The sequence below is a fragment of the Streptococcus sp. CF8_Ac1-9 genome (assembly GCF_024295565.1).
Classification (GTDB): Bacteria; Bacillota; Bacilli; order Lactobacillales; family Streptococcaceae; genus Streptococcus; species Streptococcus parasanguinis_X.
This window is the reverse complement of record NZ_JANCOY010000001.1, coordinates 518,917-576,587: the sequence shown is the minus strand read 5'-3', so window position 1 is coordinate 576,587 and position 57,671 is coordinate 518,917. Positions and strand designations below refer to the sequence as shown.

The 57,671-nt window shown below is 42.7% G+C and carries 51 protein-coding genes, 1 tRNA gene and 1 other RNA gene (2 of these 53 only partly in view); 46 read left to right on the top strand and 7 right to left on the bottom strand.

Going from position 1 to position 57,671, the window contains the following annotated elements:
- The 20 genes from glgD to NML76_RS02780 form a co-directional block, all read left to right on the top strand.
- Positions 1–1,079: the 3' portion of a glucose-1-phosphate adenylyltransferase subunit GlgD gene (glgD, locus tag NML76_RS02875; protein ID WP_254732618.1), read on the top strand. It extends 58 nt beyond the left edge of the window; only the last 1,079 of its 1,137 coding nucleotides appear in the window; the start codon falls outside the window, past its left edge; its stop codon occupies positions 1,077–1,079.
- Positions 1,079–2,506, top strand: a complete 1,428-nt coding sequence (glgA, locus tag NML76_RS02870) for a glycogen synthase GlgA (protein WP_254732616.1) — start codon at positions 1,079–1,081, stop codon at positions 2,504–2,506. Before glgD ends, glgA begins: the two co-directional genes overlap by 1 nt.
- Before the next feature lie 233 nt (positions 2,507–2,739).
- The gene (locus NML76_RS02865) at positions 2,740–8,694 is read left to right on the top strand and encodes a ZmpA/ZmpB/ZmpC family metallo-endopeptidase (RefSeq protein WP_254732614.1); all 5,955 of its coding nucleotides are present in this window, start codon (positions 2,740–2,742) and stop codon (positions 8,692–8,694) included.
- A 228-nt stretch (positions 8,695–8,922) separates the two neighbouring features.
- Positions 8,923–9,123, top strand: coding sequence for a F0F1 ATP synthase subunit C (locus NML76_RS02860; RefSeq protein WP_003006433.1), 201 nt, complete (start codon positions 8,923–8,925; stop codon positions 9,121–9,123).
- Positions 9,124–9,156: 33 nt separating this feature from the next.
- On the top strand, positions 9,157–9,870 hold the full coding sequence (gene atpB, locus NML76_RS02855; RefSeq protein WP_023917700.1) for a F0F1 ATP synthase subunit A: 714 nt from the start codon (positions 9,157–9,159) through the stop codon (positions 9,868–9,870).
- A 19-nt stretch (positions 9,871–9,889) separates the two neighbouring features.
- Positions 9,890–10,384, top strand: coding sequence for a F0F1 ATP synthase subunit B (gene atpF / locus NML76_RS02850; protein WP_004219970.1), 495 nt, complete (start codon positions 9,890–9,892; stop codon positions 10,382–10,384).
- On the top strand, positions 10,384–10,920 hold the full coding sequence (locus tag NML76_RS02845; RefSeq protein WP_024055549.1) for a F0F1 ATP synthase subunit delta: 537 nt from the start codon (positions 10,384–10,386) through the stop codon (positions 10,918–10,920). The genes atpF and NML76_RS02845 overlap by 1 nt, the downstream gene beginning before the upstream one ends.
- A 15-nt stretch (positions 10,921–10,935) precedes the next feature.
- Complete coding sequence (gene atpA / locus NML76_RS02840) at positions 10,936–12,441, top strand: F0F1 ATP synthase subunit alpha (RefSeq protein ID WP_003006447.1); 1,506 nt, start codon at positions 10,936–10,938, stop codon at positions 12,439–12,441.
- Positions 12,442–12,456: 15 nt separating this feature from the next.
- Positions 12,457–13,338 carry a F0F1 ATP synthase subunit gamma gene (locus NML76_RS02835; RefSeq protein ID WP_201036914.1) on the top strand — a complete coding sequence of 294 codons (882 nt, stop codon included), beginning with the start codon at positions 12,457–12,459 and terminating at the stop codon, positions 13,336–13,338.
- An 85-nt stretch (positions 13,339–13,423) separates the two neighbouring features.
- Positions 13,424–14,830 carry a F0F1 ATP synthase subunit beta gene (gene atpD, locus NML76_RS02830; RefSeq protein ID WP_003011794.1) on the top strand — a complete coding sequence of 469 codons (1,407 nt, stop codon included), beginning with the start codon at positions 13,424–13,426 and terminating at the stop codon, positions 14,828–14,830.
- A 13-nt stretch (positions 14,831–14,843) separates the two neighbouring features.
- A complete protein-coding gene (locus tag NML76_RS02825) occupies positions 14,844–15,263 on the top strand; it encodes a F0F1 ATP synthase subunit epsilon (RefSeq protein ID WP_003002471.1) in 420 nt (139 codons plus the stop codon).
- A 96-nt stretch (positions 15,264–15,359) separates the two neighbouring features.
- On the top strand, positions 15,360–15,590 hold the full coding sequence (locus NML76_RS02820) for a DUF1146 family protein (RefSeq protein ID WP_049474822.1): 231 nt from the start codon (positions 15,360–15,362) through the stop codon (positions 15,588–15,590).
- 66 nt (positions 15,591–15,656) lie between these two features.
- Positions 15,657–16,940 carry a UDP-N-acetylglucosamine 1-carboxyvinyltransferase gene (gene murA, locus NML76_RS02815; protein ID WP_049474821.1) on the top strand — a complete coding sequence of 428 codons (1,284 nt, stop codon included), beginning with the start codon at positions 15,657–15,659 and terminating at the stop codon, positions 16,938–16,940.
- The gene (locus NML76_RS02810; RefSeq protein ID WP_003006464.1) at positions 16,930–17,118 is read left to right on the top strand and encodes a DNA-directed RNA polymerase subunit beta; all 189 of its coding nucleotides are present in this window, start codon (positions 16,930–16,932) and stop codon (positions 17,116–17,118) included. The genes murA and NML76_RS02810 overlap by 11 nt, the downstream gene beginning before the upstream one ends.
- Before the next feature lie 83 nt (positions 17,119–17,201).
- Positions 17,202–18,041 (top strand): DNA/RNA non-specific endonuclease, encoded by an 840-nt coding sequence (locus NML76_RS02805; protein ID WP_023917705.1) that lies wholly within the window; start codon positions 17,202–17,204, stop codon positions 18,039–18,041.
- 81 nt (positions 18,042–18,122) lie between these two features.
- Positions 18,123–18,845 carry a M57 family metalloprotease gene (locus NML76_RS02800; RefSeq protein ID WP_070589425.1) on the top strand — a complete coding sequence of 241 codons (723 nt, stop codon included), beginning with the start codon at positions 18,123–18,125 and terminating at the stop codon, positions 18,843–18,845.
- 104 nt (positions 18,846–18,949) lie between these two features.
- Complete coding sequence (locus NML76_RS02795) at positions 18,950–20,857, top strand: ABC-F family ATP-binding cassette domain-containing protein (RefSeq protein WP_070589423.1); 1,908 nt, start codon at positions 18,950–18,952, stop codon at positions 20,855–20,857.
- Positions 20,858–21,733 carry an XRE/MutR family transcriptional regulator gene (locus NML76_RS02790; RefSeq protein WP_070589421.1) on the top strand — a complete coding sequence of 292 codons (876 nt, stop codon included), beginning with the start codon at positions 20,858–20,860 and terminating at the stop codon, positions 21,731–21,733.
- Between the two features lie 21 nt (positions 21,734–21,754).
- On the top strand, positions 21,755–22,933 hold the full coding sequence (locus NML76_RS02785) for an MFS transporter (RefSeq protein ID WP_254732612.1): 1,179 nt from the start codon (positions 21,755–21,757) through the stop codon (positions 22,931–22,933).
- Between the two features lie 109 nt (positions 22,934–23,042).
- Positions 23,043–24,230: an MFS transporter gene (locus tag NML76_RS02780; RefSeq protein ID WP_070589417.1), complete on the top strand. Its 1,188-nt coding sequence runs from the start codon at positions 23,043–23,045 to the stop codon at positions 24,228–24,230.
- 22 nt (positions 24,231–24,252) lie between these two features.
- On the opposite strand, the gene NML76_RS02775 is transcribed toward NML76_RS02780, so the two are convergent.
- Genes NML76_RS02775 through murT form a run of 3 tightly spaced genes read right to left on the bottom strand, consistent with a single transcriptional unit; the run spans position 24,253 to position 26,679 of the window.
- Positions 24,253–24,537 (bottom strand): LapA family protein, encoded by a 285-nt coding sequence (locus tag NML76_RS02775; protein ID WP_070589415.1) that lies wholly within the window; start codon positions 24,535–24,537, stop codon positions 24,253–24,255.
- Between the two features lie 10 nt (positions 24,538–24,547).
- A complete protein-coding gene (gene gatD / locus NML76_RS02770) occupies positions 24,548–25,336 on the bottom strand; it encodes a lipid II isoglutaminyl synthase subunit GatD (RefSeq protein WP_070589413.1) in 789 nt (262 codons plus the stop codon).
- Positions 25,336–26,679, bottom strand: a complete 1,344-nt coding sequence (murT, locus tag NML76_RS02765) for a lipid II isoglutaminyl synthase subunit MurT (protein ID WP_070589411.1) — start codon at positions 26,677–26,679, stop codon at positions 25,336–25,338. The genes gatD and murT overlap by 1 nt, the downstream gene beginning before the upstream one ends.
- 103 nt (positions 26,680–26,782) lie before the next feature.
- Here murT and cdaA point away from each other — a divergent pair, with 103 nt between their 5' ends.
- The 11 genes from cdaA to whiA all read left to right on the top strand — a co-directional run bounded on the left by cdaA (position 26,783) and on the right by whiA (position 36,227).
- Positions 26,783–27,631: a diadenylate cyclase CdaA gene (gene cdaA, locus NML76_RS02760; protein WP_070589409.1), complete on the top strand. Its 849-nt coding sequence runs from the start codon at positions 26,783–26,785 to the stop codon at positions 27,629–27,631.
- The gene (locus tag NML76_RS02755; RefSeq protein WP_254732610.1) at positions 27,628–28,377 is read left to right on the top strand and encodes a YbbR-like domain-containing protein; all 750 of its coding nucleotides are present in this window, start codon (positions 27,628–27,630) and stop codon (positions 28,375–28,377) included. Before cdaA ends, NML76_RS02755 begins: the two co-directional genes overlap by 4 nt.
- Positions 28,378–28,399: 22 nt before the next feature.
- Positions 28,400–29,749 carry a phosphoglucosamine mutase gene (gene glmM / locus NML76_RS02750; protein ID WP_070660223.1) on the top strand — a complete coding sequence of 450 codons (1,350 nt, stop codon included), beginning with the start codon at positions 28,400–28,402 and terminating at the stop codon, positions 29,747–29,749.
- 47 nt (positions 29,750–29,796) lie between these two features.
- The gene (locus NML76_RS02745) at positions 29,797–31,158 is read left to right on the top strand and encodes an Ig-like domain-containing protein (RefSeq protein WP_247923116.1); all 1,362 of its coding nucleotides are present in this window, start codon (positions 29,797–29,799) and stop codon (positions 31,156–31,158) included.
- 117 nt (positions 31,159–31,275) lie between these two features.
- Positions 31,276–31,407: a DUF4044 domain-containing protein gene (locus NML76_RS02740; RefSeq protein WP_003011566.1), complete on the top strand. Its 132-nt coding sequence runs from the start codon at positions 31,276–31,278 to the stop codon at positions 31,405–31,407.
- A 33-nt stretch (positions 31,408–31,440) separates the two neighbouring features.
- Entirely contained in the window at positions 31,441–32,754 is a 1,314-nt protein-coding gene (obgE, locus tag NML76_RS02735) for a GTPase ObgE (protein WP_023917726.1), read from the top strand.
- Positions 32,755–32,805: 51 nt separating this feature from the next.
- Positions 32,806–32,970 (top strand): hypothetical protein, encoded by a 165-nt coding sequence (locus tag NML76_RS02730; RefSeq protein WP_003006512.1) that lies wholly within the window; start codon positions 32,806–32,808, stop codon positions 32,968–32,970.
- A gap of 18 nt (positions 32,971–32,988) precedes the next feature.
- Positions 32,989–33,372: a RidA family protein gene (locus NML76_RS02725; RefSeq protein ID WP_003006514.1), complete on the top strand. Its 384-nt coding sequence runs from the start codon at positions 32,989–32,991 to the stop codon at positions 33,370–33,372.
- A gap of 76 nt (positions 33,373–33,448) precedes the next feature.
- Positions 33,449–34,339, top strand: coding sequence for an RNase adapter RapZ (rapZ, locus tag NML76_RS02720; RefSeq protein ID WP_155167838.1), 891 nt, complete (start codon positions 33,449–33,451; stop codon positions 34,337–34,339).
- Positions 34,336–35,313 (top strand): YvcK family protein, encoded by a 978-nt coding sequence (locus NML76_RS02715; protein ID WP_003006523.1) that lies wholly within the window; start codon positions 34,336–34,338, stop codon positions 35,311–35,313. The genes rapZ and NML76_RS02715 overlap by 4 nt, the downstream gene beginning before the upstream one ends.
- Positions 35,310–36,227: a DNA-binding protein WhiA gene (whiA, locus tag NML76_RS02710; RefSeq protein WP_003006525.1), complete on the top strand. Its 918-nt coding sequence runs from the start codon at positions 35,310–35,312 to the stop codon at positions 36,225–36,227. The genes NML76_RS02715 and whiA overlap by 4 nt, the downstream gene beginning before the upstream one ends.
- A 290-nt stretch (positions 36,228–36,517) precedes the next feature.
- Here whiA and NML76_RS02705 read toward each other — a convergent pair whose 3' ends face one another.
- On the bottom strand, positions 36,518–37,486 hold the full coding sequence (locus tag NML76_RS02705; protein WP_049490569.1) for an NAD(P)/FAD-dependent oxidoreductase: 969 nt from the start codon (positions 37,484–37,486) through the stop codon (positions 36,518–36,520).
- 178 nt (positions 37,487–37,664) lie between these two features.
- On the opposite strand from NML76_RS02705, the gene rpsU reads away from it, so the two are divergent.
- The gene (gene rpsU / locus NML76_RS02700) at positions 37,665–37,841 is read left to right on the top strand and encodes a 30S ribosomal protein S21 (protein WP_000048054.1); all 177 of its coding nucleotides are present in this window, start codon (positions 37,665–37,667) and stop codon (positions 37,839–37,841) included.
- A gap of 101 nt (positions 37,842–37,942) precedes the next feature.
- Here rpsU and mscL read toward each other — a convergent pair whose 3' ends face one another.
- Complete coding sequence (gene mscL, locus NML76_RS02695) at positions 37,943–38,323, bottom strand: large conductance mechanosensitive channel protein MscL (protein ID WP_003006532.1); 381 nt, start codon at positions 38,321–38,323, stop codon at positions 37,943–37,945.
- A gap of 215 nt (positions 38,324–38,538) precedes the next feature.
- On the opposite strand from mscL, the gene dnaG reads away from it, so the two are divergent.
- The 11 genes from dnaG (at position 38,539) to lepB (ending at position 50,692) form a co-directional block, all read left to right on the top strand.
- Positions 38,539–40,317 carry a DNA primase gene (dnaG, locus tag NML76_RS02690; protein WP_195623098.1) on the top strand — a complete coding sequence of 593 codons (1,779 nt, stop codon included), beginning with the start codon at positions 38,539–38,541 and terminating at the stop codon, positions 40,315–40,317.
- Positions 40,318–40,319: 2 nt separating this feature from the next.
- Positions 40,320–41,429, top strand: a complete 1,110-nt coding sequence (gene rpoD / locus NML76_RS02685) for an RNA polymerase sigma factor RpoD (protein WP_021152924.1) — start codon at positions 40,320–40,322, stop codon at positions 41,427–41,429.
- Between the two features lie 122 nt (positions 41,430–41,551).
- The gene (locus NML76_RS02680; protein WP_004220168.1) at positions 41,552–41,881 is read left to right on the top strand and encodes a metal-sulfur cluster assembly factor; all 330 of its coding nucleotides are present in this window, start codon (positions 41,552–41,554) and stop codon (positions 41,879–41,881) included.
- 171 nt (positions 41,882–42,052) lie between these two features.
- On the top strand, positions 42,053–42,760 hold the full coding sequence (locus tag NML76_RS02675) for an ABC transporter ATP-binding protein (RefSeq protein WP_049522645.1): 708 nt from the start codon (positions 42,053–42,055) through the stop codon (positions 42,758–42,760).
- Between the two features lie 9 nt (positions 42,761–42,769).
- Positions 42,770–43,564 (top strand): hypothetical protein, encoded by a 795-nt coding sequence (locus tag NML76_RS02670; protein ID WP_195623097.1) that lies wholly within the window; start codon positions 42,770–42,772, stop codon positions 43,562–43,564.
- A 102-nt stretch (positions 43,565–43,666) separates the two neighbouring features.
- Positions 43,667–44,015, top strand: a transfer-messenger RNA (tmRNA) gene (gene ssrA, locus NML76_RS02665).
- Between the two features lie 10 nt (positions 44,016–44,025).
- Positions 44,026–44,113, top strand: a tRNA-Ser gene (locus NML76_RS02660).
- Positions 44,114–44,197: 84 nt separating this feature from the next.
- Positions 44,198–47,299, top strand: coding sequence for a DNA polymerase III subunit alpha (locus NML76_RS02655; RefSeq protein WP_254732608.1), 3,102 nt, complete (start codon positions 44,198–44,200; stop codon positions 47,297–47,299).
- Between the two features lie 84 nt (positions 47,300–47,383).
- Positions 47,384–48,397 (top strand): 6-phosphofructokinase, encoded by a 1,014-nt coding sequence (gene pfkA / locus NML76_RS02650; protein WP_118397106.1) that lies wholly within the window; start codon positions 47,384–47,386, stop codon positions 48,395–48,397.
- Positions 48,398–48,466: 69 nt separating this feature from the next.
- Positions 48,467–49,972 carry a pyruvate kinase gene (gene pyk / locus NML76_RS02645; RefSeq protein WP_254732606.1) on the top strand — a complete coding sequence of 502 codons (1,506 nt, stop codon included), beginning with the start codon at positions 48,467–48,469 and terminating at the stop codon, positions 49,970–49,972.
- A gap of 159 nt (positions 49,973–50,131) precedes the next feature.
- Positions 50,132–50,692 (top strand): signal peptidase I, encoded by a 561-nt coding sequence (gene lepB, locus NML76_RS02640; RefSeq protein ID WP_254732604.1) that lies wholly within the window; start codon positions 50,132–50,134, stop codon positions 50,690–50,692.
- 87 nt (positions 50,693–50,779) lie between these two features.
- Here the strand turns inward: lepB and NML76_RS02635 are convergent, their stop codons facing one another.
- Complete coding sequence (locus NML76_RS02635) at positions 50,780–51,973, bottom strand: cation diffusion facilitator family transporter (protein WP_254732602.1); 1,194 nt, start codon at positions 51,971–51,973, stop codon at positions 50,780–50,782.
- 198 nt (positions 51,974–52,171) lie between these two features.
- Here NML76_RS02635 and pcrA point away from each other — a divergent pair, with 198 nt between their 5' ends.
- The 3 genes from pcrA to NML76_RS02620 all read left to right on the top strand — a co-directional run bounded on the left by pcrA (position 52,172) and on the right by NML76_RS02620 (position 56,904).
- Positions 52,172–54,457 carry a DNA helicase PcrA gene (gene pcrA / locus NML76_RS02630; protein WP_254732600.1) on the top strand — a complete coding sequence of 762 codons (2,286 nt, stop codon included), beginning with the start codon at positions 52,172–52,174 and terminating at the stop codon, positions 54,455–54,457.
- Positions 54,458–54,825: 368 nt separating this feature from the next.
- Entirely contained in the window at positions 54,826–56,100 is a 1,275-nt protein-coding gene (locus NML76_RS02625; protein WP_023917750.1) for a DUF2130 domain-containing protein, read from the top strand.
- A gap of 33 nt (positions 56,101–56,133) precedes the next feature.
- Positions 56,134–56,904, top strand: a complete 771-nt coding sequence (locus NML76_RS02620) for an alpha/beta fold hydrolase (RefSeq protein WP_254732714.1) — start codon at positions 56,134–56,136, stop codon at positions 56,902–56,904.
- 31 nt (positions 56,905–56,935) lie between these two features.
- Here the strand turns inward: NML76_RS02620 and NML76_RS02615 are convergent, their stop codons facing one another.
- On the bottom strand, positions 56,936–57,671 hold the 3' portion of the coding sequence (locus NML76_RS02615) for an FAD-containing oxidoreductase (RefSeq protein ID WP_254732598.1). The gene runs 581 nt beyond the window's last position; the window shows 736 of its 1,317 coding nt (coding positions 582–1,317); its start codon lies off the right edge, out of view; the stop codon is at positions 56,936–56,938.

Below are 57,671 nucleotides of genomic sequence, written 5' to 3'. Positions count from 1 at the left end.
CCACTTTGACCAGCCATCGTCCGGTAGCCTCCCTACCGTTTGATGGGAAATACCGCTTGATTGACTTCCCATTGTCTAGCCTTGCGAATGCTGGTATTCGTAGTGTTTTTGGGATTTTCCAACAAGAAAATATTAGTTCGGTCTTTGACCATATTCGTTCAGGTCGTGAGTGGGGCTTGTCTACTTTATTGAGCCACTATTACCTTGGAATCTATAATACTCCAGTTGAAAATACAACGGTAGGGCCAGAATACTACCAACAATTATTGACCTATTTGAAACGGTCTGGTTCCAACCAAACAGTTGCTTTAAACTGTGATGTTTTGATGAATATTGACCTCAATCAAGTTTTCCACTTGCATAATAGCGTTGACCGTCCGATTACAGTTGTTTACAAAAAGTTGCATCCTCAAAATATCTCTGAAGTGAATGCGATTCTACAGATTGATGAGACAGACCATGTTACGGAGCAAAAACTGTTTGACAGCAAGTCTCCTGATGAAGTCTACAACATGTCAACAGATGTCTTTATTGTGGATACTCCTTGGTTGATTGAAAAAATTGAAGAAGAAGCCAAGAAAGAATACCCACAAAAATTGCGCTATATCTTGCGTGATTTGGCGGTGGAATACAATGCTTTTGCTTTTGAATATACAGGTTACCTAGCCAATATTCATTCAGTTGAATCCTACTACCATGCAAACTTGGATATGTTGGAAAACCAAAAATTCATGAAGCTCTTTTCACCAAACCAAAAGGTGTATACGAAAGTGAAGAATGAAGAACCAACGTATTATTCCAAGACTTCACATATTAAAACGTCTCAATTTGCTTCGGGTAGTATTGTAGAAGGAACCGTTGAACGCTCCGTTGTTTCACGTCGGGTACACCTTCATGAAGGTTCAGAAGTCCGCAGTAGTCTTCTCTTCCCTGGTGTTGTGATTCATGAAAATGCAATCGTCGAATATGCCATCCTGGATAAGGGTGTCGAAGTCGCTGCTGGTGTGACGATTCGTGGGACAGAAGAAGCACCTGTCGTGGTTAAAAAAGGAACGATTGTTACAGAGGATATTGTCTAATGAAACTATTATTTGTTGCAGCTGAAGGAGCACCGTTTTCTAAAACAGGTGGTTTGGGAGACGTTATTGGCGCTCTTCCTAAATCCTTAGCGAAAAGTGGTCATGATGTGCGCGTGATCCTCCCTTACTATGATATGGTAGAGGCTAAGTTTGGAGATCAAATCGAAGATGTCTTGCATTTTGAGACCAAGGTTGGCTGGAGAAGTCAATATGTTGGTGTGAAACGCATTGTGCGCGATGGCGTCACCTTTTACTTTATTGATAACCAACATTATTTCTTTAGAGGTCATGTGTATGGTGACTTCGATGATGGCGAACGCTTTGCCTTCTTCCAGCTCGCGGCCTTAGAAACGATGGAACGGGTTGACTTCATTCCAGATGTTCTTCATGCCCATGATTACCATACAGCGATGATTCCTTTCTTGCTGAAGGAAAAATACCGTTGGATTCAAGCTTATCATGGAATTAAAACAGTATTGACTATCCATAATTTGGAATTCCAAGGTCAGTTCGACCCAGGAATGTTATGGGACCTATTCGGAGTTGGATTTGAACGCTATGCAGATGGAACTCTTCGGTGGAATGATTGCCTGAACTGGATGAAAGCCGGCATTCTATATGCTGACCGTGTGACAACTGTTTCTCCTAGCTATGCGCATGAGATTATGACTGCTGAATATGGTTGTGGCTTGGATCAGATCCTTCGGATGGAGTCTGGCAAGGTCACCGGAATTGTTAACGGGATTGATGCGGATCTGTATAACCCTGAAACGGATCCACTCTTGACGTATCACTTCAGTCTCTCAGATCTTTCGGGTAAAGCAGATAGCAAACGAGCTCTTCAAGAACGTGTCGGTCTACCTGTTCGCGATGATGTTCCTTTGTTTGGGATCGTCTCTCGTTTGACACGTCAAAAAGGCTTTGACGTGGTGGTAGAAGAGTTGCATCAACTCTTGCAAAAGGATATTCAGATTGTCTTGCTCGGTACAGGAGATCCTGGATTTGAAAATGCCTTTGCTTGGTTTGGTCAAGCCTACCCAGATAAACTTTCAGCGAATATCACATTTGATGTCCAATTGGCCCAAGAAATCTATGCAGCGTCGGATGTCTTCTTGATGCCAAGCCGTTTTGAACCGTGTGGTCTTTCTCAAATGATGGCCATGCGTTATGGAACCCTTCCTTTAGTGCATGAAGTCGGCGGACTTCGAGATACGGTCCAACCGTATAATGCTGTTGATGGAAGTGGAACAGGCTTTAGTTTCAATAATTTGTCTGGCTATTGGTTTAACTGGGCAGTTGATGAAGCCTTGGCTGTCTACTACAATGACAAACAGGCTTGGTATGGTCTCCAAGAGCAAGCTATGACGCGTGACTTCTCATGGGATACGGCTAGTCAACGATACAATGATTTGTACCAATCCTTATAAATAGATCTATAATACAAACGCCTTTCGAGGCGTTTTTTGTGTTGCTTTCTTCCTATAAAGAAAACGGTTTATTTTTTTGAGTTTTAGAGCTTGCTAAAATAGAAGAAAAAAGATAAGATAGGTAAAGGTAAAAAATCCCGGGAAGGTTCTTATTTCTGGAAAGGATCCCATCCTCTCTAAAAATAATCAGGTCCCTGCTCGAGGGTTAAATATTACTATATAGGAATTTTAGGATGAAAAAAGCGAAACAAACGTTTGAAAAAATGACCAAATATTCGATTCGGAAATTAACTGTCGGTGTTGGTCCGGTGGCCATTGGAGCCTTTTTATTAGGAGGAAGCTTGTTAGGAGCTCGTCCTGTCCAAGCTGATCAGATGACTCTACCTGCTCATGTTCACTTAGGATATGTGACAGAAGAAGAGCTGACTGCTGAAGAAAAAGCACAGGTGATTCATGCAATCCCTGAAGAGTATCAAAATGAAGATACTTTCTATCTCGTCTATAAGAAGAAGGAAGCAATTCAGTCGGTTCTTCCTCAAACAGGAAGTCAGGAAGTCGCCCTTTTTGGGCTAAGTCTAGCCACAGCTTCCTTTGCGGTCCTCTTACTCTCTAAAAAGCACCGGAAGAAGGTCATGGGCGTCCTTTTGATTGGAGCCATGGGACAAAGTCTTCTACTTCCAGTTGAAGTCGCAGCCCTACAAAATCAAGTTTTGCGCGCCTATAATCAGGATCTTGCGATCGCATCGAGCAAAGATCTTGCAAATGGCGTGATTCAAATTGACGGTTATGACTATATTGGTTATCTGCGCTACCCGTCAGTCCAAAAGACGAGCTTACGAGAGCCAAAGGCTATGCAGGAAACGAAACCTTCTGTAGAAGGAACGATCAAAACAAGTACAGGTATTCCACAAGTGGAAGCACAAGCTCGTGTGACCCCAGAAGTCTCTCCAGCCTTTCCTCAAGTTGAAAAACCAAGCCTGGAAGTCTCTACTGAGCCTGTGCCATTTGAAACTGTCAAACAAGCTGATCCTACATTACCTAAAGGGCAAACCAAGGTGCTGACTGCTGGTCAAAATGGGGAGCGGACCCTATTGACAGAAGTGAGTGTGGTAGATGGACAAGAAGTTCGCAGAGTCGTTGAAAGCAAGGTCACTAAAGAACCAGTTTCACAAATTCTTGCTGTTGGGACAAAAGAAGATGCCCAACCAACCCCTCAACCCAATCCTTCTCCAGTTGTAACGGCTAAGGGGACACAAGAAGAAGGTCATGTCGGTGAAGCTCCTGTTCAACCGGAGAAGCCAACCTATACAGGTGTGGTGGAAGATAAAGGAACACAGGAAGAAGGCCATATCGGCGAAGCTCCTGTTCAACCAGAGAACCCAGCCTATACAGGTGTGGTGGAAGCTAAGGGAACACAGGAAGAAGGCCATGTCGGCGAAGCTCCTGTTCAACCGGAGAACCCAACCTATACAGGTGTAGTAGAATCCAAGGGAACACAGGAAGAAGGCCATGTCGGCGAAGCCCCTGTTCAACCAGAGAACCCAGCCTATACAGGTGTGGTGGAAGCTAAAGGGACACAAGAAGAAGGCCATGTCGGCGAAGCCCCTATTCAACCGGAGAACCCAACCTATCAAGTAACGGAAGGGACGGTAACAGAGACAGAAACGGTAATCCTTCCATATGAAACAGAGTATGTAACGGACGCCAATCGTTACACCGATGAAGAAAGCCTCCTTCAGAAAGGCGAGGCTGGTAGCCAGGAGATTCGTCGAGTTTATAAGACGGTCAATGGTGAGAAGATTGGCGAGCCTCTCAGTACGACCACTGAAACGGTAAAAGCTCCTGTGACAGAAAAAATTAGTCGTGGGACTAAGGCGATTGAAGGCCAAACAGAGGATGTTTCGTTTGAAGAAATTCCATTTAAGACGGTAACCGAACAAGATGTTACCTTGCTAAAAGGAACCGAAAGGGTTTCTCAAGTCGGTAAAAATGGGAAGAAAAAAATCACCAAGGTCTATAAGACCATTAAAGGTGTCAAAACAACGGATGCTCCTACAATTTCTGAAGAAGTAGTAGAACAAGCCCAAGATCAGATCATTCAACAAGGGACCAAAGAACTTGATAAGCCTACCTTAACTTTGACCCAGGTCGATAAGGAAGAATTGAAGCGCAGTGCTAAAGCTACTTATCATTTGGATAAACCAGACGGTGTGACCATCAAGTCCATCCAGGCTGTATTGAAGAAGGGTGATCAAGTGGTGAAAACCCTGACCCTTTCAGAGACGGACTTGGCAGCTGCTTTAGCGGACTTGGACTACTACAAGGATTATACGCTCGCAACGACCATGGTGTATGACCGTGGAAATGGGGATGAAGAAGAAGTTCTCAAGGAAAAACCACTGAGAATTGATCTTAAAAAAGTTGAAATCAAAAACATCAAGGAAACCAGTCTGATTAGCGTGGATGACCAAGGTCTTGAGACCGATAGCAGCCTCTTGTCTGAAACACCATCAGATGTGAAGCCTTACTACTTAAAGGTCACTACCTATGATAATAAGGTTACAAAACTAGCCGTTGATAAAATTGAAGAAGTAACGGTAGATGGCGTGACCCTCTACAAAGTAACAGCCAAAGCTCCTGATCTCATTCAACGGACTGCGGACAACCAGTTTAGTGAGGACTATGTCCACTATATTGCAAAACCCAAAGCTCATGAAGGGGATGTCTACTACAATTTCAACGAACTTGTAAAAGCTATGCAAGCCAATCCGACTGGTACCTTTAAACTGGGTAGCAATATGAATGCGACTAATGTCCAGCCAGTAGGGAAATCCTATGTGACCAATGCCTTCAAGGGAATTTTGGAAAGTACGAATGGAAATAAATTTGCCATCCATAACATTACAAGACCATTATTTGGGAACATCGAAGGTGGCTCGGTTAAGAATCTCTTGCTTGAAAATGTCAATATTGACCTACCTGGGACAGATCGAGTAGCCCCAATAGCAGGTGTTATCAAAAATAATGCAACTGTCGAGAATGTTAAAGTAACAGGAAGTGTTGTTGGGAACAATGACGTAGCAGGGATCGTCAATAAAATTGATGGCAGTGGGAAAGTAAGTAATGTCGCCTTTATCGGGAAACTGCACGCTGCTGGGAACAAAGGTGGCTATCTAGCGGGTGTTGTTGGTGAGAACTGGAAGGGTGTCGTAGAAAAAGCTTACGTTGATGCTGAAATCACTGGGAATAAAGCCAAAGCTGCAGGTTTGGCTTATTCCTCTCAAAATGGTGGAAATAACCACACAGTAGGTAAAGAAGGGGTTCTCAGAAATTCAGTTGCTAAAGGTTCAATTGAACTGAAAGAAGCTGTTCAATCTGGTGGGTTACTGGGGACCAACTGGGCCTTGGGTGCTATTGAAGACAACATCACCATGATGAAAGTCAAAACTGGTGAGATGGTCTTCGGACACTCGGATATCGACGCAGATGATTATTTCACCTATTCAAGAACCAAGCGCAATTACAGTGTGGAAGGCGTGAGTGAAGGGAAGAAAACCTTTAACAACTCCCGTAAAATCCCTAGCATCTCGCTGGCAGAAGCTGAGCAGAAGATTGAAGCAATGGGAATCACTGCTGATAAATTCACCAGCAGGAAACCAATTGAAGATACGCTCAATCACCTTGTTAGCAAAGACGATCAATACAAGGCTATCACTGCTTACGATGCGACTCGTGAGCTAGCTTACCGCAATATTGCTAAATTGCAACCATTCTACAACAAAGAATGGATTGTCGACCAAGGGAATAAATTGGCTGCAACGAGTCCTCTCTTGACCAAGGAAGTCTTGTCTGTGACTGCTATGAAGGGCAATGATTTTGTTACTGAACTAGCTGATGCTGATCACATCCTGATCCATTATGCCGATAAGACAAAAGATATCTTTAGCATTTCACCGAAAGAGTCTAAAGTCAAACAAGTCAAAGAGTACAGTGTGGCGGAGCTCGGTGAAGTGGTCTATACGCCAAATATGGTGGACAAAGACCGGAGCGATCTCATTGGTGCGATCGTTGAAAAATTAAGCCCTGTCGAATTACAATCAGATCCAATCTACACACATCTTGGTCGAACAGGTCCTAACAAAGTCAATGCCATTAAGAACCTTTACCTTGAAGAAAGCTTCCAAGCAGTCAAGGATAATCTGACTCACTTTGTCAAACAACTAGTTGAAAACCAAGATCATCAATTAAATACAGATGAGGCTGCCAAACGGGCCCTTATCAAGAAAGTTGATGACAACAAGGCCGCTGTTCTTCTTGGTTTGTCATACCTCAATCGCTATTATGGAGTGAAGTTCGATGATGTCAATCTCAAACAGCTCATGTTGTTCAAGCCAGATTTCTATGGGAAGAATGTTGATGTCTTAGACCGCTTGATTGAAATTGGTTCAAAAGAAGACTACATCAAAGGGACTCGTACCCACGATGCCTTCCGAGAAGTCGTGGCTAAATCGACTCTTTCTGGGAACCTAAATGACTTCTTGAAGTACAATATGGAGCTCTTCACAAAAGAGACAGACTTGAATGATTGGTTCATTAAAGCAACCAAAGACAATGTCTATATTGTGGAGCCTGAGACGACCAATCCAGCTTTCGCATCTGCTAAGCATAGAGCCTATGAGGGCTTAAACAATGATGTTCACGGTAAAATGATCTTGCCACTCTTGAACTTAAAAGATGCCCATATGTTCTTGATTTCAACATACAATACCATGGCTTATAGTTCCTTCGAGAAATATGGTAAGAACACGGAAGCAGAGCGGAATGCCTTCAAAGCGGAAATTGACAAGGTGGCGAAAGGGCAACAAAATTATCTCGATTTCTGGTCACGTCTAGCAACGGATAAGGTTCGCAATCAACTCTTGAAGAGCAATAATATGGTGCCGACCCCTGTCCTTGATAACCAAAACTACAAGGGCATTAGTACAGACCGTTACGGCCATACCAACAGTGGCAAAGATGTCGCTCCAATCCGTGAATTGTATGGTCCAACCGATCGTTACCATGCGACAGATTGGCGCATGGGAGCTGTGGCGCGAATTTACGGAAACCCATATAAAGACGACTCTGTTTTCTTCATGGTGACCGATATGATCAGTGACTTTGGGGTCTCTGCCTTTACCCACGAAACAACGCACGTCAATGACCGCATGGTATACTTAGGTGGTTGGAGACACCGAGAAGGAACCGATATCGAAGCCTTTGCCCAAGGCATGTTACAAACGCCATCCGTATCCAATCCAAATGGGGAATACAAGGCCTTAGGTATCAACATGGCCTATGAACGTCCAAATGATGGGAACCAATGGTACAATACCAATCCAAATGATTTGAAGTCACGTGACGAAATTGATCGGTATATGAAAGGCTATAACGACACCCTCATGCTTCTGGATTACCTAGAAGGAGAAGCTGTCCTCAACAAAGGCAGTCAAGACTTGAACAATGCATGGTTCAAGAAGGTTGATAAACAATACCGAGGGGCTAACACCAAGAATCAATTTGATAAGGTACGTCCTTTGAGCGATGAGGAAAAAGCGATCACCTTACATTCAGTAGATGATCTCATCACCAACAACTTCATGACCAATCGTAGTCCTGGAAATGGAGTCTATAATCCATCTGACTTTGGCTCCGCCTATGTGACGGTACCGATGATGACAGGGATCTATGGTGGAAACACCAGTGAAGGGGCTCCTGGAGCCATGTCCTTCAAACACAATACCTTCAGACTCTGGGGTTACTATGGCTATGAAAAAGGCTTCTTAGGCTATGCTTCAAACAAGTATAAACAAGAATCCAAACAAGCAGGTCATGCGACTCTAGGGGATGATTACATCATTCAAAAGATTTCTGATGGGAAATTCAGTACCCTTGAAGACTGGAAGAAAGCCTACTTCAATGAAGTGGTAACCAGTGCCAAAAATGGACTTCAGGCTATTGAAGTGGATGGGACTACTTATAGCTCTTATGAGGACTTAAAACAAGCCTTTGCAACTGCGGTTGAAAAAGATCAGGCCAGTTTTAAGAATGGTTCTGTCAAATTTGACAATACCCTTGCCTTGAAAGAAAAAATCTTTAAGAAATTACTGCAACAAACAGACAGTTTCAAAACGTCTATCTTTAAATAATCGAATTCTCTCATCTGCTGAGCAGGTGAGAGTTTTTTAGAAGAAAAAATGAATAGAGGTGGACAAAGCGACTAAAAATTAAAAGAAATCAATCGTAGATAGGAAAAATTATCATATTAAAAAAATAACGTAATTTCACTAAAACGCTTACTTTTATAGGAAATATTTGACTATTATATCTTTTAGGAGTAAACTAAGGAAGTAAAATTTATAAAAGGAGAATTCATCATGAATTTAACATTTTTAGGTCTTTGTTTAGCCTGTTTTGGTGTATCACTGGCAGAAGGTTTGATGATGAGTAGCTTATTGAAATCTGCGTCTCGTCAACCAGAAATTATCGGTCAATTGCGTAGCCTCTTGATTCTTGGTGTTGCCTTTGTCGAAGGTACTTTCTTCGTAACCTTGGTTATGGCCTTTATTATCAAATAGACGCTTCTATTTTAGAAAAGGAGGTGTCAAACCTTGGAAGAAAGTATCAATCCAACGATTACTCTTGGACCTGTATCTTTTAATTTGACCCTACTTGCTATGACCCTGATTTCTGTTTTCGCCGTTTTTGGCTTCATTTATTGGGCCAGTCGAAAAATGTCGATCCGACCAAAAGGCAAACAAAATGTGCTGGAATACGCATATGACTTTGTCGTAGGCTTTACAAAAGGAAATATTGGGGAACATTACATAAAGGACTATTCCTTGTTCTTGTTTGTTCTTTTCCTCTTTCTTTTAGTAGCCAATAACATTGGATTGATGGCTAAAATCGAAACGACCAATGGTTACAATTTGTGGACATCACCAACCGCTAACCTGGGTTATGACTTTGCCTTTTCATTTTTGATCACCTTAATCGCCCATGTAGAAGGAATTCGCAGACGTGGTGTGAAGGAATATTTAAAGGCTTTTGTGACACCCGGATTTATGACCCCCATGAATATTTTGGAAGAATTCACGAATTTTGCCTCCTTGGCCCTTCGGATCTTCGGAAATATCTTTGCGGGTGAGGTACTAGCAAGCTTGCTTGTGACTTTGTCGCATCAAGCTGTTTATTGGTATCCATTTGCCTTTATTGGAAGCATGGCGTGGACAGCGTTTTCGATTTTCATTTCATGTATCCAAGCCTATGTGTTTACCATGTTGTCATCAATTTATATTGGTAAGAAAATTAATGGCGAAGAGTAAGTAGAGGAGGAGTAGAAGAATGCATGTATCAATGAGTGAAATTATTGGTAACTTTATTCTCATTGCTGGTTCCTTCCTATTATTAATCTTTTTAATAAAGAAATTTGCATGGAACAATATCAATGGAATTTTAGAAGCGCGTGCCAAAAAGATTACAGATGATATTGATGGAGCAGAATCAGCTCGTCAAAAAGCTGAGGAACTAGCAAGTAAACGTGAAGAAGAGTTGGCAGGTAGCCGCAAAGAAGCTGCGTCTATCGTCGAAAATGCAAAGGAAACTGCAGAAAAGAATAAATCTCAGATCCTTTCAGAAGCCACTCAAGAAGCAGTACGTTTGAAAGAAAAAGCGCAACAAGAAATTGCGCATAACAAAGAAGAAGCATTGAACAGTATCAAAGGTGATGTGGCAGATCTCACTGTCAATCTTGCCAGCAAATTGTTGAGCCAACAGCTGGATGCTGAAGGTCAACGCCAACTGATCGATCGCTATCTTGATGAATTAGGAGAAGCCTAATGGACAAAAAGCAACTGATGGTGATTGAGAAATATACCCAGCCTTTTGTTCAATTGGTCTTTGAAAAAGGAGAACAAGACCTAGTCTTTGAAAAATTGACTCAAATCAAGGGTATTTTTGAAGAGACTGGACTTGCTAACTTCTTAGCTCATATCGGTGTAGAGGATGAAGAGAAAGCAAAAAGTCTCAGACTTTTTCAACCCTCGGATTCACAATTACTCGACCATTTGATTGAAGTGGTTATTCTCAATCATCGTGAAGCCTTATTTTATGACATTGTAACGATTTGTTTGGATCAGATTCAACTGTTGAGCAACGCTTTTGTCGTCACTGTTACGACGGTTGCTGGTTTGGATCCTGTTCAAGAGCAAAAGCTAATCCCCATTATCGAAAGAAAATTTGGGATTCAAGTTCGCTCGATCCAACAAAAGATCGATCCAGATTTAATTGGTGGCTTTGTCGTGACAGCCAATCATAAAACGTTGGATACCAGTCTCAAACACCAATTGCAAGTTATAAAATCTAAATTGAAATAGAAAGTGGTGTGAATTTTGGCGATTAACGCACAAGAAATCAGCGCTTTAATTAAGCAACAAATTGAAAATTTCAAGCCAAACTTTGACGTCACTGAGACAGGTGTTGTAACCTACATTGGTGACGGGATTGCCCGTGCTCATGGTCTTGAAAATGCCATGAGTGGTGAGTTGTTGATCTTTGAAAATGGCTCATACGGGATGGCCCAAAACTTAGAGACAACGGATGTCGGTATCATCATCTTGGGTGATTTCACGGATATTCGTGAAGGAGACTCTGTCCGTCGTACAGGTAAAATCATGGAAGTCCCTGCAGGGGATGCCTTGATTGGTCGGGTTGTCAACCCACTTGGCCAACCAGTAGATGGTTTGGGTGAGATTGTAACAGATAAATTCCGTCCAGTTGAAACACCAGCTCCTGGTGTTATGCAACGGAAATCTGTCTCAGAACCCCTACAAACTGGTTTGAAAGCCATTGATGCCCTCGTTCCAATCGGACGTGGCCAACGGGAATTGATTATCGGGGACCGTCAAACAGGGAAAACTTCGATTGCCATCGATACCATCTTGAACCAAAAGGGTCAAGACATGATCTGTATCTATGTGGCGATTGGTCAAAAAGAATCAACAGTTCGTACGCAAGTAGAAACTCTTCGTAAATACGGAGCCATGGATTATACGATTGTGGTAACCGCTTCGGCTTCCCAACCGTCTCCATTGCTCTACTTGGCACCTTATGCCGGGGTTGCCATGGCAGAAGAGTTCATGTATAACGGTAAACACGTTTTGATCGTCTATGATGATTTGTCAAAACAAGCCGTAGCCTACCGTGAATTGTCCCTTCTTCTTCGTCGTCCACCAGGACGTGAAGCCTTCCCAGGGGATGTCTTCTATCTCCACAGCCGTTTGTTGGAACGTTCAGCTAAAGTTTCAGATGAATTGGGTGGTGGCTCTATTACAGCTCTTCCAATCATTGAAACCCAAGCAGGAGATATTTCTGCTTATATCGCAACCAACGTGATTTCGATCACAGATGGACAAATCTTCTTGCAAGATAGTTTGTTCAATGCTGGTATTCGTCCGGCCATTGATGCAGGTTCTTCTGTATCCCGTGTAGGGGGAGCTGCCCAAATCAAGGCTATGAAGAAAGTTGCGGGTACTCTTCGTATCGACCTCGCTTCATACCGTGAATTGGAAGCCTTCACGAAATTTGGTAGTGACTTGGATGCTGCGACTCAAGCGAAATTGAACCGTGGTCGCCGAACAGTTGAAGTCTTGAAACAACCTGTTCATGAACCATTGACAGTTGAAAAACAAGTCGTGATCTTGTATGCCTTGACTCATGGTTTCTTAGATAGTGTTCCAGTAGACGATATTCTTCGTTTCCAAGAAGAGTTGTTTGATTACTTTGAAGCACATTATAACCAAATCTTTGAGACGATTCGTTCGACACATGATCTTCCAGCAGAAGAAGAACTGGATGCAGCCCTTACAGAATTTGTCAACCAGTCAAATTTCAAATAGAAATAGGAGTGGAAGATGGCAGTTTCATTAAATGATATAAAAAATAAAATTGCATCCACTAAAAATACCAGTCAAATTACCAATGCTATGCAGATGGTGTCTGCTGCTAAACTCGGGAAATCTGAGCAAGCAGCCAAGGATTTTCAGGTTTATGCCGCTAAGGTACGTAAGTTACTAACAGACTTGCTCCATGGACATGAAACAGAAAATGCCAAATCCCATCCTATGTTGGTGAGTCGGCCGGTAAATAAGACAGCTTATATCGTGATTACATCTGATCGTGGTTTGGTCGGAGGCTACAATGCCTCCATCCTTAAAACCATGATGGAAATGAAGGCAGAATACCATCCAACTGGAGATGACTTTGAAGTGATCTGTATTGGAAGTGTCGGTGCGGATTTCTTCCGTGCCCGTGGGATTCAGCCGGTTTATGAATTGCGTGGTTTGCCTGATCAACCTAGCTTTAAGGAAGTTCGTACGATCATTTCGAAAACAGTCCAAATGTATCAGGAAGGCTTGTTTGATGAGTTGTACGTCTGTTACAACCATCACGTCAACAGTTTGACTAGTCAAATGCGGGTAGAACAGATGCTTCCGATTATTGATTTGGACCCCAATGAAGCAGATGAGGATTATGTATTGAATCTAGAATTGGAATCTAGTCGAGATGCCATTTTGGATCAATTGCTCCCTCAATTTGCTGAAAGCATGATCTATGGTGCCATTATTGATGCTAAAACAGCTGAAAATGCTGCGGGGATGATGGCCATGCAAACTGCAACAGACAATGCCAAGAAAGTCATTGATGAATTAACGATTCAATACAACCGTGCTCGTCAAGCAGCGATTACACAAGAAATTACCGAAATCGTTGCAGGTGCTAGCGCCCTTGAATAGTTGTCGGATACAATTTTTTATACAAAAACGGATGCTCGAAAGAGAACTTTTGAGCAGTAGAAATTACTTAGAATAGGAGAATGACATGAGTTTAGGCAAAATTTCTCAGGTCGTAGGTCCCGTCGTAGACGTTGCCTTTTCCGTTGGAGATAAACTTCCTGAGATCAATAATGCGCTTGTAGTCTATAAAAATGACCAACAAAAATCAAAAGTCGTTCTTGAAGTAGCTTTGGAACTTGGTGATGGGGTCGTACGGACCATCGCCATGGAATCAACTGATGGTTTAACACGTGGAATGGAAGTCTTGGACACAGGTCGTCCAATCTCTGTTCCAGTCGGAAAAGAAACCTTGGGACGTGTCTTCAATGTTCTTGGAGATACCATTGACTTGGATCAACCTTTTCCTGAGGATGCTCCTCGTGACTCCATCCACAAAAAAGCTCCATCCTTTGACGAGCTCTCTACTTCAGAAGAAATTCTTGAAACAGGGATCAAGGTTATTGACCTCTTAGCCCCTTATTTGAAAGGTGGGAAGGTCGGACTCTTCGGCGGTGCCGGAGTTGGGAAGACCGTCTTGATTCAAGAATTAATCCATAATATTGCCCAAGAACACGGTGGGATTTCTGTATTTACCGGTGTTGGGGAACGGACACGTGAAGGGAATGACCTTTACTGGGAAATGAAAGAATCTGGCGTTATTGAAAAAACAGCCATGGTCTTTGGACAAATGAATGAGCCACCTGGAGCACGGATGCGTGTTGCTTTGACTGGTTTGACCATTGCGGAATACTTCCGTGATGTCGAAGGTCAGGACGTTCTCTTGTTTATCGACAATATCTTCCGTTTCACCCAAGCCGGATCTGAAGTATCAGCCCTTTTGGGACGGATGCCATCAGCCGTTGGTTACCAACCTACTTTGGCAACTGAAATGGGGCAATTGCAAGAACGGATTACGTCAACGAAGAAAGGTTCTGTTACATCCATCCAAGCCATCTATGTGCCAGCCGATGACTATACAGACCCAGCGCCAGCAACCGCCTTTGCCCACTTGGATTCAACCACCAACTTGGAACGTAAGTTGGTACAATTGGGGATCTACCCTGCGGTGGACCCATTGGCATCAAGCTCACGTGCCCTTTCTCCAGAAATCGTAGGAGAAGAACACTATGCAGTCGCTTCTGAAGTCAAACGCGTCCTTCAACGTTACCATGAATTGCAAGATATCATTGCTATCTTGGGGATGGATGAATTGTCTGACGAAGAAAAGACCTTGGTTGCTCGTGCTCGCCGGATCCAATTCTTCTTGTCACAAAACTTCAACGTTGCAGAACAATTTACAGGTCAACCTGGATCTTATGTACCAGTTGGAGAAACTGTTCGTGGCTTTAAAGAAATTTTGGACGGGAAATATGACCATCTTCCTGAAGATGCCTTCCGTGGTGTTGGATCGATCGAAGATGTGATTGCCAAAGCTGAAAAAATGGGATTCTAAGAAGAGGTGAAAGATGAGTCAAATGAACGTCCAAATCGTTACACCGGATGGACTGGTTTATGATCATCATGCCGCATTTGTATCTGTCAAGACAATTGATGGTGAATTAGGGATTTTACCTCATCATATCAATACCATTGCGGTTTTGGCTGTAGACCAAGTAAAGGTTCGTCGTGTCGACGATGACAAACATATTGATTGGATTGCAGTCAATGGGGGGATTATCGAAGTAGCTGATAATGTCATTACCATTGTTGCCGATTCTGCCGAACGTGCTCGAGATATCGACATTAGTCGTGCAGAACGTGCCAAACTGCGAGCTGAAAAAGCGATTGAAGAAGCCAAAGATCAGCATTCGGTTGATATGGAACGTCGTGCTAAAATTGCTCTTCAACGCGCCATTAACCGGATTAATGTCGGAAATCGTTTATAAGATATTCAAAATAAGGTGGAGGTATGTCCTCACCTTATTTTTGTTGGGAGAGAATCAAAAGAAGAAAGTAAGGACCAAATATGGTATAATAGCTGTATGATTCAAATGATTTTTAATCTTTCAAGCCATCTATTGTTTATCTTTTTTGCCTATTACCTATTGATGAACCTGGTTCAATGGGAAAAGTTTTTAAAAGTAAGTGCTGAAAATGCAGTTAAAATCCGTTTTTTGATCTTGATGATCAGTGTCGGAATAGGCTATCTAGCGAGCTCATTTTTTATAAGTATCTATGAGATGAGTCGGCAGATTTTTATTGGCCAATTCTAGCCACATTTTATAAAAAATATGGTATGATAGAAAGCGTGACTTTAAGAAATTGGAGAACAATCCCGTATGGAAAAAATAATCGTTAATGGTGGTCATAATCGACTGGTTGGAACCGTCAAAATCGAAGGAGCAAAAAATGCTGTCCTTCCTCTTCTTGCTGCAACAGTTCTAGCAAGCGAGGGCGTGACAACCTTGAAAAATGTACCTGTTTTATCAGATGTCTTTACAATGAACAATGTTGTTCGTGGGTTGAATGCACAAGTAACCTTCAATGAAGAAGACAATACGGTTGTCGTAGATGCGCAAGCAAAATTATCAGAGGAAGCACCTTATAAGTATGTGAGCAAGATGCGGGCTTCTATCGTTGTCCTAGGTCCTGTCTTGGCACGCAATGGCCATGCCAAAGTTTCCATGCCTGGAGGCTGTACGATCGGTAGTCGTCCGATTGACCTCCACTTGAAAGGTCTGGAAGCTATGGGAGCTGAAATTACCCAAACAGCCGGCTATATTGAAGCAAAAGCAGATCGTCTCAAGGGAGCACACATCTATATGGACTTCCCATCAGTAGGGGCGACACAAAATATTATGATGGCGGCAACCTTGGCAGATGGAGTTACTGTGATTGAAAATGCAGCTCGAGAACCTGAAATTGTTGACCTAGCTCTCTTGCTGAATAAAATGGGGGCTAACGTCAAGGGTGCAGGAACTGAGACCTTGACCATTGTTGGTGTGGAGAGCTTGCACGGTGCAAACCACAATGTTGTGCAAGACCGCATCGAGGCTGGAACCTTTATGATTGGGGCAGCCATGACTGGTGGAGACGTCTTAATCGAAGATGCCATTTGGGAACACAACCGTCCGCTTCTATCTAAGATGCAGGAGATGGGTGTGACGGTAACCGAAGAAGAAAATGGAATTCGGATTCAGTCGGATATCAGTAAGCTCCGTCCAGTGACCGTTAAAACCCTTCCGTATCCAGGATTCCCAACCGATATGCAGGCTCAATTCACAGCCTTGATGGCCATGGCTAAAGGTGAGTCTACCATGATTGAAACGGTTTTTGAGAATCGCTTCCAGCATTTGGAAGAAATGCGTCGGATGGGCGTTCACTCGGATATTATGCGGGATACAGCTCGTATCGTTGGAGGGGAAAGCTTCCAAGGTGCAGAGGTTATGTCGACCGATTTACGAGCAAGTGCAACCTTGGTCTTGATGGGCTTGGTAGCAGAAGGAGAAACGAAAGTCAGCAAATTAAGTCACTTAGATCGTGGTTATTATCAATTCCATGAGAAATTGGTGGCACTAGGTGCAGACGTGAAACGTGTAGAGGAAGAAGACGATGAAAACTAATCTTCGCTATGTTGGAAAACAGCTAGGAATTGTCCTCCTGTTGGCTGTGATTGGAATCATCATTTTTGCAGTTGGTTTGGTCATTGGCTATGGAGTGATTGGAGATGGAAAAAATCCATGGTCCATTCTCTCTCCGGATACTTGGTCAGAGATCATTGGAAAGCTAACAGGCAAATAAGCTTTTAACTAAAATTGAGTAAAAAGGAGAGCAGCGAATCGAGTCAATGACCCATCTAGCGCTGCTCTTTTTTGGAGAGAGATATGGCAAAACAAACAGTAAGCAAACGAACCAAACAAACCCTAGCAGGTTTTGTGGTGGCAACGGCCCTAGCTATTGGGGGCTATTATTTTAATCAACCGGCGGTAAAAGAAGCGACGGATCAGGTTGTTTCGGTGGTAACTAGTAGCCAGCAAGAAACACCTAGTAAAGAGTTAGCTAGCTCTGTACTAACGAAATCTGCCCGTTCACAATTGGGGAATGACTTGGAATGGAATGGTGCTGGAGCCTTTGTAGTTAAGGGGAATCGCACAGATCTGGATGCTAGTGTGGCCAGTCAACCCTATGCCGATAACAAGACAAAAGAAGTGAATGGAAAGACCGTACCGACGGTTGCGAACGCTATTATGACCAAGGCGACTCGCCAGTACAGAGATCGAGATGCAACAGGTAGTGGCCTAACCGATTGGAAACCAGCAGGTTGGCATCAGGTCCATAATCTGTCCGGTGAGTATGACCATGCTGTGGATCGGGGCCATCTATTGGGCTACGCCTTGATCGGTAATCTCAAAGGTTTTGATGCTTCGACTAGCAATCCCAAAAATATCGCTGTGCAAACGGCGTGGTCCAATCAAGCCAATGATCCTCATTCCACTGGTCAAAACTACTACGAGACCCTGTTACGAAAAGCATTGGATAAGAACAAACGGATCCGCTATCGAGTAACCTTGATCTATAACCAGCCAGAAGATTTGATTCCATTAGGTTCTCAGATCGAAGCCAAATCGAGTGATGGGACGCTTGAATTCAATGTTTTTGTTCCTAATGTTCAAAGTGGGATTAGCCTGGATTACCAGACAGGAAAAGTAACCGTCCATCAATAAGCTGGAAAGCGCAGTTATTTAAGTTATTTTTAAGAATGGGGTGTTACAATTGCATACCTTCTTTAAGAGAAAGGAGAATGTATGAGAACCATTTTTCGATTTTTCAGAGGAATCCTTCGCATGGCTTGGAGTCTTTTTTGGGGATTTTTCTGGACCATTGCCATCAGTTTTCTCGTCCTAGTGGGGATCATCTATTTCACAGATTCTCCTAGTTCTGGTATGGATGGATTTGGACGAGCTGCCCAAAAGGTTGTCTATCAAGTCGGCAATTTATTTGGTGATCAGGGCTTTGCATCGCGCTTTGGGATGACACCTAGCTCACAGACCACGCAGACAGACAATCATGAGCATAGCGGTGCTCGCTGGGAAAAAGCGGAGGCTACGGTCTATTTGGATCCCAATATCAGTCAAACTTTTGTAAAAGCTTATCGGGAAGCTATTGAGGCTTGGAACCAAACAGGCGCCTTTACCTTCAAGTTGGTTACAAATGAAAAAGAGGCTAATGTGGTCTTGACGGAAATGGATAACGCATCGGTTTCTGCTGCAGGAGAGACTGCCTCTCAGACTAACCTTTTAACCAACCGGTTCACCCACATCACAGTGCGTCTCAATCGCCATTATCTTTTAAATTATGTCTATAACTATAGTTATGATCGGATTGTCAATACAGCTGAGCATGAGCTAGGCCATGCGATTGGGCTGGATCACACTGATGGAGAATCGGTCATGCAACCGGCCGGCTCTTTCTACAGTATTCAGGATACAGATGTGGAAGCAGTCCGACAATTATACAAGGAAGAATAAGTTTTAAAATACTTTCTAAAAGTTCTGAGCCTCAAGGGGCTCAGGATTTTTTTGATGGCTCGTCTTTCCTTGTTTAATCTGAAAAAAGATAGTAAAATAGGGACATGATTATTTTACAAGCCAACAAAATTGAACGCTCTTTTGCAGGGGAGGTTCTTTTTGATAATATCAGCCTGCAAGTGGATGAACGGGACCGGATTGCCCTGGTCGGAAAGAACGGAGCCGGTAAGTCAACACTCTTAAAAATCTTGGTGGGAGAAGAAGAGCCGACTTCAGGAGAAATCAATAAAAAGCGGGATCTATCTCTCTCCTATCTGGCCCAGGATAGTCGCTTTGAGTCGTCCAATACTATCTACGATGAGATGCTCCATGTCTTTGACGACCTCCGTAAAACGGAGAAAACTTTGCGGCAGATGGAGCTTGAGATGGGGGAAAAAACTGGGGCTGACTTAGAAAAACTCATGCAGGACTATGACCGTCTATCGGAAGAATTCCGTCAGGCAGGTGGTTTTACCTATGAGGCAGATATCCGTGCGATTCTTAACGGCTTCAAGTTCGATGAGTCCATGTGGCAGATGAAGATTGAAGAGCTGTCTGGTGGGCAAAATACCCGTCTCGCTCTGGCCAAGATGCTCTTGGAAAAACCAAATCTCTTGGTACTGGACGAGCCGACCAACCACTTGGATATTGAGACCATCGCCTGGTTGGAAAACTATCTGGTCAACTATAGTGGTGCCCTTCTCATTGTCAGCCACGACCGGTATTTCCTCGATAAAGTTGCTACCATTACCTTGGACCTGACCAAGCATTCTTTAGATCGCTATGTCGGCAATTACTCCAGCTTTGTGGAGCAAAAGGAGCAAAAACTGCTGACCGAAGCCAAGAACTACGAGAAGCAACAAAAAGAAATCGCGGCGCTGGAAGACTTTGTTAATCGCAATTTGGTGCGGGCTTCGACTACCAAGCGGGCTCAGTCTCGGCGCAAGCAGTTGGAAAAAATGGAGCGCCTAGACAAGCCGGAAGCTGGGACCAAGTCTGCCCATATGACCTTCCATGCTGATAAGACATCGGGCAATGTCGTCTTGACTGTAGAAGAGGCAGCCGTCGGCTATGACGATCAAATCCTCTCAGAGCCTATTAATTTGGATATCCGCAAGATGAATGCAGTCGCCATTGTGGGACCAAATGGGATCGGGAAATCTACTCTTATAAAGTCCATCGTCGGGCAGATTCCTTTTATCAAGGGGGAAGCTCGTTTTGGGGCCAATGTCGAGGTGGGTTACTATGATCAGACCCAAAGTAAACTAACGCCTCACAACAGTGTCTTGGATGAGCTCTGGAATGACTTTAAACTGACGCCAGAAGTGGAAATTCGCAATCGCCTGGGAGCCTTTCTTTTCTCTGGGGATGATGTCAAGAAAACCGTCGGCATGCTGTCGGGTGGAGAGCGGGCCCGCTTGCTTCTAGCTAAGCTGTCCATGGAAAATAACAATTTTTTGATTCTCGACGAGCCGACCAACCACTTGGACATCGATAGCAAGGAAGTGCTAGAAAATGCCTTGATTGATTTTGACGGCACCCTGCTCTTTGTCAGCCACGACCGTTACTTTATCAATCGGGTGGCTACACAAGTTTTGGAACTGTCAGAAGAGGGCTCAACTCTTTATCTGGGAGACTATGACTATTATCTGGAGAAGAAAGCAGAGTTAGAGGCCCTTGCTGCAGCACAAGCAGAAGCTGTGCCTGTTTCTTCGACTGAAGAAGTCACCAGCAATGATTATCACTTGCAAAAGCAAAACCAGAAGGAACTCCGGAAAATCACTCGTCGCATTGAGCAATTGGAAGCGGAGATGGAAGAGTTAGATCAAAAAATCCAAGACATCACCGAAACCATGCATAGCACCAACGATGCAGCTGACTTGGTTCAACTCCAGAGCGAGCTGGATCAACTGACTGTCCAGCAGGAAGCAGTCATGGAAGAGTGGGCAGAACTGTCAGAGCAGGTGGAATAGATGGAAAATTTAGGAAAAGTTTTTCGTGAATTTCGAATCAGTAAAAATTATTCGTTAAAAGAAGCTGCAGGAGAAGCTTGCTCGACTTCCCAATTATCCCGTTTTGAATTGGGGGAGTCGGATCTGGCTGCTTCGCGCTTCTTTGACATTTTGGACAATATCCATGTGACGATTGAGAATTTTATGGATAAGGCCAGAAATTTTCAACACCATGAGCATGTCGCTTTGATGGCTCAGATTATTCCGCTTTACTACTCAAATGATATTGCAGGTTTTAAAAAGCTTCAAAGAGAACAACTTGAAAAAGCCAAGAGTTCGACCAATCCTCTCTATTTTGAGCTGAACTGGATCCTGCTACAAGGGCTGATTTGCCAGAGAGATGCCAGCTACACCATGAAGCAGCGTGATCTGGATAAGGTGGCGGATTACCTCTTTCAAACGGAAGAGTGGACCATGTATGAATTGATCCTCTTTGGCAATCTCTACAGCTTTTATGAGGTGGACTATGTCACACGGCTTGGGAGAGAAGTGATGGAGCGTGAAGATTTCTACAAAGAAATTGGTCGCCATCGCAAACTGGTCTTGATTCTAGCCCTGAATTGCTACCAACATTGTTTAGAACATCGTTCTTTTGAAAACGCCAGCTATTTTGAAGCCTATGTAGAAAAGATTATCGGCAAGAGCATCAAGCTCTACGAACGCAATGTCTTTCATTATCTCAAGGGATTTGCCCTGTATCAGAAGGGGCAAACAGAAGAAGGGCGGCAGCAAATGAGGGAAGCCATGCACATTTTTGATGTGCTGGGACTGCCAGAGCAGGTAGCCTATTATCAAGAACACTTTGATAAATTTGTAAAACATGAATGTTCTAAATAGGACAGTGATAAAGGAGATTTTATGAACCGACATGCGGTCCAATTAATTAGTCGTGGAGCTATTAACAAAATTGGAAATATGCTCTATGACTACGGAAATAGTGTCTGGTTGGCCTCGATGGGGACTATAGGAAAGACGGTATTAGGGATCTATCAGATTTCTGAGTTAGTGACAGGGATTCTCGTGAATCCTTTTGGAGGAGTGATTTCAGACCGTTTTTCGCGTCGCAAGATTTTGATGACGACCGACTTGGTTTGTGGGCTCCTTTGTTTGGCGATTTCTTTTATCACAAATGATAGCTTGATGATTGCGGCTCTTATTTTTGCCAATATTGTTCAGGCCATTGCCTTTGGTTTTTCTCGACCTGCCAATAAAGCCATTATTACCGAGGTAGTAGAGAAAGAAGAGATTGTGACCTATAACGCTCACTTGGAGTTAGTCTTACAGGTTGTTAGTGTCTGTTCACCTGTTTTTTCTTTCCTAGTTCTACAATTTGCCAGTCTTCATATGACCCTCTTATTAGATGCGCTGACTTTTTTCATTGCCTTTGTCCTAGTGGCTTTCCTTCCGAAAGAAGAAGCTAAGGTGCAAGAGAGGAAACAGTTTACCGAGAAAGATATTTTTTCTGATATCAAGGATGGGTTAGCCTATATCTGGCATCAGAAAGAGATTTTCTTTCTCTTATTAGTGGCTTCTAGCGTCAATTTCTTTTTTGCGGCTTTTGAGTTTTTACTTCCCTTCTCGAATCGTCTATACGGGGTTAAAGGAGCTTATGCGACCATTTTAACGCTGGGAGCTATTGGATCTATTCTAGGAGCACTTGTTGCCAATAAAATGAAATCAAGTATGAGAATTCTCCTGTTTTTACTGCTTTTGGCAGGGATAGGAGTGTTCATAATGGGCTTGCCCCTTCCACCTTATCTTTCCTTTTCAGGAAATCTGGTCTGTGAATTTTTTGTGACCATTTTCGACATCCACGTTTTTTCCCAAGTACAAACCAAGGTGGAAGATGATTATCTAGGTAGAGTATTGAGCACAATTTATACCTTGGCTGTTCTCTTTATGCCCATCGCCAAAGGGTTGATGACTTGGTTGCCAAGCGTCCGTATGGAATCATTTCTCTTGATTGGAGCTGGGGTTATTCTTTTTTCACTCTTGGCTCAACTAGTAGCTAAGCAGCTTCAATCAAAAAAACAGTAGGGATCCTTTGATAAATTTGTAAACCATTGTTTTTCCCAAATATGGGACAAAATGAAAACCTCTTTCATGAACTGATACAATAGTTTCAGAAAATGGAGGAGGTTTTTTTATGAATCGACATGCAGTCCAATTGATTTCTCGTGGGGCGATCAATCGAATGGGAAATATGCTCTATGACTATGGGAACAGTGTTTGGCTGGCCTCGATGGGGACGGTAGGAAAGACAGTGTTGGGGATCTATCAGATTTCTGAACTCGTTACCTCTATTCTAGTCAATCCATTTGGTGGCGTGATCTCAGACCGTTTTTCCCGTCGCAAGATTTTGATGACGACCGACTTGGTTTGTGGTCTCCTTTGTTTGGGCATTTCCTTTATCAGGAATGATCGTTGGATGATTGCAGCCCTGATTGTTGCCAATATTGTCCAGGCCATTGCCTTCGCTTTTTCTAGAACTGCCAATAAAGCTATTATCACAGAAGTTGTAGAGAAAGATGAGATTATGACCTATAATGCCCGCTTGGAGTTGGTCTTACAGGTTGTCGGTGTTAGCTCACCTGTATTCTCTTTCCTTGTTTTACAATTTGCCAGTCTCCACGCGACCCTCTTACTGGATGCGCTGACCTTTTTCATCGCCTTTGTTCTGGTCGCTTTCCTTCCGAAAGAAGAAGCCAAGGTTCAGGAAAAGAAAAAATTTACAGGAAAAGATATTTTTTCGGATATGAAAGATGGACTAGACTACATCTGGCATCAGAAAGAGATTTTCTTTCTCTTGTTGGTGGCTTCCAGCGTCAATTTCTTTTTTGCAGCTTTTGAGTTTTTACTCCCCTTTTCCAATCGCCTTTACGGGGTCAATGGAGCATATGCGACCATCTTAACCTTGGGCGCTATCGGCTCTATCATCGGAGCTTTGATTGCTAATAAATTTAAATCAAGCATGAAGATGCTTCTCTTCTTATTGATTTTAACAGGAGTAGGAGTCTTCATGATGGGCTTGCCCCTTCCGCATTTTCTCTCCTTTTCGGGAAATTTAGTCTGTGAACTCTTTATGACGATTTTTAACATTCACTTTTTTACCCAAGTTCAAACCAAGGTAGAAGGAGACTATCTGGGCCGGGTCTTAAGCACGATTTTTACCCTAGCCATTCTCTTTATGCCCGTAGCTAAAGGATTGATGACCTGGTTGCCAAGTGTCCGTATGGAATCATTTCTCTTGATTGGAGCTGGTGTCATTCTCTTTTCACTCCTCGCTCAAGTAGTCGCCAAGAAATTACAAGCAAAAGAAGGTACATCAGCATGAAAAAAGCACCAATCGGTGCTTTTTAGTTGTTTTCTTTTTCTTCTGTCTTGATTTCTTTCTTTTCTTCTTCCAGTTGCTTTTGAGTGCTCTTGAGTTCTTTTTTTAGGGAGAAGCCCTTTGAAAAATTAACCAAGGTCATGACGAATGCACCCAAGAGGACACAGAGCAAGATCAGAATGATCAAGGGTAATTTAAATTGAATCAAGAGGAAATTCACGGTGACCGTTTGCATATTTGCAAGGGAAATACCAGCAATCAATAAAATTAAAAGTAATAAAGCAATGTAGTGTAGATTATTTTTGTTCATTATTATCTCCTTATTGTTCAGTCGGAGCCTTGCTTTTCACATCAGCGTACTCTTCCGGCTGCTCTAAGCTTAGAATCTCCTCATAAGCCGGTAGGGAAAGGTCCTTGCCATATTTATTTTTTAAAGCAGTGCTCACTAGGCGATAGGCCAAATTGGCATTTCGGGACAAGATAGGACCGTGGAAGTAGCTGCCAAAGACGTTCTTGTAATGAACCCCTTCGCATCCATCTTCTTTGTTGTTCCCATTTCCATAGACGACCTTGCCGAGCGGTTTTTCATCCTCAGCCAAGAAGGTCCGACCTTGGTGGTTTTCAAAACCATAATAGGTTTCGTTAAATTCTTCGTTATGGATTTTGATATCACCGATATAGCGGTTGTTGACTTGGTTGAGCGTATAGTGGCCCATAATGCCAAGTCCCTCAATGCGTTTGCCAGAAGCTTCAATGTAGTATTGGCCTAGAAGCTGAAAGCCACCACAGATGGCAAGGACTACCCCGTTGTCATGAATGAAGCGTTCGAGGTCTTCTTTTTTATCTGGTAGGTCCTCAGATACAATGGTCTGCTCGTAGTCTTGTCCGCCGCCGAAAAAGGCGATATCGTAGGCATCAGGATCGAACCGGTCTTTGAGAGAGACGATATCAACAGTGACATGGGCTCCAAGCTTTTCCGCAACGTACTTGAGCATGAGGATATTTCCATTGTCCCCATAGGTATTCATTAAATTGCCGTAGAGATGGGCAATGCGCAGGCTGTAGGGATACTGTGCCTGATCAGAAGATTCTAGGGAAGTATATGTCATTAGTGCATCTCCTTTTCAATCAGGTGTTCTTGGGCCAAGAGTTCACGAAATTCTAGCATGGCTGTATAGGTAGCTAAAATGTAAGCGTGAGGGGTTTCCTGTTGCTGGATACGTTGGAAGACCTCTTTTAATTCAGCCATTTCTGTGATCTTTTCTGCAGGATAGCCAGTGACCCGGAGTCGCCGAGCGATCTCAGAGTGGCGTACTCCTCCGGCGTTAATCTCTGGGATGTCCATCTGGGTGATTTGCTCAAAGTCGGCATCCCAAATCCAGCTCGTATCGATTCCATCTGCATAATTCGCGTTGAGAAGCACAGACAAGCTGAAGGAATACGGCGCTAGTTTGATCATTTCAATAGCCTGAGTAGCTCCAACTGGATTTTTAATCAGAACCAAGGTACATTCTTTATCCCCAATCTTAAAGGTTTCCTGACGACCGAAGACAGCGCGGCTGCGATCAAATCCTTGCTTGATGACTTCAGGTTGAACCCCAAAGAATCCAGCAACAGAAACAGCTGCTAAGGCATTGTAGATGTTGTAAAGACCACCGATATTGATGTGGTAGTCTTGGCCTTGGATCCGGAAGTTGGAAGAGCGATGGGTTAAAGACAGGAGATCCGATACGGCATAGGTCAAAGGGGGCCGGTGGAAACCACAGTGCTCACAGATATAATCTCCCAGGTTAGCATAGGTATTGAGCTTGTACTTGAGGATGTTGTGGCAATGCGGGCAGAGGATTCCCTCCGTATTGTAATGGGCTAGTTGTGGCTCTGATTTTTCTGTATCAAATCCGTAATATTGGATTGGATTGGACAAGGTCTGACTATTAAAGAGCGGACTATCTCCATTTAAAAGAACCGTTGCAGTTGGGACCTTGTGAATGGCATCCAAAATCATTTGGTAGGTCGTATAGATCTCTCCATAGCGGTCCATCTGATCTCGGAAAATATTGGTGACCACAAACAGGCTGGGCTTAATATAATCACAAATCCGAGAGAGGCTGGCCTCGTCAATTTCAAGTACCGCAATCGGTCGATTTGATTTCGAATGCTTAGCCCGTAAGAAGGTCGTTGTAATCCCAGAGATCATATTGGCCCCACTTGGATTGGTTAAAATCGGTCCAAAAGCTTCTTGGAGAATACCTACGGTTAGCGCAGTGGTCAGGGTTTTTCCATTTGTCCCTGTAATCACAACAATCTCATAGTTTTTGGCCAGTTGACTGAGAATATCTTTATCAAATTTGAGGGCTACTTTACCTGGTAGGGTTGATCCCCGCCCCATTTTTTCTAGAATAGAGCCGGAAAGCTTTCCTGCCAGAAGACCCAAGGTTGTATTTATCTTCATAAATCATATTTTATCATAAAAAGCATCAGAAGGTTACAGAAAAATCTGTTGAAACATGTTATAATAAGGTGATGTCTTTTAGAGAAGTGGTAGGTATGAGAATATGAATATTCAACAGTTTACAAATCCACAATTTTGGACCAGTTTGTTCCCGAATTGGTGGAGTATTATTATCAATATCATTGATATTGCCCTGGTGGCTTGGTTGTTGTATTTTTTGATCAAGGCCATCGTAGGGACTAAGATCATGATTTTGGTTCGTGGAGTTATTATCTTTTTCTTGGTGCAGTTTTTAGCCAATTTCTTAGGGCTCACGACTATTTCATGGCTGATCAATCAAGTGATTACCTATGGGGTTATCGCCCTGGTTGTGATTTTCTCCCCTGAGATTCGGATTGGTTTAGAGCGTCTGGGTCGGGCGACAGAATTCTTTACGACGAGTGAAGTCAGTCAGGAAGAAAAGATGGTACAGGCCTATGTCAAGGCAGTAGCTTATATGAGCCCACGTAAGATTGGTGCCTTGGTAGCTATTCAAGGAGCCAGAACCCTTCAGGAATATATTTCCACAGGGATTCCTCTAGATGCAGATATTTCAGGAGAATTGCTGATTAATATCTTCATTCCTAATACTCCTTTACACGATGGTGCCGTCATTGTTCGCAATGATAAAATCGCTGTTTCTTGTGCCTACCTGCCCTTGACCGAAAATACTGGAATTTCAAAAGAGTTCGGAACGCGTCACCGCGCGGCTATTGGTTTATCTGAAGTTTCGGATGCCTTTACCTTTGTGGTATCAGAAGAAACGGGCGGGATCTCTGTGACCTATAATGGAACCTTCCGACATGATTTATCCTTAGAAGAGTTCGAGGCAGAATTGAGGGCCTTCCTGGTTCCTGAAGAGAATAAAACGACTAGTTGGAAAGAGCGTCTATTTGGGAGGGTAACAAAATGAGATCGAAAAAAGAATTTCTTTATGTTTTTGCCTCCGTCTTATTGTCCTTTATCTTATTTATCAATGCATCTTCCTTTAATTTTCAAAATAATAGCAGCGCTAGGCAAGTGAGTTCAGAGACCTACACCAATACCTTGACCAATATTCCAATTGATGCCAAATACAATGACAAGACATATTTTGTCAGTGGGTTAACATCAGAGGTAACGGTCTTTCTAAAGGGTTCAAACCGGGTCGCTCTTGCAAGCGAAATGCAGCCGGGAACGCGAAAATTTCGCGTGGTAGCGGATCTTCGTAAGGCCAAGGAAGGTACTGTCGAAGTACCGTTGATTGTGGAAGATCTTCCAGCTGGTTTGACCGCAACCGTAGAGCCTCAGAAAGTTTCAGTAAAAATCGGGAAGAAAGCGAAAAAATCGTTTGCTGTCAGGGCCACGATCCCGGACAATCAAATTGTGGATGGAATAACGGTATCGGATATTTCTCTTGAAACCACCAAGGTAGAAGTGACCAGCGATCAAGAAACCTTGAGTCGTATTGATCATGTCCAAGCGGTCTTCCCATCCAGTGAGATCATTAGTGGAAATTATAGCGGAACCATTTCCTTAAATGCAGTAGATACCCAAGGAAATGTTCTACCAGGTCTGGTCAAGCCGAGTGAAACACGGATTCAAGTGACCACAAAGACTAGCTCGTCTACGTCAAGCTCAAGCAGTTCGTCGTCGACCTCCTCCAGTTCAAGTAATTAGAAAGTAAAAAAGGTAATTTAGAATGGGTAAATATTTTGGAACGGACGGTGTCCGTGGAGAAGCAAATGTAGAATTAACGCCAGAATTGGCTTTTAAACTAGGCCGTTTCGGTGGCTATGTCTTGAGCCAACACGAAGAAGAAACGCCCTTGGTATTTGTTGGACGTGATACACGTATTTCTGGTGAAATGCTGGAGCATGCCTTAATTGCTGGCCTCTTATCTGTTGGAATTCGCGTCTACAAGTTGGGTGTGATTGCAACACCAGGTGTCGCTTATCTAGTTCGTACGGAAAAAGCCAGCGCCGGAGTGATGATTTCTGCTAGCCACAATCCAGCCTTGGATAATGGCATCAAATTCTTTGGTGGTGATGGTTTCAAATTGGATGACGATCGCGAACTTGAAATTGAGGCCTTGCTTGATGCTGCTGAAGATACGCTTCCACGTCCAAGTGCGCAAGGTTTAGGAACGGTCATGGAATATCCGGAAGGCTTGCGTAAGTATCAAGAATTCCTTGTATCGACAGGTGTCCAACTCGAGGGCATGCATGTAGTCTTAGATACAGCAAATGGTGCAGCCTCTACTAGTGCCCGTCAAATCTTTGCAGATTTGGGAGCTCATTTGACCGTCATCGGTGAAAACCCAGATGGTTTGAACATCAATGATGGGGTTGGTTCTACTCACCCAGAGCATTTGCAAGAGAAAGTCAAAGAAGTAGGCGCAGCGATTGGTCTTGCCTTTGACGGAGACAGTGATCGCTTGATTGCTGTTGATGAAAATGGAGAGATCGTTGACGGAGATAAGATCATGTACATCATCGGTTCTTATCTTTCAAGCAAAGGTTTGCTCGAAAAAAATACGATCGTCACAACCGTCATGTCCAATCTCGGCTTCCACAAGGCATTAGATGCGAAGGGAATTCAAAAAGAAATCACAGCTGTTGGAGACCGTTATGTGGTCGAAGAAATGCGCAAATCAGGATACAATCTTGGTGGTGAACAATCTGGTCATGTCGTCATCATGGATTACAATACAACTGGTGATGGTCAATTAACAGGCGTTCAATTGACTAAAATCATGCAAGAAACCGGCAAGAAATTATCTGAATTGGCTGCTGAAGTAACCATTTATCCACAAAAACTCGTCAATATCCGGGTTGAAAATAGCATGAAAGACAAGGCGATGGAAGTCCCTGCTATTCGTGAAATCATTGAAAAAATGGAAGCGGAAATGGCAGGAAATGGCCGCATCCTCGTGCGTCCAAGTGGAACTGAACCCCTCCTTCGTGTGATGGCAGAAGCACCAACTCATGAAGAAGTGGACTATTATGTAGATACCATTGCTGCAGTTGTTCAAGCAGAAATCGGACTTTAACCTTGTAAAAAACATGGCTCGCAAATAGGCGAGCAGAGGAGGTATATATGAAACAGGTTCGTCAAATTGTATGGGCACTTGCCTTAGTGCTAACGATTCTATTCACAGCTGGTTTGACTAAAACAATTCATGCTGCAGAAGTCTCATCATATACACAGACAGCACGTCTAACGAAAGACGGTAACACGCTAACAAATGGAAGCAAGGTGTTGACAAATGAAAAATTGTCAGCAAGTATTTATTTAGCCTTTCCAGATTCGCAAACTATTCAAGCTGGTGATACCTTAATTCTTAGTTTGCCAAAAGAATTAGCCCTCTACACAGCATTGGAATTCAATGTTCTCGAAGAAGGTCAATCAAATGGCCAAACTGTGGGGAAAGCGGTCGTTGATACAGCAAAGAAAACAGTAACTGTCACCTTTAATGATTATTTCGCATCTCATCCACTCAACAAACGAGTTGCTCTTCATTTTGATGTAAAAGTAGACTCAGAAGTAGTTACAAAAACATCTCCAATCCAATTTAAACTAGGAAATACAGATTTTTCCTTGAATTATGAAAAAACAGCTGGGGAAGCTGGGGACTATGAAATGAAATACGGCTATCAAGATAAGTCTGATCCGACCATTGTCAAATGGCGTATTCTCTTAAATGCTCGTCAAGATATCCTCCGTGGAATGGTCATTAAAGACCAATTCGGAGATGGTTTAACATTGGTTGAAGGGAGCTTACGTGCGGTTCGCTATGCTCCTGTACAAGGTGGGATCAAGAACGAAGCTCAGATCTTGAGTCTCCCAGTTCTAGATAACTTTACTAAAAAAGCTGTTTTCGATAAGAATGCAGATGGAAAGATCACAGGTTTTACAATTGAATTTGGTGATAATTACAATTGGCCAATGTATATTGAATATTCTACAAAAGTAGCTCCTGGAACTAAAGTCGGTGATATTGTCCATAATACATTAACATGGACGGCAACCAATTTCCCAGCACCGCGTAGTTTAACCCGTGAGGTGAGATTGGAATCAGGAACCGGAGAGGGATTAGGTGAGAAAGATCAAACGCCACCGACATCTAGCTCAACCTCCTCATCAAGTTCTAGTTCTTCATCAAGTTCTAGTTCTTCATCAAGTTCTAGTTCTTCATCAAGCTCATCATCTTCAACGAGTTCTAGTTCTTCATCAAGTTCATCATCTTCAACGAGTTCCAGTTCTACATCGAACTCAATATCCACATCAAGTTCTTCATTGAAATCATCTTCATCTTCTGTTAAAGAAGAAGCCCCAAAACCTGGTAAGAAAAAAGTTCTTCCAAGTACAGGTGAAAAGATGACACCGGTGGTTCTTATCATGGGTGTCTTCCTAGCAGTTCTATCGGTTGGTATTTTACGTGTAAAAAAAGATTCTTAAAATGATCAATGAAAGATCAGACTTCTGTCTGGTCTTTTTGTGTAGGCTCGATTTGAAAAATCCCCTATTTCGTGGTAAAATAGGGCTAATGAATTTATAGTAATCGAGGTATTAGAAGTGGCTTTTGGAGATAACGGAAAACGTAAAAAAACACCATTTGAAATGATCACGATGGTTGTCATTGTGATTATGTTGATTGTAACGGTTGGTGCAATCTTTGCAACCGCAATTGGTGCTCTTTCTTACTAAGACGCACGCAGAAATAAAGGAAATCATCTATTTATGAGTATGTTTTTAGATACAGCCAAGATTAAGGTCAAGGCTGGAAATGGCGGCGATGGCATGGTGGCCTTTCGCCGTGAAAAATATGTCCCTAATGGCGGACCTTGGGGAGGCGATGGTGGACGCGGAGGCAATGTCATCTTCGTTGTAGACGAAGGCTTGCGCACCTTGATGGACTTCCGTTATAATCGGCATTTCAAAGCCCAAAATGGGGAAAAAGGAATGACCAAAGGGATGCACGGACGGGGAGCAGAAGATCTCTATGTACGAGTTCCCCAAGGAACGACCGTCCGAGATGCTGAGACTGGCAAGGTCATTACCGACTTGGTTGAAAATGGACAAGAGTATATTGTAGCCCACGGAGGCCGAGGAGGTCGCGGAAATATTCGTTTTGCCACTCCTAAAAATCCAGCACCAGAGATTTCTGAAAATGGAGAGCCTGGTCAGGAACGTGAATTAGAGTTAGAACTGAAGGTTTTGGCAGATGTTGGTTTGGTTGGCTTCCCTTCTGTTGGGAAATCGACCCTTCTCAGTGTCATCACTTCAGCCAAACCAAAAATTGGGGCTTATCATTTCACAACCATCGTTCCAAATTTGGGAATGGTTCGGACTCCGTCTGGGGAATCCTTTGCCGTAGCAGACCTTCCTGGATTGATTGAAGGGGCTAGCCAAGGTGTTGGACTAGGAACCCAGTTCCTTCGTCACATCGAGCGCACTCGAGTTATCTTGCATGTTATTGATATGTCTGCCAGTGAAGGACGCGACCCTTATGAAGATTATGTTCAAATCAATAAAGAACTTGAAACCTATAACCTTCGTTTGATGGAGCGTCCTCAGATTATCGTGGCAAATAAGATGGATATGCCAGAGAGCCAAGAAAACTTGAAAGAATTCAAGAAGAAATTGGCAGCCAATTACGATGAGTTTGATGAACTGCCACAGATCTTCCCGATCTCTAGTTTGGCGCATCAAGGTTTGGATAACTTGTTAGAAGCAACGGCAGAATTGTTAGATAAAACGCCAGAATTCCTCTTGTATTCAGAAGACGAAATGGCCCAAGAAGAAGTCTACTATGGCTTTGATGAAGACCAGCCAGCCTTTGACATCAGTCGGGATGACGATGCCGCTTGGGTCTTGTCTGGTGAAAAACTTGAAAAACTCTTTAATATGACGAATTTCGATCGTGATGAAGCGGTCATGAAATTTGCTCGTCAATTGCGTGGCATGGGTGTTGATGAAGCTCTCCGTGCGCGTGGGGCAAAAGATGGCGATATTGTCCGGATCGGTAAATTTGAATTTGAGTTTGTAGATTAGGCTAGATCCCCAGCGGATCAAGGATTCCAAATAAGAAGTGAGGCTTTTTCAGTGGGAGATAAACCAATATCTTTTCGAGATGAAAATGGAAATTTTGTTTCAGCAGCCGATGTTTGGAATGCTGAAAAACTAGAAGAACTCTTTAATACGCTAAATCCTAAGCGCAAATTGCGCTTACAAAGGGAAAAATTAGCAAAAGAAAACCAGCAGAAGTAAATAGACTTGGAGAATACTATGGCAAAAACAATTCATACAGATAAAGCACCCGCAGCAATTGGACCTTATGTTCAAGGGAAAATCGTAGGCAATCTTCTCTTTGCAAGTGGACAAGTTCCCTTGTCACCTGAAACAGGCGAAATCATTGGCGAAACCATCCAAGAACAAACAGAGCAAGTCTTAAAGAACATTGGGGCTATTTTGGAAGAGGCTGGGACAGACTTCGACCACGTGGTGAAAACCACTTGTTTCTTAAGTGATATGAATGACTTTGTACCTTTTAATGAGGTCTATAAAACAGTCTTTACCACAGAGTTTCCAGCTCGATCTGCTGTTGAAGTAGCACGCCTGCCACGTGATGTGAAGGTTGAAATTGAAGTTATTGCGGAAATCAAGGCCTAATAACCATTCAAAGACAAAAAGACAGAGTGGAAAGCAGGAAACTGTAGGCCACTCTGTTTTATTTTGGGAGGAGAAAATGACAGAAAGTAAGATTCAACTAGTCATGGTAACAGGGATGAGCGGTGCTGGCAAGACCGTCGCTATCCAATCGTTTGAGGATTTGGGTTACTTTACCATCGATAATATGCCACCGGCGCTCTTGCTGAAATTTATTGAGCTCATGCGCCTTAGCCCAGATAACAATAAATTAGCCGTTGTTGTGGACATGCGGAGCCGTTCTTTTTTCAATGAAATTCGCACCATTTTGGATGAATTGGACAACCAAGAAGACCTCGATTTCAAGGTTCTGTTCTTGGATGCTACTGACAGTGAGTTGGTAGCACGATACAAGGAAACACGTCGTAGCCACCCACTAGCAGCAGATGGCCGTGTTTTAGATGGGATTACCCTAGAGCGCGAACTCTTGTCCCCTTTAAAAAATATCAGTCAAAATGTGGTGGATACGACTGAGTTGACACCTCGTAATTTAAGAAAAACGATCGCAGAACAATTTGCCAGTCAAGATAATCAGCCAGATTTTCGGGTTGAGGTCATGTCATTTGGTTTTAAATATGGCCTTCCGATCGATGCCGATCTCGTGTTTGACGTGCGTTTCCTTCCAAACCCCTACTACAAATTGGAACTTCGGAATTTAACCGGTCAGGATCCAGCAGTCTATGATTATGTCATGGATCACCCTGAATCAGAGGACTTTTACCGTCATCTCCATGACTTAATCGTTCCTATTTTACCGTCTTATAAACGAGAAGGTAAATCCGTTCTCACCATCGCCATGGGCTGTACTGGAGGTCAACACCGTTCAGTAGCCTTTGCAGAGCGCTTAGCGCATGATTTAGAAAAAAATTGGCAGGTCAATTGCAGTCATAGAGACAAGGACAGACGGAAAGAAACGGTGAATCGCTCATGAGAAAACCTAAAGTAACCGTTATTGGAGGAGGAACAGGGATTTCTGTTATTCTCGATAGTCTAAGAAAGAAACCGGTTGAGATCACTGCCATTGTAACTGTTGCAGATGATGGCGGTAGCTCAGGTGAATTGCGGAAGAACATTCAAAAATTGACACCACCTGGGGATCTTCGAAATGTCTTGGTTGCCATGTCAGATATGCCTCGTTTTTATGAGAAGGTCTTTCAATACCGCTTTGCAGACGATGATGGTCCTTTGGCTGGGCACCCTTTGGGAAACTTGATCATTGCAGGAATTTCAGAGATGCAAGGCTCGACCTATAATGCCATGCAGTTGTTGACCAAGTTCTTTCATACAACCGGCAAGATCTATCCTTCCAGTGATAGTCCCTTGACCCTTCATGCTGTCTTTCAAGATGGAAAAGAAATAGTAGGAGAAAGCCACATTGCCAACTATACCGGCATGATTGATCATGTTTATGTGACCAATACCTATGATCAAGAGCGTCCAAAGGCTAGTAAGAAAGTGGTGGAAGCGATTCTTGAAAGTGATATGGTCGTCTTGGGTCCTGGTTCGCTCTTTACCTCGATCCTTCCTAATTTGATGATCGATGAGATTGGGAAAGCCATACTTGAAACCAAAGCCCAAGTAGCCTATGTTTGCAATATCATGACCCAAAGAGGAGAAACCGAACATTTCACAGATAGTGACCATGTGGCCGTGCTCCATAAACATTTGGGAGAAAAGTTCATCGACACCGTCCTTGTCAATATCAATCAGGTTCCCGCAGCTTATATGAACAGCAATAAATTTGATGAATACTTAGTGCAGGTAGAGCATGATTTTAAGGGCTTGCGATCGCAAGTGCCTCAAGTGATTTCTTCCGATTTCTTAAAGCTGGTCAACGGGGGAGCTTTTCATGATGGTGAAAAAGTGGTCGAAGAGCTGATGCAGATCGTGCAGGTGAGAAAATGAGTTTTACGGTTCGTGTCAAAGAAGAATTATTGTCTCTCAAGCGATTTGAAAAGAGTGAATTAGCTGCTATTATCAAGATGTCTGGGAGCCTCGGCATATCAATGGGTGGCTTGACGCTCTCGGTAACGACAGAAAATGCCAAGATTGCTCGCCATATCTATGAATTATTGCATCATTTTTATGAGGCCAAATCAGATATTCGCCACCATCAAAAAACCAATTTGAAAAAGAATCGTGTTTACACAGTATTCTTGGATGAAAAGGTAGAAGAAATTTTAGCTGACTTGCATTTGGCAGATGCCTTCTTTGGGATTGAGACAGGCATTGATGCTAGTGTTTTAGAGGATGAAGTAGCCAGTCGTGCTTACCTTCGGGGAGCTTTTCTGTCGAGTGGTTCAATAAAAGATCCTGAAAAAGGGAAGTACCAGCTGGAAATTCATTCTGTTTATACAGACCACGCGGAAGGAATTGCCCTTCTCATGCAAGGATTTTTACTAGATGCGAAAACCATCGAGCGGAAAAAAGGAGTGGTGACCTATCTGCAACGAGCGGAAGATATTATTGATTTTCTAATTGTCGTAGAGGCCATGCAAGCCATGCAGGAATTTGAGTCCATCAAGGTCATGAGAGAGACGCGCAATGACCTCAATCGGGCCAATAATGCCGAGATGGCCAATATCCAACGCACGGTCACAGCTAGTATGAAAACCATCAATAATATCAGTAAAATTGTGGATACAGTCGGTCTAGGAAGTTTACCAAGTGACCTACAAGAAGTTGCTTATATTCGAATGAACCATCCAGATTATTCCATCCAGCAGATCGCTGATAGTTTGCAACAACCTATTTCAAAAAGCGGTGTTAACCACCGCTTACGTAAGATCAATAAGATCGCAGACGATTTAGACAAATAAAAAAGGCCAAAGGTCTTTCATAATGAGGATAAAGTCTTTTTAAAAACTTTCCTTAGGTGAGTACGGACGTCAGCGAACTTCATAGAAGTTCCATGACTTAGTTTTGAGCCTAATGTCTCAAAACTCCCGAGTGCCTGAAACGTATTGTTTCAGGCACTTTTCTCACAGCGGAAAGTTTTTGTATTTTCTTGATTCAAACTAAAAATAGGAACTCATTTTTACTTCTTTGCAGAATCGATTAACTTAAAATAGTTTGACTTCAATTTAAAAAAGGCCAAAGGCCTTTTTTATTATAAACTTGTTGAGTGGGTTGGTTGGACTTTCTTATCTGGATAGATGTAGTTGATGGCATTGTTTACAGCTGTTGGGGCTTCCCCTAAGCCTGTAGCGATGAGATCGATCTTTCCTTCATAGAAGCAGCAGTCTCCACAAGCATAAATTCCAGGAAGGCTGGTTTCTTGTTTTTGGTTGACCTTGATTTTATGGCGTTGCAATTCTACACCCCATTCTTTCAAGTTTCCGATTGAAGATTTAAAGCCATAGTTGACAAATAAGTGATCAATCGGAATGAGTTCGGTTTCATCGGTTTTAACTTTTGTGATTTCAAGATGAGTGGCATGACCATTTTCGCCAATCAAGCGGCTAGGAACAAATGGTGTTTTGATGCTAACAGAAGATTGTTTGAGTTCTTCTACACTATGTTCTAAAGCACGGAAGTTATCCCGACGATGAATGATCGTAGTTGGAGCAATCTTGTCAAAAGCAAGAGCCCAGTCTACAGCAGAGTCTCCACCACCAAGGACGGTCACCTGCTGTCCTTCATATTGTTGGATGTTCGAAACATGATAGTGGACGTTATCAAAGTCTTCAGCTCCCTCAATGTCAAGGGCACGTGGCTTAAAGGCACCACCGCCCATGGCTATAATGACTGCTTTAGACTGATGCACTTGGCGAGAAGTAGTGATGGTGAAGAGGTCGCCTTCTTTTCGAATATCCTCTACAGTTTCATTGAGAAAGATCGGTGTATCAAACCGTTTGACTTGCTCGATCAAGCGGTTGCTCAATTCTTCACCAGTCAAATTGGTAAAGCCAGGTACATCGAGGATACTCTTTTCTGGATAGAGAATAGCTGGTTGCCCTCCCAGTTGAGGTAAGGAATCAATCAGTTTGACTTTTACTTGGCGCATATTGCCATAAAAAGCAGCAAACAGACCAACTGGTCCGCCCCCAACAATCGTAATATCATAAATTTCTGACATAGTATCTCCTTCAGGGTTTTCTTTGTTTCCATTGTATCATAAAATGGGAATAATGAAAAAGTTGGAAAAAGAAATGACATGAAGGCTAGGAGGGCTAGAAAAGTTTCAAAAGATCTTGACAGCGTCCTTAAAGTGTGATAAAATTATTAAGATTTTAGACTTGAAGGGAGTGAAAAATATGTCAAAAACAGTAGTACGTAAGAATGAATCTCTTGACGATGCTCTTCGTCGTTTCAAACGTGCGGTTACTAAAGCTGGTACTCTTCAAGAAACACGCAAACGTGAATTCTATGAAAAACCTTCTGTAAAACGTAAACGTAAATCAGAAGCAGCTCGTAAACGTAAAAAATTCTAATTGAATACAAGAACAGACTTCGGTCTGTTTTTTGTTTCTCTAGAAAAATTGAAGACAAAAAAGCCGACCTTCTAGCTAGAAGATCGGATCTTTTTATCTGATTATTTGTTTGCAAGCAAGTCGCGGATTTCAGTAAGCAACTCTTCTTGAGTAGGAGCAGGAGCTTCTTCTTCGACAGCTTCTTCTTTTTTACCAAGGTTTTGAGCTTTCTCTGCAGCTTTCACTACAAAGAAAAGAACAGTACCAACAACAAGGAAATTAATAACAGCGCTCAAGAAGCTACCGTAAGCAACACCGTTCCATGACAATTGTGCAATATTTTCAACATGAGCAGCTTTCAAAGCTGGGTTCAAAATAAGTGGAGTGATGATATCGTTAACAAATGATGTTACGATAGCTCCGAATGCAGCTCCGATAACGACTGCAACAGCAAGGTCAACAACGTTCCCACGAAGGAGAAAAGCTTTCAAATCTTTTAACATATCCTAAATATGTCCTTTCATAATAATTTTTTACTATGATAGTATAACGGAAAAATATTCGACTGACAAGGAATATGCCTCATTTTTTTAAAATTAGTGATAAAGGTTGAAAATCTTTTCTTTTATGTGTGAAATCGGTAGGAAAAAATTTACTTTTACTAACTTTTAGTATAAAATATAAAGTGATAATCTATGGTAAAATGGAGGCACTGTTTATGGTTGATAAAGAGCTAATTGCAGAAATTAAAAACAGTGTAAACATTGTTGAAGTTATTGGTGAAGTTGTTTCTTTGACCAAGGCTGGCCGTAATTTTTTAGGGCTCTGTCCTTTTCATGGTGAAAAGACTCCTTCTTTTAATGTCGTTGAAGACAAGCAGTTTTACCATTGTTTTGGATGTGGTCGCTCGGGAGATGTCTTTAAGTTTATTGAGGAATACCGTGGAGTCGTTTTTATGGATGCGGTCCAGATCGTAGCAGAAAAAGCGGGTATTGCGCTTCAGTACCAAGCAAGGCCGGCTCAACCAACGTCTATCAATCCCAACCAAGAACTTTATGAGATTCATCAGGAAGCCAGTAAGTTCTACCAGGCGATTCTGATGACGACAAAGATGGGAGAAGAAGCGCGAAATTATCTGCATGAACGTGGATTGACGGATGAGGTCATCCGACATTTTCAATTGGGCTTAGCCCCAGCAGAAGGGAATTATCTCTATCGAAATCTCTCTGAGAAGTTCTCTGAGAAAGTGATTACCGATTCGGGGTTATTCACAATCTCAGATGCTGGAACAGTTTTTGATGCCTTTCAGGATCGGATTATGTTTCCTTTGACGGATGATAGTGGACGTGTCATTGCTTTTTCTGGTAGACTGTGGAAACTAACGGATGATGGCAGTCATCAAGCCAAGTATAAGAATAGTCGAAGTACCCGTCTATTTAATAAGAGTTATGAACTTTATCATTTGGATCAAGCTAAGACGAGCGCCAAAAAGCAACATGAAATGTATATCATGGAAGGCTTTATGGATGTCATTGCGGCTTATCGAGCTGGGATTGAAAATGCAGTCGCCTCTATGGGGACAGCCTTGACACCAGAGCACGTCCAGCACCTGTCTCATTTTACCAAAAAGGTCATTTTGACCTATGATGGGGATAAGGCGGGACTTGAAGCAACCGCTAAGGCCTTGGATATCTTGCAGGATCTGGAGTTGGAGATCGTCCGTATCCCTGATCAGATGGATCCCGATGAGTACCTCAAAAAGACCTCCCCAGAAGATCTAGCTTCCCTCTTGAAGAATTCGCGGATCAGTAAGGTTGAATTCTTGATGCACTACTGGAAACCCCAGTATATTGAGAACTTACAGGCACAGATTGAGTTTGTCGAGAAGCTGGCACCGATGATCGCCCAGACGCGCTCCATCACAGCGCAAAACACCTATATTTATAAGTTGGCAGATTTATTGCCAGACTTTGATTATTTGCAGATTGAGCAGATTGTCAATAATAGTCGCTTGCATCAACGGCAGGAGGATCAAAGTGGTGGACGATCAAGAACGTCGAATTTTTCAGTCGATCTCCTGCCTAATCGTGGGATGACGCGCTTGATCAAGGCGGAAAATCATTTATTAAGTAGGATGAAAGATTTTCCAATGGTGCTTAATGATTACCGTTTGCGACCTGATTTTGTCTTTGACACACCGGAGTTACAGATCTTGTACCAATTACTCTGTCAAAATGGAGAAGTCACATCTCAGGATTTGTCCGAGCAACCTGAAGGGGTCCAGCACGCCTGGTACCGGATGGTAGAAGAAGATTTGCCAGAAGAGATAGCGGATGGTGAATTAGAAGAAGTGGAAGAAACGCGAAATCGTGAGCTTCTTCGCAAAGAAAGTCAACAAATTGGAAATAAAGTGAAGGAAGCTTCCTCGACAGGGGATGCGGAAAAAGCTTTATTGGAACTCGAGCGTTTGATCGCTCAAAAAAGAAGAATGGAGTAGGAATGGCTAAAGAACAAAAAGATATTACAACATTGGACGTTCAAATTGCAGAGTTTATTCGCAGCCACAAGAAAAGTGGAACTGCAACAGATGATGAAATTAATGACAAGTTGGTTATTCCATTCACACTAGATGCAGATGGGATTGAAGATCTTTTGCAACGGATTCAAGATGCAGGAATTTCGATCACGGATAAAGATGGTAACCCAAGTGCGCGTGTGTTGAACAATGAAGAAGAGCCAGAATTGTCAGATGAGGAATTGCTTGGAAGCAACTCTGCCAAGGTCAACGACCCAGTACGGATGTACTTGAAAGAAATTGGGGTTGTTCCTCTTTTGACAAATGAAGAAGAACAAGAATTGGCTATCTTAGTGGAACAAGGTGACTTGGAAGCCAAGCAACGTCTTGCAGAAGCCAACCTTCGTTTGGTTGTATCCATTGCGAAACGTTACGTTGGTCGTGGAATGCAATTTTTGGATTTGATCCAAGAAGGAAATATGGGCTTGATGAAGGCCGTTGATAAGTTTGACTATACCAAAGGGTTCAAGTTCTCTACCTATGCTACTTGGTGGATTCGTCAGGCTATCACTCGTGCCATTGCAGACCAAGCACGGACCATTCGGATCCCTGTTCACATGGTGGAAACCATTAACAAGTTGGTTCGTGAACAACGCAATCTCTTGCAAGAATTGGGACAAGACCCAACGCCTGAACAAATCGCTGAACGCATGGATATGACGCCTGATAAGGTACGCGAAATCTTGAAGATTGCCCAAGAGCCTGTTTCTTTGGAAACGCCAATCGGGGAAGAAGACGATAGCCATTTGGGAGATTTCATCGAAGATGAAGTGATTGAAAATCCAGTAGACTACACCACTCGTGTGGTTCTACGTGAACAATTAGATGAAGTCCTCGATACCCTGACAGACCGTGAAGAAAACGTACTTCGTTTACGTTTCGGTTTGGATGATGGAAAAATGCGGACCTTGGAAGATGTGGGTAAAGTCTTCAACGTGACCCGTGAACGGATCCGTCAGATCGAAGCCAAAGCCCTCCGTAAACTCCGCCACCCAAGCAGAAGCAAACCATTGCGTGACTTTATAGAGGATTAAAAATGTCCAGTGGACATTTTTAACGGTCGCCTAGAAATGAAGAAGCGACCCAGGTCCTGCGGACCTTTTTAACCCGAGCCAAGAAATTCTATCGAGAGTAAATAGCAGAAAAAGGAAGTCATATGGCATATACAACTGAGCAAATTGAAGAAATTAAAAATAAAATCTTAAATGCTTTGGAAGAGGTAATCGATCCTGAGCTTGGGATTGATATTGTCAATTTAGGTCTTGTCTACGAGATCCATTTTGACGGTGAAACTGGAGCAACCATCATTGATATGACCCTAACGACCATGGGGTGTCCATTAGCGGATCTTCTGACAGATCAGATTCATGATGTTTTAGCAGAAGTAGAAGAAGTGACATCAGTGGATGTGAAGTTGGTCTGGTACCCTGCTTGGACGGTTGAAAAGATGAGCCGTTATGCACGGATCGCACTTGGAATTAGTTAAACATTCTATGCATCAAAATAAATCAGAGGTTGGGGTTTCCCTAACCTCTGATTTATTTATCCCTATTTTTTTGAACAAGTATTTACAAATTCTTAGCAAATTTTCAGATAAAGTTGCAATCATCAAGGGGACAGGGTATAATAGCATAAATAGAAAATAAAGGAGATTTACATGAATCAGTATCCTTTGGTCTACTTGGACCATGTGACAAAGAATTATGGGCATGAAGTTGCTCTCATGGATGTTAGTTTGAACATCCAACCTGGCCGTATTATTGGCCTTTTGGGGCCCAATGGTAGCGGGAAAACAACCATCATTAAATTGATTAATGGTTTGTTGCAACCAAGCCTTGGAAATATCTATATTCATGGGCAATTACCATCCCCTGCTTCTAAAAAAGTAGTTTCCTATTTGCCAGATACAACTTATCTGAATGAAAATATGAAAATTATTGATGCTATTCGCTATTTTCAAGATTTTTATGCAGATTTTAATGTCCAACGAGCTTACCAATTGCTCAACGATTTGCATTTGCATCCAAATCAAAAATTGAACAGCCTTTCAAAAGGGAACAAGGAAAAAGTGCAATTGATTTTGGTGATGAGTCGTGAAGCGGACTTGTATGTTCTTGATGAACCAATCGGTGGGGTTGACCCAGCAGCGCGTGATTATATTTTGCGGACCATTATTCAAAACAGACGTCCAAACTCTTCTGTCTTGATTTCTACTCACTTGATTGCTGATATTGAGCAAGTTTTGGATGAGGCCATTTTCATCAACCAAGGAAGAATCCTCTTGCATGAAAATACGACTGTTATGCGCAATCAACACGGAAAATCAATCGATGAGATCTTCCGTGATCAATTCCGTGTTTATTAGGAGGACCCCATGTTTGGTAAATTATTAAAATATGAATTTAAATCGACAGCTAAGTGGTATTTATTGATCACCCTGATCGCACTAGGTTTGTCAGTGATTACAGGTGTTATTGGTGGAAGTGCTACAAACGGTTTTGTGGATATGGAAACCAATAGTATGCAAATCATAACGGGGACTCTTGGGATTCTCATTTTTGGAGGAGTCATTGGTCTTTATCTTAGTAACTACTATATTATTATCCGTCGTTTCTATTCCAACATATACGGACGTGAAGGTTACTTGACCTGGACCCTTCCAGCTAGCCCGCATGCGATCATTTTGTCTAAATTTGTGGGAGCTTTAGTAGCGAGTCTTTACTGCCTATTCCTTCTATTTTTTAGTGGTTTTATCACAATTATTGTGATGGGTGCTGTCATTGGACAAGACCTCTCTCCTGTATTTAGTATTATCGCTGAGGCTTTTAGTCATTCTATTGCTTATTGGATTATCGTTTGGTGGATTTTTACCACAGCCTCAGGGATCTTCCTATTTTATGTATCGATCGCACTTGGCCAACTCTTCCAAAATCGTCGTGGATTTAAGGCTATTCTGTTTTTCTTTCTCTTGTGCATTGTTTTAAGTATCATCGGTACAGCAGTCAATCCATTAAAAGATTCATATGCTGTCGGATATGCATTGGTTTATGGAAATATTGATGATTTTGGACCTAACTTCATCCCAGGCCTCATCTATGAAGTCATCAAGATTGTTTCTATGTACTTCACCATTCACTATATCAGCAAGTATAAGTTGAATCTTCAATAAAAACAGTTAATTGAACAAGGAGCTCCCCAGTGGAAGCCTTCTTGTTCAATTTTTTTTTTTGCATTTTTAGCTACATTTTGATATACTAATTGTATTCGTTTTGGGGTCGTTACGGATTCGACAGGCATTATGAGGCATATTTTGCAACTCATCTAGCGGATGTAAAACGCCAGTTAAATATAACTGCAAAAAATAATAATTCATACGCTTTAGCTGCCTAAACACCAGCAGGCGTGACCCGATTCGAATCGCTCGTGTTTGATGACAGGTCTTAATTTTAGCGAGATACGATCTAGCTTGGTCTAGGAGTTAGATAAGAGATTGATAGACTCGCAGGTACAGGGCTTGAGTTATGTGTCATGTAGCTGTTAAAAGAAGACATAACCTATGGTTGTAGACAAATATGCTGGCAGGTGTTTGGACGTGGGTTCGACTCCCACCGGCTCCATATTTTTATTCATGGAAGATTACTCAAGAGGCTTAAGAGGCCGTGTTGGAAACGCGGTAGGCGTGTAAAAGCGTGCGTGGGTTCGAATCCCATGTCTTCCGTTGTTGAGACATCATTGTGTAGCAGTGGTGTTTTTTTGTTCAAAAATGAGTCCTCGAAATAGACTAGTGAGGGAGGAGAGAAAAGTGATTGCACAGCTAGATACCAAATCAGTCTATACCTTTATGGAAAGTCTTGTGACCATAAAAGACTATGTACAAGTGGCTAAAAGCATGGGCTATAACGCATTGGGAATCATGGATGTAGATAATTTGTATGGTGCTTATGAATTAATCGAAGTCTGTCAGTCGCATAATATCACCCCTTTAGTTGGTTTGGAGGTTGAACTAAAACTAGATAATGAAATGATTCCGTTTCGGATGCTGGCTTTGTCTACTAAGGGCTACCAAAATCTGATGAAGATATCAACTGTTAAAATGATGGGGAAGAGCAATTGGGAGGATGTGAAGCACCTAACAGAAGGACTAGCAGTCATTGTCCCAGCTCCTTTTGCTAGCAGAGACCTGCCTCTTGATCTAGATTACTTCATCGGAGTTTTTGCGGATACGCCGGTCCAAGAGTTTAGCCACCCTGTGCTCCCTCTTCATACCGTTCGATTTTTTGAGGCTGGGGATGTGGAAGCCATGCAGATGCTGGCAGCCATCAAGGACAATCAAAGCTTGACGGAAACAGGACCAATTGATCCGACAACAGTCCTAAAAACTCCTCAGGATTTAAAGAATGATTTTGCAGAGCGATTTCCTCAAGCCATCACAAATCTGGAAAAACTAGTCCAAGGGATTCAATATGATATTGACACCCAGTTGAAATTGCCTCGCTTCAATCCTCAGAAACCAGCTGTTGAGGAACTGAGAGAATTAGCTCAAGCGGGTCTCCTTCGAAAGAACTTGACCAGTCCGGTCTATCAAGAACGTCTGGAGCATGAATTAGACATTATTCACCAGATGGGCTTTGATGATTATTTCTTGATTGTCTGGGACCTTCTTCGTTTCGGACGGAGTCAAGGCTATTATATGGGAATGGGACGTGGGTCTGCTGTAGGCTCACTGGTAGCCTATTCCCTAGGGATTACAGGGATTGATCCTGTGGAGAAGAACCTCCTATTTGAGCGCTTTTTAAATGTGGAGCGCTACACCATGCCGGATATTGATATTGATATTCCTGATATCTATCGTCCAGAATTTATCCGCTATGTGCGAGACCGTTACGGGAGTTACCATGCAGCTCAAATCGTGACCTTTTCAACCTTTGGGGCCAAACAAGCCATTCGAGATGTCTTCAAACGTTTTGGGGTACCAGAGTATGAATTGACCTCCATTACCAAGCGGATTGGGTTTAGGGATACACTGACGACAGCTTATGAACAGAATCTAGCTTTTCGACAAGTGATTCATAGCCGAGCAGAATTTGAACGTGGCTTTGAAATTGCCAAAAGAATAGAAGGCCAACCTAGACAAACCTCGATCCACGCGGCTGGGGTTGTGATGAGTGACCAGGATTTGACGGATCACATTCCTCTCAAGTATGGAGAAGACATGTTTGTCACCCAGTATGATGCCCATGCGGTTGAAGCCAATGGTCTGTTAAAGATGGACTTTTTGGGTCTGCGAAATTTAACCTTTGTTCAGAAAATGAAGGAAGCCGTCTATGAAAAGTACCAAGAAGAGATCGTGATTGAAGCCATTGATTTAGAAGATCCAGAAACCTTGGCCTTGTTTGCTGCTGGGGATACCAAGGGGATTTTCCAATTTGAACAGGCTGGAGCCATTCGCCTCTTGAGACGAGTGAGACCCAATCATTTCGAAGAAGTGGTAGCGACCACCTCTCTCAATCGTCCAGGCGCTAGTGATTACATTGACAATTTCGTCAAAAGAAAGCACGGCCAGGAAAAAGTTGAGATTTTAGATCCAGCTATTGAAGCAATCTTACGGCCCACATATGGGATCATGCTCTACCAAGAGCAGGTCATGCAGGTTGCCCAGCGTTTTGCAGGTTTTAGCCTAGGGAAAGCCGATATCTTACGTCGGGCTATGGGCAAAAAAAATGTGGCTGAAATGCACAAGATGGAAGCCGATTTTGTCGCAGGTGCTCTTAAACTTGGGCATACGGAAGAAAAAGCCAAAGAGGTCTTTGCGATCATGGAAAAATTCGCAGGCTATGGGTTTAACCGTTCTCATGCCTATGCCTATTCTGCCTTGGCCTTTCAGATGGCCTATTTCAAGGTCCATTATCCAGATGTTTTCTTTGATATCATGCTCAATTATTCGAGTAGCGATTATCTGACAGATGCTCTCCAGTTTGATTTTAAAGTCGCGCCATTATCCATCAACACCATCCCTTACAGAGATAAGTTCCAGGATCGGAAAATCTACTTGGGAATGAAAAATATCAAGGGACTCCCAAGAGATTTAGCATATTGGATCATTGACAATCGTCCCTTTGAAAGTGTCGAAGATTTTATTTTACGACTACCCAATCAGTATCATAAATTGCCTTTGTTAACACCTTTAGTGGAGCTTGGATTGTTTGACATTTTTGAAAAAAATAGGCGCAAGGTGCTTCACAATTTGCCGAATTTGTTTGTCTTTGCTGATGAGCTAGGCAGTTTGTTTGCGGATTCTAACTATTCCTGGACAGAAACGGAGGACTTTAGCCAGGCTGAAAAATATGAGAAGGAAGAGGCCATTATTGGCGTCGGGCTCAGTACTCACCCATTGGTTGCGATTGGGCAAATGAGTCCCTACGAGATCCAACCAATTTCTCAATTAGTTCAAGGAGAGCAGGCACGCATTCTCATTGAGATACAAAACATTCGAACGATTCGAACCAAGTCGGGTGATCTCATGGCTTTCTTACAAGTCAGTGATACCAAGAAAAAATTGGATGTGACCCTTTTCCCTGAAACCTACAATCGATTTTCCTCTTTGATAAAAGAAGGTGGCTTTTATTACTTGACAGGGAAGATACAAGAGCGTGATGGGCGCTTGCAGATGATTCTAGCAGAGGTGCAACTTGCAACCAATGAAAAGTTCTGGATCCAGTTGCTCGATCATCGTCAGGATAAAACAATTCTTTCTATCTTGAAAAAATATCCGGGCCCATATCCTGTGATATTACGCTATGAAGACGAGAAAAAAACTCTTCAATTGAAGGGCTATACAGTCCAGAAAAACAAAGAATTGGAAGATGAATTAAAGAATCTCGTTATGAAAACGATTTATCGGTAAAAACTGCGAAAAATACGAGAATTTTAGTCTTCTTTGTGTTATAATTACGTAGAATGTAAAAGAAAAAAAGGAGCAAACAACGAAATGAAACGTATTGCTGTTTTAACTAGTGGTGGAGATGCCCCTGGCATGAACGCTGCTATCCGTGCAGTTGTTCGTCAAGCAATTTCAGAAGGAATGGAAGTTTTCGGTATCTATGATGGATATGCGGGAATGGTTGCTGGTAAAATTCAGCCGCTTGACGCCTCATCTGTTGGAGATATTATTTCCCGTGGTGGTACCTTCCTTCATTCAGCTCGTTACCCTGAATTCGCACAACGCGAAGGTCAATTAAAAGGGATCGAGCAATTGAAGAAACACGGGATCGAAGGTGTTGTCGTTATTGGTGGAGATGGTTCTTACCATGGTGCGATGCGCTTGACTGAGCTTGGATTCCCAGCTGTTGGTCTTCCTGGTACGATCGACAACGATATCGTCGGAACTGACTTTACAATTGGTTTTGATACGGCAGTCACAACTGCAATGGACGCGATCGATAAGATCCGTGATACTTCATCTAGTCACCACCGTACTTTCGTAATTGAAGTGATGGGACGTAATGCTGGAGATATCGCTCTTTGGGCAGGGATTGCATCTGGAGCAGATGAAATCATCATTCCTGAAGAAGGATTCAAGATCGAAGAAGTTGTTGAGAGCATCAAAGAAGGTTACGCAAAAGGTCGTACCCACAACATCATCATCTTGGCTGAAGGCGTGATGTCTGCAGATGAATTTGGTAAAGCGTTGAAAGAAGCTGGTGATGAAAGTGACCTTCGTGTGACTGAGCTTGGCCACATCCAACGTGGTGGTTCACCTACAGCGCGTGACCGTGTTCTTGCATCACGTATGGGAGCACACGCAGTTAAATTGTTGAAACAAGGAATCGGTGGTGTAGCCGTTGGTATCCGCAATGAAAAAATGGTGGAAAATCCAATCCTTGGTAACGCAGAAGAAGGAGCCCTCTTTAGCTTGACAGAAGATGGTAAGATTGTGGTAAACAATCCACATAAAGCTGATCTTGGTCTTGCCGAGTTGAACCGTAGCTTGTCTTCAATCTAATGTTATTTCATTAATTCGTTAACCTTGTCTTAAAAAGACAGATATATTTAAAAAGGAGTCATATATATCATGAACAAACGTGTAAAAATCGTTGCAACTTTAGGTCCTGCGGTAGAAATCCGTGGCGGTAAAAAATTCGGTGAAGATGGATACTGGGCTGAAAAACTTGACGTTGAAGCTTCAGCACAAAACATTGCTAAATTGATCGAAGCTGGCGCTAACACTTTCCGTTTCAACTTCTCACACGGTGACCACCAAGAACAAGGTGAACGTATGGCGACTGTTAAACGTGCAGAAGAAATCGCTGGTAAAAAAGTTGGTTACCTTCTTGATACAAAAGGTCCTGAAATTCGTACTGAATTGTTCGAAGGCGAAGCTAAAGAATACTCTTATACAACTGGTGAAAAAATTCGTGTTGCGACTAAACAAGGTATCAAATCAACTCGTGATGTGATTGCTTTGAACGTTGCTGGTGCCCTTGATATCTTTGATGACGTTGAAGTTGGACACCAAGTATTGGTTGATGATGGTAAATTGGGTCTTCGCGTTGTAGAAAAAGACGCTGCAAAACGTGAATTCGTTGTTGAAGTTGAAAACGATGGTATCATCGCTAAACAAAAAGGTGTAAACATCCCTAATACGAAGATTCCTTTCCCAGCCCTTGCTGAACGTGATAACGATGATATTCGTTTCGGTCTTAAACAAGGTATCAACTTCATCGCGATCTCATTCGTACGTACTGCAAAAGACGTAAACGAAGTTCGTGCCATCTGTGAAGAAACTGGCAATGGTCACGTTCAATTGTTTGCGAAAATCGAAAACCAACAAGGTATCGAAAACTTGGATGAAATCATTGAAGCTGCTGATGGTATCATGATTGCTCGTGGTGACATGGGTATCGAAGTACCATTTGAAATGGTTCCAGTTTACCAAAAAATGATTATCACAAAAGTCAATGCTGCTGGTAAAGTTGTTATCACTGCAACTAACATGCTTGAAACAATGACTGAAAAGCCACGTGCAACTCGTTCAGAAGTATCAGACGTATTTAACGCGGTTATCGATGGTACTGATGCTACAATGCTTTCAGGTGAATCTGCAAATGGTAAATACCCACTTGAGTCAGTTGCAACAATGGCTACAATTGACAAGAACGCTCAAACTCTTCTTAACGAATACGGACGTTTGAACTCAGATTCATTTGAACGTAACTCTAAGACAGAAGTTATGGCTTCAGCTGTTAAAGATGCTACAAACTCAATGGACATCAAATTGGTTGTAACTTTGACTAAGACTGGTCACACAGCACGTTTGATCTCTAAATATCGTCCAAATGCTGATATCTTGGCATTGACATTTGACGAATTGACAGAACGTGGATTGATGTTGAACTGGGGCGTTATCCCAATGTTAACTGAAGCTCCATCATCAACTGATGATATGTTCGAAATTGCTGAACGCAAAGCAGTTGAAGCAGGTCTTGTAGAATCTGGTGACGATATCGTTATCGTTGCAGGTGTACCACTTGGTGAAGCAGTTCGTACAAACACAATGCGTATCCGTACAGTACGTTAATAGACAATTCTATCTGAAAGCCTTGCTGGTTGGTCTGAAAGGACTGACCGCGAGGTTTTTCTTGTTTAGTTTGCTAACAAGAATTCTCACTAATGCTTACTTTCTCTTTTTTAAAGATCAAAAAAATGGTATAATAAACAAAAAGGAAGGGAGACATACATGCCAAGGAGAGATTTAATTAGAAATGTCATCATTGTCGGTGTTCTGGTTTTAGCACTGATTTTGCTTCGTATCTTTGTATTTCATCCATTTAGTATTAATGATAAGATGGCCAATGCTTCTGTGAAAAATGGAGATCTTGTGGTAGCAACTAAAAATGCTCAGGTGGATCGCAGTGATTTGGTCTTATACAAGGTCGGTGGAAAAGAATACCTTGGACGTGTCATTGCCAAAGAAAACGATGAAGTCAGTTACGTAGATGATGTCCTCTATTTGAATGGACAGGCAACACCAGAACCTTACCTGAATAAAATGCTGAACAAACATCTAGCTGCTCCAACGAGTAATGGGTATTATACGGATGATTTCTTTTTATCAGAGTTAAAAGGGACCAAGGCTGGTCGTGTACCATCCGATACCTTTCTAGTCTTAAATGATAACCGTGGGGATACAGAAGATAGTCGTGAGTTTGGTTATATCCATAAAAATCAGATCGAAGGAGTCGTGAATCTGCGTCTCTATCCCCTTAATAAATTTGGATTTATAAAAGTAGAAGAATAGCCGAAAGGCTATTTTTTCTTACAAAAAAACTACTGCAAAAAAGAATTGCAGTAGCTTTTTATTCTGGTTAGATTGAGGTAGAGGGTTCTATTTTTTCTGTTTACTGGTAATTTGGTGAAAGACCTTTTGCCAGTGTTCATGACGCCGCCAGAGACTGGTATGGATCTGGTCATTTAACTCATAGCGAATCAATTTGGTCTTTTGACTGATAGATTCAATTTCGAAATTCTTAAAGGGAATTTGATGTTCTTCCTGCAAACGGACCAGGTCCTCTTTGTGGCTTTCTTGGCCATACTCATTGATGAGGGTGAAGTTGTCTGCTAGGAGGGTTTGGTATTCCTGCTGAGCCTGCAAGCGTTCCTCATAGGTCTTTAATTTGAGAAGGACATTGTCCAGAATCTCATCTTCAGGGATAGAACTTGGCTCCACATGGACATCGATATCAAAGACGCCAAACTGTTCCTTGAGAAGGCGCTCGACCTCTTCGGTAATAGCATGGCTCTCATAAACAGAGAGGTCTGGATTCATTTCGATGACGACATCTAGGTAAATGTTGCTTCCGTAAGTCCGTCCCCGTTGGGATTTGACCCGGCTGACCTTTGGCAATTCCAGAATAGCCGCCTTGTATTTATCCAGGAGACTTTCATCAAAACCATCGGAGAGGCTGAAGGAGGATTCAATGAAAATGTCGTAGGCAGTTTTTAGGATAAAGAAGGTAATAACGATGGCCACTAATTGGTCCACAATCGGATAGTTAAGAGCACTAGCTCCAATCGCAACAGAGGTTCCTAAAGAAGTGACCACGTCAGACAGGTTGTCTTTGGCAGCTGCCTTGAGGGCCTTGGATTGAGCTTTCTTAGCTAAAGTCCGGTTATAAAGATAGACCGCAAACATGACAAGGGCTGATCCAACTCCGACAATGGCCCCTAAAGGATCAATGACAGTGGTTTCCCTACTGAGGATTTTCTGAACGGTATCTCGTAGAACATCGAATCCCACATAAAACATGATGATGGAAGTCACCAGACTAGCTAGATCTTCGATCTTCCAATGACCGAACCGGTGGTCACGGTCAGCTGGCTGACGGGCTAAGCGAATGCCAATGAGAAGGGCGACGTTACTGATAATATCGGATAAGTTATTAAAACCATCCGCGACCAAACTGGAGGAGTGAAGGAGGTGCCCCGTTGCTAATTTAGCTGCGGAAAGAATCAGGTAGGCGACAATACTGATCAGGGCTCCACGTTCGGCTAGTTTTAAATTACTTTGTGATTGATTCACTGATAACTCCTCCAGACTTCTGTAGATTTCCTCCTAAGCGAAAAACTTGGATCGTTGTTGATGAGGAAATATTCGTTCTTCTTAAGCCTTTATTATAGCCTTTTTGAGTGCAAAATTCAAATGATGCCAACTGTTTCCAAAAGGAGAAAGGGCGAAAATGTGGTATAATAGAACGATTGAATGAATGAGGAGTATGAGATGAATCCTTTATTGAATGGTATGAATGATCGCCAGGCAGAGGCGGTCCAAACGACAGAAGGTCCCCTCTTGATCATGGCGGGGGCCGGTTCTGGTAAGACACGTGTCTTGACCCACCGTATCGCTTACTTGATCGATGAAAAAATGGTCAATCCTTGGAATATTTTGGCCATTACCTTTACCAATAAAGCCGCTCGGGAGATGAAGGAGAGGGCCTATCAGTTAAACCCAGCGACTCAAGATTGCTTGATTGCCACCTTCCACTCCATGTGTGTGCGCATCCTTCGCCGAGATGCGGATCATATTGGCTACAATCGTAACTTCACTATTGTCGATCCAGGTGAGCAACGGACCTTGATGAAGCGGATCTTGAAGTCCTTGAACTTGGATCCTAAGAAATGGAATGAACGGACCATTTTGGGGACCATTTCCAATGCCAAAAATGACCTGATCGATGAAGTGGCCTACGCCGCCCAAGCAGGGGATATGTATACTCAGATCGTCGCTAAGTGTTATGAGGCTTACCAAAAGGAACTCCGTCAGTCAGAAGCAGTGGACTTTGATGACTTGATCATGCTGACCCTGCGTCTTTTTGATCAAAATCCTGATGTTTTGACCTATTACCAGCAGAAGTTCCAATACATCCATGTGGATGAGTACCAAGATACCAACCATGCCCAATACCAGTTGGTCAAACTCTTGGCTTCACGCTTTAAAAATATCTGTGTCGTTGGGGATGCGGACCAGTCTATTTATGGCTGGCGGGGAGCAGATATGCAGAATATCCTGGACTTTGAGAAGGATTATCCTGATGCCAAGGTCGTTTTGTTAGAGGAAAATTATCGTTCCACTAAAACTATCCTGCAAGCAGCCAATGATGTCATCAAAAACAATAAAAATCGTCGTCCTAAGAATCTTTGGACCCAAAATGCTGACGGGGAAGAGATTGTTTATTACCGGGCTAATGACGAGCAGGATGAAGCAGTCTTTGTTGCTAAAACCATTGAAGAGCTTAGTCGCGAAGCGGGTTACAAACACCGTGATTTTGCTGTTCTCTACCGGACAAATGCCCAGTCACGGACCATTGAAGAAGCGTTACTCAAGTCCAACATTCCTTACACTATGGTAGGGGGCACCAAGTTTTATAGCCGGAAGGAAATTCGGGATGTCATTGCTTATCTGAACTTGATTGCTAACCTCAGTGACAATATCAGTTTTGAGCGCATTATCAATGAACCTAAGCGGGGAATCGGGCCAGGTACAGTGGATAAGATTCGCGATTTTGCCCAAATGCAAGAGACTTCGCTCCTGGATGCTTCGGCCAATATCATGCTCTCAGGTATCAAAGGAAAGGCAGCCCAGGCTATCTGGGACTTTGCCAATCTCATTCTTGATTTGAGAGAAAGATTGGACCAGCTGACCATTACAGAATTGGTCGAAGAAGTCCTTGATAAGACAGGTTATATGACAGCCTTAACCAATCAGGGGAATTTGGAAAGTCAGGCCCGCATCGAGAATATCCAAGAGTTCCTGTCTGTTACTAAGAATTTTGATGAAAATGGAGAGACCCTCGAAGACGAATCAGGTGTGGAAACCTTGAGTCGTTTCTTAAACGATTTGGCTTTGATAGCCGATACAGACGATGGGGCCCAAGAAACCTCAGAAGTGACCTTGATGACTCTACATGCGGCTAAAGGATTGGAGTTTCCAGTCGTCTTCCTGATTGGGATGGAAGAAAATGTCTTTCCTCTTAGTCGAGCAGCTGAGGATCCGGATGAATTGGAAGAAGAGCGTCGCCTAGCATATGTAGGAATCACGCGGGCAGAGAAGGTTCTCTTCTTGACTAATGCCAACTCACGTTTGCTCTTTGGACGGACCAGCTACAACCGGCCAACGCGTTTCATCAATGAAATTAGCCCGGATTTATTGACCTACCAAGGATTAGCCCGTCCAGTCAACACTAGCTTTAAGGCTTCTTATAGCAATGGAGGCGGAACGACCTTTGGAAAAGGAATGAGCCTGTCACAAGCCCTTCAAGAGCGCAAGAGACAAGCAGCACCAAGTGCCCTCACTTCATCAAGTCTACCTTTTGGTAATAGTAACCGAGCTGCTACTAAAGAAAGCGTCGCTTGGTCCATTGGAGACATTGCCATTCACAAGAAGTGGGGCGAAGGGACTGTCCTAGAAGTCTCTGGTAGTGGAAGTACCCAAGAGCTCAAGATCAACTTCCCAGAAGTGGGGCTAAAGAAACTCTTGGCCAGTGTCGCTCCGATTGAAAAGAAATAAGTGGAGACCAGTAAGCTAAGTCCACTGTTTCAGATTATAAATAAGCAACATCTTTTCAGAAATCTAAAATTATTACTGAATGAGACTATTGAAAAAAATATTTTGGAACTAGTGCAAAATAGATTGAGACTTTTCGCCGTGAGGAAAGCATCAGAAACGCATTAGTTTCTGGTGCTCGGTAGATTTGAGACGTAAGGCTCAAATCTAAGGTATGGAATCCCAAAGGGAGTCGCTACCGTCCATCCTCACCTAAGGAAAGTCTCTATAGAGAAATGAATATTCAGTTGAAACCAGCAAGCTTAGCTTGCTGGTTTTGATTTTCCAAGTGGCATGATATAATATACTAAGAATAGAGAAAGAGGCATGCTATGAACGAAATCAAGTGCCCCAACTGTGGGGAAGTCTTTACAGTCAACGAAAGTCAATACAGCGAACTCTTGTCACAGGTACGGACAGCAGAGTTTGACAAGGAAATTCATGAGCGAATTCGGCAAGAGTTGGCTTTAGCTGAGCAAAAGGCCCTTAATGAGCAACAAGAGAAGTTAGCCAAGAAGGACCAAGAAATTGCCCAATTACAAAACCAGATTCAACAGTTTGATACCGAAAAAGAATTGGCCAAAAAAGAGGTGGAGCAAACAGCTAGCCAAAGCCTGCTAGAGAAAGAAAAAGAAGTGCAAGCACTGGAGAATCAGTTGGCTACCTTGCGCTTGGAGCATGAAAATCAGCTTCAAAAAACACTATCTGATCTAGAGAAAGAAAGAGATCAGGTCAAAAATCAGCTCCTATTACAAGAAAAAGAAAACGAGCTTTCTCTGACTTCTGTTAAACAAAACTACGAAGCCCAGCTTAAAGCGGCTAATGAACAGGTCGAGTTCTACAAGAATTTCAAGGCTCAACAGTCGACCAAGGCCATCGGTGAAAGTTTGGAACAGTATGCGGAGAGCGAGTTTAACAAGGTTCGCAGTTTTGCCTTCCCAAATGCCTATTTTGAAAAGGATAACAAGGTCTCCGCGCGTGGTTCTAAAGGTGACTTTATCTTCCGCGAGTGTGATGAAAATGGAGTGGAGATTATCTCCATTATGTTTGAGATGAAGAATGAAGCTGACGGGACAGAGAAGAAGCATAAGAATGCGGATTTCTACAAGGAGTTGGACAAGGATCGTCGAGAAAAGAACTGTGAATATGCCGTTTTGGTGACCATGCTTGAGGCAGATAACGACTACTTCAACACAGGGATTGTCGATGTCAGTCATGAGTATGAGAAGATGTATGTGGTCCGTCCTCAGTTCTTTATCCAGATCATTGGACTCTTGCGCAATGCGGCCCTCAATTCCCTGAAGTACAAGCAGGAATTGGCGCTTGTCCGTGAACAAAATATTGATATTACCCACTTTGAAGAGGACCTAGATGCCTTTAAAGTAGCCTTTGCTAAGAACTACAATTCTGCTTCTGTCAACTTTGGCAAGGCCATTGATGAAATCGACAAAGCCATCAAACGGATGGAAGAAGTCAAGAAATTCTTGACCACATCAGAAAACCAACTCCGCCTCGCTAACAACAAGTTGGATGATGTTTCCGTTAAAAAATTGACACGGAAAAATCCAACCATGAAAGCTAAGTTTGATGCTCTGAAAGGAGAATAATCTTTGTATTCAGCTAAGAACGCTACCTTGTCCATGAATGGGAAAACCATGGACTATGTAACATTTGGTAAAGGTAAACAGCCATTAGTAATCATACCAGGCTTGGGTGATGGACTACAGACGGTTAAAGGTATGGCTATGCCTTTTTCAATCACATACCGTATACTTGCCAAACGTTACAAAATTTATGTTTTTTCTCGAATCAATGAGCTGAGACAGGGCTATACAACGCGGGATATGGCAGCAGATGTAGCAGAAGCAATGGAGGCGCTGAACTTAGATACATCTTATGTTATGGGGATTTCGCAAGGTGGAATGATTGCCCAATGGTTGGTGGCGGATTTCCCTGAAAAGGTTCAAAAGCTCATTTTAGCCGTGACCACTGCGAAACCTAGTCAACTTGCTAGAGAACGAATTGAGCATTGGCAAAAACTTAGTCAATCTGGAAATTTTAAGCATCTCATGCTGGATATTGCAAAGCATTCCTATACGCAAAAGAGCTATCAAAAGTGGCGGTTGCTTTATAATATTATGGGTCGCTTGGGGCGAATCAAAGATGAAAATAGAATAGCCATTCAGTCTCAGTCTTGCCTGGAACATAATAGCCGTGAGGTCTTAAAGGAAATTCAGTGTCCAACCTTTGTCCTTGGTGCGCTTGAAGATGATGTGATTAGTGTGGACGGATCCAAGGAACTGGCAAAAGCGATTTCGGGTTGTCAGCTCCTTATTCTAAAGCATTCTGGGCATGCTCTTTATGAAGAAAATAAAGCATTTCAAGAGGCTGTCTGTGGATTCTTAAACTAAAAAACGCTGGAAAAATTTCCAGCGTTTTTATTTAAATCGCAAAGAGATCGTTTAGGTTTTCTGCCATGGTTGGGTGGGTAAAGATTTGTTTTGCAATGTAAGTATAAGGGATCTTGTTGTCCATCGCCATGGTAATCAGGTTGATGATTTCGCCTGCAGCTTCTCCAAAGAGAGTCACTCCAAGAATTTCTTTGGTTTCTGGGTTAACCACGGCTTTGAAGGCACCTCGAAGGTCTGCATTGACGTGTCCGCGTGGCATAGCAGCAACTGGCAATTCTTTAACAGCAACTGGAAGTCCTTTGTCACGTGCTTCTTGCTCGGTCAAGCCGACTTGGGCAAGTGGAGGAGCAATAAAGAGTGTTGTCGCATAATTTCTACGAGTTTCGAGATTGTAGCTACCATCGCCTGTGAGGTAGTTGAAGACAATGCGGAAGTCATCGAGTGACATGTAGGTGAATTGAGGGCCACCATTGACATCTCCAACTGCAAAGACACCAGGGACGCTGGTTTCCAAATGACGGTTGACTTTGATCGCTCCACGATCAGTGACTTGGATGTCTGTGTTTTCAAGACCAAGTCCAGCTGTGTTTGGCTTACGACCTGTTGCGTAGAGAAGGATATCGAACTCAAAGTCTCCCTTATCTGTGACAACCGTTAAGCTGTTTTGGCCATCTTTGATTTCTTGGGTATGAATGCCTTGCAAGAATTGAATACCGTCTTCTTCAAGGTAGCCTTTTGCAAGAGCTGCAATACTTGGCTCGATCCGT

What these genes read in the sequence shown, in the direction of transcription:
- glgA (WP_254732616.1), top strand. Translation starts at nt 1,079, where the DNA reads ATGAAACTATTATTTGTTGCAGCTGAAGGAGCACCGTTTTCTAAAACA.
- NML76_RS02865 (WP_254732614.1), top strand. Translation starts at nt 2,740, where the DNA reads ATGAAAAAAGCGAAACAAACGTTTGAAAAAATGACCAAATATTCGATT.
- NML76_RS02860 (WP_003006433.1), top strand. Translation starts at nt 8,923, where the DNA reads ATGAATTTAACATTTTTAGGTCTTTGTTTAGCCTGTTTTGGTGTATCA.
- atpF (WP_004219970.1), top strand. Translation starts at nt 9,890, where the DNA reads ATGCATGTATCAATGAGTGAAATTATTGGTAACTTTATTCTCATTGCT.
- NML76_RS02845 (WP_024055549.1), top strand. Translation starts at nt 10,384, where the DNA reads ATGGACAAAAAGCAACTGATGGTGATTGAGAAATATACCCAGCCTTTT.
- NML76_RS02835 (WP_201036914.1), top strand. Translation starts at nt 12,457, where the DNA reads ATGGCAGTTTCATTAAATGATATAAAAAATAAAATTGCATCCACTAAA.
- atpD (WP_003011794.1), top strand. Translation starts at nt 13,424, where the DNA reads ATGAGTTTAGGCAAAATTTCTCAGGTCGTAGGTCCCGTCGTAGACGTT.
- NML76_RS02825 (WP_003002471.1), top strand. Translation starts at nt 14,844, where the DNA reads ATGAGTCAAATGAACGTCCAAATCGTTACACCGGATGGACTGGTTTAT.
- NML76_RS02820 (WP_049474822.1), top strand. Translation starts at nt 15,360, where the DNA reads ATGATTCAAATGATTTTTAATCTTTCAAGCCATCTATTGTTTATCTTT.
- murA (WP_049474821.1), top strand. Translation starts at nt 15,657, where the DNA reads ATGGAAAAAATAATCGTTAATGGTGGTCATAATCGACTGGTTGGAACC.
- NML76_RS02810 (WP_003006464.1), top strand. Translation starts at nt 16,930, where the DNA reads ATGAAAACTAATCTTCGCTATGTTGGAAAACAGCTAGGAATTGTCCTC.
- NML76_RS02805 (WP_023917705.1), top strand. Translation starts at nt 17,202, where the DNA reads ATGGCAAAACAAACAGTAAGCAAACGAACCAAACAAACCCTAGCAGGT.
- NML76_RS02800 (WP_070589425.1), top strand. Translation starts at nt 18,123, where the DNA reads ATGAGAACCATTTTTCGATTTTTCAGAGGAATCCTTCGCATGGCTTGG.
- NML76_RS02795 (WP_070589423.1), top strand. Translation starts at nt 18,950, where the DNA reads ATGATTATTTTACAAGCCAACAAAATTGAACGCTCTTTTGCAGGGGAG.
- NML76_RS02790 (WP_070589421.1), top strand. Translation starts at nt 20,858, where the DNA reads ATGGAAAATTTAGGAAAAGTTTTTCGTGAATTTCGAATCAGTAAAAAT.
- NML76_RS02785 (WP_254732612.1), top strand. Translation starts at nt 21,755, where the DNA reads ATGAACCGACATGCGGTCCAATTAATTAGTCGTGGAGCTATTAACAAA.
- NML76_RS02780 (WP_070589417.1), top strand. Translation starts at nt 23,043, where the DNA reads ATGAATCGACATGCAGTCCAATTGATTTCTCGTGGGGCGATCAATCGA.
- NML76_RS02775 (WP_070589415.1), bottom strand. Translation starts at nt 24,537, where the DNA reads ATGAACAAAAATAATCTACACTACATTGCTTTATTACTTTTAATTTTA.
- gatD (WP_070589413.1), bottom strand. Translation starts at nt 25,336, where the DNA reads ATGACATATACTTCCCTAGAATCTTCTGATCAGGCACAGTATCCCTAC.
- murT (WP_070589411.1), bottom strand. Translation starts at nt 26,679, where the DNA reads ATGAAGATAAATACAACCTTGGGTCTTCTGGCAGGAAAGCTTTCCGGC.
- cdaA (WP_070589409.1), top strand. Translation starts at nt 26,783, where the DNA reads ATGAATATTCAACAGTTTACAAATCCACAATTTTGGACCAGTTTGTTC.
- NML76_RS02755 (WP_254732610.1), top strand. Translation starts at nt 27,628, where the DNA reads ATGAGATCGAAAAAAGAATTTCTTTATGTTTTTGCCTCCGTCTTATTG.
- glmM (WP_070660223.1), top strand. Translation starts at nt 28,400, where the DNA reads ATGGGTAAATATTTTGGAACGGACGGTGTCCGTGGAGAAGCAAATGTA.
- NML76_RS02745 (WP_247923116.1), top strand. Translation starts at nt 29,797, where the DNA reads ATGAAACAGGTTCGTCAAATTGTATGGGCACTTGCCTTAGTGCTAACG.
- obgE (WP_023917726.1), top strand. Translation starts at nt 31,441, where the DNA reads ATGAGTATGTTTTTAGATACAGCCAAGATTAAGGTCAAGGCTGGAAAT.
- NML76_RS02725 (WP_003006514.1), top strand. Translation starts at nt 32,989, where the DNA reads ATGGCAAAAACAATTCATACAGATAAAGCACCCGCAGCAATTGGACCT.
- rapZ (WP_155167838.1), top strand. Translation starts at nt 33,449, where the DNA reads ATGACAGAAAGTAAGATTCAACTAGTCATGGTAACAGGGATGAGCGGT.
- NML76_RS02715 (WP_003006523.1), top strand. Translation starts at nt 34,336, where the DNA reads ATGAGAAAACCTAAAGTAACCGTTATTGGAGGAGGAACAGGGATTTCT.
- whiA (WP_003006525.1), top strand. Translation starts at nt 35,310, where the DNA reads ATGAGTTTTACGGTTCGTGTCAAAGAAGAATTATTGTCTCTCAAGCGA.
- NML76_RS02705 (WP_049490569.1), bottom strand. Translation starts at nt 37,486, where the DNA reads ATGTCAGAAATTTATGATATTACGATTGTTGGGGGCGGACCAGTTGGT.
- rpsU (WP_000048054.1), top strand. Translation starts at nt 37,665, where the DNA reads ATGTCAAAAACAGTAGTACGTAAGAATGAATCTCTTGACGATGCTCTT.
- mscL (WP_003006532.1), bottom strand. Translation starts at nt 38,323, where the DNA reads ATGTTAAAAGATTTGAAAGCTTTTCTCCTTCGTGGGAACGTTGTTGAC.
- dnaG (WP_195623098.1), top strand. Translation starts at nt 38,539, where the DNA reads ATGGTTGATAAAGAGCTAATTGCAGAAATTAAAAACAGTGTAAACATT.
- rpoD (WP_021152924.1), top strand. Translation starts at nt 40,320, where the DNA reads ATGGCTAAAGAACAAAAAGATATTACAACATTGGACGTTCAAATTGCA.
- NML76_RS02680 (WP_004220168.1), top strand. Translation starts at nt 41,552, where the DNA reads ATGGCATATACAACTGAGCAAATTGAAGAAATTAAAAATAAAATCTTA.
- NML76_RS02675 (WP_049522645.1), top strand. Translation starts at nt 42,053, where the DNA reads ATGAATCAGTATCCTTTGGTCTACTTGGACCATGTGACAAAGAATTAT.
- NML76_RS02670 (WP_195623097.1), top strand. Translation starts at nt 42,770, where the DNA reads ATGTTTGGTAAATTATTAAAATATGAATTTAAATCGACAGCTAAGTGG.
- pfkA (WP_118397106.1), top strand. Translation starts at nt 47,384, where the DNA reads ATGAAACGTATTGCTGTTTTAACTAGTGGTGGAGATGCCCCTGGCATG.
- pyk (WP_254732606.1), top strand. Translation starts at nt 48,467, where the DNA reads ATGAACAAACGTGTAAAAATCGTTGCAACTTTAGGTCCTGCGGTAGAA.
- lepB (WP_254732604.1), top strand. Translation starts at nt 50,132, where the DNA reads ATGCCAAGGAGAGATTTAATTAGAAATGTCATCATTGTCGGTGTTCTG.
- pcrA (WP_254732600.1), top strand. Translation starts at nt 52,172, where the DNA reads ATGAATCCTTTATTGAATGGTATGAATGATCGCCAGGCAGAGGCGGTC.
- NML76_RS02625 (WP_023917750.1), top strand. Translation starts at nt 54,826, where the DNA reads ATGAACGAAATCAAGTGCCCCAACTGTGGGGAAGTCTTTACAGTCAAC.
- NML76_RS02620 (WP_254732714.1), top strand. Translation starts at nt 56,134, where the DNA reads ATGAATGGGAAAACCATGGACTATGTAACATTTGGTAAAGGTAAACAG.